General features: G+C 71.7%; 41 protein-coding genes (2 of these 41 running past the window's edge). 33 read left to right on the forward strand and 8 right to left on the reverse strand.

Annotated elements, in window-relative coordinates; all coding sequences use genetic code 11:
• Window positions 1–837, forward strand: the 3' portion of a protein-coding gene (locus Mam01_RS11325) for an aconitate hydratase (protein WP_204285327.1). The gene continues 1,938 nt to the left of window position 1, outside the view; the window shows 837 of its 2,775 coding nt (coding positions 1,939–2,775); the start codon falls outside the window, past its left edge; it ends in the stop codon at window positions 835–837.
• A gap of 69 nt (window positions 838–906) precedes the next feature.
• Here Mam01_RS11325 and Mam01_RS11330 read toward each other — a convergent pair whose 3' ends face one another.
• Entirely contained in the window at window positions 907–1,116 is a 210-nt protein-coding gene (locus Mam01_RS11330) for a hypothetical protein (protein WP_204285328.1), read from the reverse strand.
• A 163-nt stretch (window positions 1,117–1,279) separates the two neighbouring features.
• Between Mam01_RS11330 and Mam01_RS11335 the strand changes: the two genes are divergently transcribed.
• A complete protein-coding gene (locus tag Mam01_RS11335) occupies window positions 1,280–2,005 on the forward strand; it encodes a sulfite exporter TauE/SafE family protein (protein WP_204285329.1) in 726 nt (241 codons plus the stop codon).
• A 58-nt stretch (window positions 2,006–2,063) separates the two neighbouring features.
• Here the strand turns inward: Mam01_RS11335 and Mam01_RS11340 are convergent, their stop codons facing one another.
• Together Mam01_RS11340 and Mam01_RS11345 are read right to left on the reverse strand one after the other, a co-directional pair.
• Window positions 2,064–4,043 carry an alpha-L-fucosidase gene (locus tag Mam01_RS11340; RefSeq protein WP_204285330.1) on the reverse strand — a complete coding sequence of 660 codons (1,980 nt, stop codon included), beginning with the start codon at window positions 4,041–4,043 and terminating at the stop codon, window positions 2,064–2,066.
• 331 nt (window positions 4,044–4,374) lie between these two features.
• On the reverse strand, window positions 4,375–5,088 hold the full coding sequence (locus tag Mam01_RS11345; protein ID WP_204285331.1) for a FadR/GntR family transcriptional regulator: 714 nt from the start codon (window positions 5,086–5,088) through the stop codon (window positions 4,375–4,377).
• A gap of 326 nt (window positions 5,089–5,414) precedes the next feature.
• Between Mam01_RS11345 and Mam01_RS37310 the strand changes: the two genes are divergently transcribed.
• The 4 genes from Mam01_RS37310 to Mam01_RS11360 are packed head-to-tail and all read left to right on the forward strand — an operon-like array spanning window position 5,415 to window position 9,247.
• Window positions 5,415–5,540: a hypothetical protein gene (locus tag Mam01_RS37310; protein ID WP_275408947.1), complete on the forward strand. Its 126-nt coding sequence runs from the start codon at window positions 5,415–5,417 to the stop codon at window positions 5,538–5,540.
• Window positions 5,537–6,625 (forward strand): sugar ABC transporter substrate-binding protein, encoded by a 1,089-nt coding sequence (locus Mam01_RS11350; protein ID WP_204285332.1) that lies wholly within the window; start codon window positions 5,537–5,539, stop codon window positions 6,623–6,625. The genes Mam01_RS37310 and Mam01_RS11350 overlap by 4 nt, the downstream gene beginning before the upstream one ends.
• A 5-nt stretch (window positions 6,626–6,630) precedes the next feature.
• On the forward strand, window positions 6,631–8,202 hold the full coding sequence (locus Mam01_RS11355; RefSeq protein ID WP_239101226.1) for a sugar ABC transporter ATP-binding protein: 1,572 nt from the start codon (window positions 6,631–6,633) through the stop codon (window positions 8,200–8,202).
• A complete protein-coding gene (locus Mam01_RS11360) occupies window positions 8,195–9,247 on the forward strand; it encodes an ABC transporter permease (RefSeq protein WP_150931906.1) in 1,053 nt (350 codons plus the stop codon). Before Mam01_RS11355 ends, Mam01_RS11360 begins: the two co-directional genes overlap by 8 nt.
• A 55-nt stretch (window positions 9,248–9,302) precedes the next feature.
• Here Mam01_RS11360 and Mam01_RS11365 read toward each other — a convergent pair whose 3' ends face one another.
• Window positions 9,303–10,394 (reverse strand): LacI family DNA-binding transcriptional regulator, encoded by a 1,092-nt coding sequence (locus tag Mam01_RS11365; RefSeq protein WP_204285333.1) that lies wholly within the window; start codon window positions 10,392–10,394, stop codon window positions 9,303–9,305.
• A gap of 177 nt (window positions 10,395–10,571) precedes the next feature.
• On the opposite strand from Mam01_RS11365, the gene Mam01_RS11370 reads away from it, so the two are divergent.
• From Mam01_RS11370 to Mam01_RS11385, 4 genes are read left to right on the forward strand one after another with little or no spacing between them, the layout of a single operon-like run.
• Window positions 10,572–11,939 (forward strand): ABC transporter substrate-binding protein, encoded by a 1,368-nt coding sequence (locus tag Mam01_RS11370; protein WP_204285334.1) that lies wholly within the window; start codon window positions 10,572–10,574, stop codon window positions 11,937–11,939.
• A 6-nt stretch (window positions 11,940–11,945) separates the two neighbouring features.
• Complete coding sequence (locus tag Mam01_RS11375) at window positions 11,946–12,869, forward strand: carbohydrate ABC transporter permease (RefSeq protein WP_204285335.1); 924 nt, start codon at window positions 11,946–11,948, stop codon at window positions 12,867–12,869.
• Window positions 12,866–13,690 carry a carbohydrate ABC transporter permease gene (locus Mam01_RS11380; RefSeq protein WP_204285336.1) on the forward strand — a complete coding sequence of 275 codons (825 nt, stop codon included), beginning with the start codon at window positions 12,866–12,868 and terminating at the stop codon, window positions 13,688–13,690. Before Mam01_RS11375 ends, Mam01_RS11380 begins: the two co-directional genes overlap by 4 nt.
• A 4-nt stretch (window positions 13,691–13,694) precedes the next feature.
• Window positions 13,695–14,948, forward strand: a complete 1,254-nt coding sequence (locus Mam01_RS11385; RefSeq protein ID WP_204285337.1) for a glycoside hydrolase family 68 protein — start codon at window positions 13,695–13,697, stop codon at window positions 14,946–14,948.
• Here the strand turns inward: Mam01_RS11385 and larE are convergent.
• Window positions 14,895–15,746 (reverse strand): ATP-dependent sacrificial sulfur transferase LarE, encoded by an 852-nt coding sequence (gene larE / locus Mam01_RS11390; protein WP_204285338.1) that lies wholly within the window; start codon window positions 15,744–15,746, stop codon window positions 14,895–14,897. The genes Mam01_RS11385 and larE overlap by 54 nt on opposite strands.
• Before the next feature lie 37 nt (window positions 15,747–15,783).
• Entirely contained in the window at window positions 15,784–17,073 is a 1,290-nt protein-coding gene (locus tag Mam01_RS11395) for an L-fuconate dehydratase (RefSeq protein ID WP_204285339.1), read from the reverse strand.
• A gap of 168 nt (window positions 17,074–17,241) precedes the next feature.
• On the opposite strand from Mam01_RS11395, the gene Mam01_RS11400 reads away from it, so the two are divergent.
• The 12 genes from Mam01_RS11400 to Mam01_RS11455 all read left to right on the forward strand — a co-directional run bounded on the left by Mam01_RS11400 (window position 17,242) and on the right by Mam01_RS11455 (window position 29,533).
• Window positions 17,242–18,090 carry a fumarylacetoacetate hydrolase family protein gene (locus Mam01_RS11400; protein WP_150931896.1) on the forward strand — a complete coding sequence of 283 codons (849 nt, stop codon included), beginning with the start codon at window positions 17,242–17,244 and terminating at the stop codon, window positions 18,088–18,090.
• Entirely contained in the window at window positions 18,087–18,845 is a 759-nt protein-coding gene (locus tag Mam01_RS11405) for an SDR family NAD(P)-dependent oxidoreductase (RefSeq protein ID WP_204285340.1), read from the forward strand. Before Mam01_RS11400 ends, Mam01_RS11405 begins: the two co-directional genes overlap by 4 nt.
• A complete protein-coding gene (locus Mam01_RS11410; protein WP_150931892.1) occupies window positions 18,842–19,765 on the forward strand; it encodes an aldo/keto reductase in 924 nt (307 codons plus the stop codon). The genes Mam01_RS11405 and Mam01_RS11410 overlap by 4 nt, the downstream gene beginning before the upstream one ends.
• Entirely contained in the window at window positions 19,755–21,011 is a 1,257-nt protein-coding gene (gene larA / locus Mam01_RS11415) for a nickel-dependent lactate racemase (RefSeq protein ID WP_204285341.1), read from the forward strand. Before Mam01_RS11410 ends, larA begins: the two co-directional genes overlap by 11 nt.
• Before the next feature lie 2 nt (window positions 21,012–21,013).
• Window positions 21,014–21,436 (forward strand): RbsD/FucU family protein, encoded by a 423-nt coding sequence (locus Mam01_RS11420; RefSeq protein WP_204285342.1) that lies wholly within the window; start codon window positions 21,014–21,016, stop codon window positions 21,434–21,436.
• A gap of 16 nt (window positions 21,437–21,452) precedes the next feature.
• On the forward strand, window positions 21,453–22,136 hold the full coding sequence (larB, locus tag Mam01_RS11425; protein ID WP_204285343.1) for a nickel pincer cofactor biosynthesis protein LarB: 684 nt from the start codon (window positions 21,453–21,455) through the stop codon (window positions 22,134–22,136).
• A complete protein-coding gene (gene larC / locus Mam01_RS11430) occupies window positions 22,136–23,269 on the forward strand; it encodes a nickel pincer cofactor biosynthesis protein LarC (protein WP_204285344.1) in 1,134 nt (377 codons plus the stop codon). The genes larB and larC overlap by 1 nt, the downstream gene beginning before the upstream one ends.
• Window positions 23,266–24,201 (forward strand): amidohydrolase family protein, encoded by a 936-nt coding sequence (locus Mam01_RS11435; protein WP_239101227.1) that lies wholly within the window; start codon window positions 23,266–23,268, stop codon window positions 24,199–24,201. Before larC ends, Mam01_RS11435 begins: the two co-directional genes overlap by 4 nt.
• A gap of 724 nt (window positions 24,202–24,925) precedes the next feature.
• A complete protein-coding gene (locus Mam01_RS11440) occupies window positions 24,926–26,050 on the forward strand; it encodes a sugar ABC transporter substrate-binding protein (RefSeq protein WP_150931879.1) in 1,125 nt (374 codons plus the stop codon).
• A gap of 177 nt (window positions 26,051–26,227) precedes the next feature.
• Complete coding sequence (locus Mam01_RS11445; protein ID WP_150931877.1) at window positions 26,228–27,004, forward strand: ATP-binding cassette domain-containing protein; 777 nt, start codon at window positions 26,228–26,230, stop codon at window positions 27,002–27,004.
• Window positions 27,001–28,242, forward strand: a complete 1,242-nt coding sequence (locus Mam01_RS11450) for a sugar ABC transporter permease (RefSeq protein ID WP_150931875.1) — start codon at window positions 27,001–27,003, stop codon at window positions 28,240–28,242. Before Mam01_RS11445 ends, Mam01_RS11450 begins: the two co-directional genes overlap by 4 nt.
• 85 nt (window positions 28,243–28,327) lie before the next feature.
• Window positions 28,328–29,533, forward strand: coding sequence for an ROK family transcriptional regulator (locus Mam01_RS11455; RefSeq protein WP_150932605.1), 1,206 nt, complete (start codon window positions 28,328–28,330; stop codon window positions 29,531–29,533).
• Window positions 29,534–29,556: 23 nt separating this feature from the next.
• On the opposite strand, the gene Mam01_RS11460 is transcribed toward Mam01_RS11455, so the two are convergent.
• A complete protein-coding gene (locus Mam01_RS11460; RefSeq protein ID WP_204285345.1) occupies window positions 29,557–30,363 on the reverse strand; it encodes a neutral zinc metallopeptidase in 807 nt (268 codons plus the stop codon).
• Between the two features lie 237 nt (window positions 30,364–30,600).
• Between Mam01_RS11460 and dxs the strand changes: the two genes are divergently transcribed.
• Together dxs and Mam01_RS11470 are read left to right on the forward strand one after the other, a co-directional pair.
• On the forward strand, window positions 30,601–32,514 hold the full coding sequence (gene dxs / locus Mam01_RS11465) for a 1-deoxy-D-xylulose-5-phosphate synthase (RefSeq protein ID WP_204285346.1): 1,914 nt from the start codon (window positions 30,601–30,603) through the stop codon (window positions 32,512–32,514).
• Between the two features lie 63 nt (window positions 32,515–32,577).
• Window positions 32,578–34,065, forward strand: coding sequence for an amino acid permease (locus Mam01_RS11470; protein WP_275408948.1), 1,488 nt, complete (start codon window positions 32,578–32,580; stop codon window positions 34,063–34,065).
• Here the strand turns inward: Mam01_RS11470 and Mam01_RS11475 are convergent.
• A complete protein-coding gene (locus Mam01_RS11475; protein ID WP_204285347.1) occupies window positions 34,028–34,651 on the reverse strand; it encodes a LysE family translocator in 624 nt (207 codons plus the stop codon). The genes Mam01_RS11470 and Mam01_RS11475 overlap by 38 nt on opposite strands.
• Window positions 34,652–34,913: 262 nt before the next feature.
• On the opposite strand from Mam01_RS11475, the gene Mam01_RS11480 reads away from it, so the two are divergent.
• From Mam01_RS11480 to Mam01_RS11520, 9 genes are all read left to right on the forward strand, one after another.
• Window positions 34,914–38,423 carry a LamG-like jellyroll fold domain-containing protein gene (locus tag Mam01_RS11480; RefSeq protein ID WP_204285348.1) on the forward strand — a complete coding sequence of 1,170 codons (3,510 nt, stop codon included), beginning with the start codon at window positions 34,914–34,916 and terminating at the stop codon, window positions 38,421–38,423.
• Window positions 38,424–38,467: 44 nt separating this feature from the next.
• The gene (locus tag Mam01_RS11485; RefSeq protein WP_204285349.1) at window positions 38,468–45,439 is read left to right on the forward strand and encodes a polymorphic toxin-type HINT domain-containing protein; all 6,972 of its coding nucleotides are present in this window, start codon (window positions 38,468–38,470) and stop codon (window positions 45,437–45,439) included.
• 134 nt (window positions 45,440–45,573) lie between these two features.
• A complete protein-coding gene (locus tag Mam01_RS11490; protein ID WP_204285350.1) occupies window positions 45,574–48,405 on the forward strand; it encodes an AfsR/SARP family transcriptional regulator in 2,832 nt (943 codons plus the stop codon).
• Window positions 48,406–48,483: 78 nt separating this feature from the next.
• Window positions 48,484–48,624 (forward strand): hypothetical protein, encoded by a 141-nt coding sequence (locus Mam01_RS11495; protein WP_204285351.1) that lies wholly within the window; start codon window positions 48,484–48,486, stop codon window positions 48,622–48,624.
• A 188-nt stretch (window positions 48,625–48,812) separates the two neighbouring features.
• Window positions 48,813–52,211, forward strand: a complete 3,399-nt coding sequence (locus Mam01_RS11500) for a hypothetical protein (RefSeq protein WP_204285352.1) — start codon at window positions 48,813–48,815, stop codon at window positions 52,209–52,211.
• Window positions 52,212–52,222: 11 nt separating this feature from the next.
• Complete coding sequence (locus Mam01_RS11505; RefSeq protein WP_204285353.1) at window positions 52,223–52,390, forward strand: hypothetical protein; 168 nt, start codon at window positions 52,223–52,225, stop codon at window positions 52,388–52,390.
• Window positions 52,387–54,720, forward strand: coding sequence for a LamG domain-containing protein (locus tag Mam01_RS11510; RefSeq protein ID WP_204285354.1), 2,334 nt, complete (start codon window positions 52,387–52,389; stop codon window positions 54,718–54,720). The genes Mam01_RS11505 and Mam01_RS11510 overlap by 4 nt, the downstream gene beginning before the upstream one ends.
• A gap of 13 nt (window positions 54,721–54,733) precedes the next feature.
• On the forward strand, window positions 54,734–56,245 hold the full coding sequence (locus tag Mam01_RS11515) for a ComEC/Rec2 family competence protein (RefSeq protein WP_204285355.1): 1,512 nt from the start codon (window positions 54,734–54,736) through the stop codon (window positions 56,243–56,245).
• A 2-nt stretch (window positions 56,246–56,247) separates the two neighbouring features.
• Window positions 56,248–57,671: the 5' end (the start) of a DUF6603 domain-containing protein gene (locus Mam01_RS11520; RefSeq protein ID WP_204285356.1), read on the forward strand. Its footprint extends 2,980 nt past the window's final position; only the first 1,424 of its 4,404 coding nucleotides appear in the window; its start codon is at window positions 56,248–56,250; the stop codon falls past the right edge of the window.

The following is a 57,671-nucleotide window of genomic DNA, read 5'->3' on the forward strand; positions in this document are numbered from 1 at the left end:
AAGGGCGACGAGCACTGGCGGTCGCTGCCGATCCCGACCGGTGACACCTTCGAGTGGGACGCCGACTCGACGTACGTCCGCAAGGCGCCGTACTTCGACGGCATGCCCGCCAAGCCCGAGCCGGTGACGGACATCAGGGGCGCCCGGGTCCTCGCCAAGCTGGGCGACTCGGTCACGACCGACCACATCTCGCCCGCCGGTTCGATCAAGGCCGACACCCCGGCCGGTCGTTACCTGCGCGAGCACGGCGTCGAGGTCAGGGACTTCAACTCCTACGGCTCCCGCCGGGGCAACCACGAGGTGATGATCCGCGGCACCTTCGCCAACATCCGGCTGCGCAACCTGCTGCTGGACGGCGTGGAGGGCGGCTACACCCGCGACTTCACCAAGGGCGGGGAGCAGGCGTTCATCTACGACGCCTCGCAGAACTACCAGGCCGCCGGCATCCCGCTGGTCGTCCTGGCCGGCAAGGAGTACGGCTCGGGCTCGTCGCGCGACTGGGCGGCCAAGGGCACCGCGCTGCTCGGCGTCCGCGCCGTCATCGCCGAGTCGTACGAGCGCATCCACCGGTCGAACCTGATCGGCATGGGCGTGCTGCCGCTGCAGTTCCCCGAGGGCGAGACGGCGCAGTCGCTCGGCCTGACCGGCGAGGAGACCTTCGACATCACCGGTGTCGAGGAGCTCAACGCCGGCGCGACCCCCGCCACCGTGACCGTGCGGGCCGGGGACGTCGAGTTCCAGGCCGTGGTCCGGATCGACACCCCGGGAGAGGCCGACTACTACCGCCACGGCGGCATCATGCAGTACGTCCTGCGCTCCCTGCTCGCCAAGAGCTGACCCCCGTCCGCGTCGGACCTGACGTCGTCCTGGGCGGGATTCAGTCCCGCCCAGGACGGCGCCCTCGCCCTACAGCGCGGTGGGGAGATCCTCGAGAAGACCTTCCCACTCCGGGGCGATGCGATTCGACGGAGGCCCGAGCCACAGGTCGCGCTCCGCGACGTACTCCGCCCAGCTTTCGGGGTCTTCCCTTCGCGTCCGCTCGATCTGCGCCGCGACACGCTGCCAGCGGAGCTTCTTCCTGTGCTCCCTCACGGCGTCCTCGACCAATGCGGTCATGCTCTTGCCTTCCTGAAGGAGCGCTATGCGCTGTCGCTGTGAGAAGCCTACGGACCCTGTGGTTACTATCGCAATACTTTTCGATTACTGACGGTGATTGTCTGGGTTCCTGGGCGGGATAACCGGTTGCCGCGGCGTGGGGAGCGGCCGTTAGGGTCCCGCCATGGATCACGAGGTGGCGCTGCTGCTGGTCGCGGGCGTGGCCGTCTTCGCCGGGGCGGTCGTCCAGGGAGGGGTGGGGTTCGGGCTCGGCCTGGTGGCGGCTCCCGTGATCACCCTGCTCGGCCCGACGGTGATGCCCGGTGCGGTGCAGGTCGTCAACATGACGATGCCGCTGCTCACGCTGGCCCGGGAGTGGCGGGGGACCGAGTGGCGGGGCGCGGGCTTCGCCCTCCTCGGCAGGCTGCCGGGAAGCGCCGCCGGGGCCCTGGTGATCGTCTACGTCAGCACGGCGACGCTGGGCGTGCTGGTCGGCGTCATGGTGCTGGCCGCGGTGGTGCTGACGGCCCGCGCCGTCGCGGTGCCCCGAAACGGCGCGACGCTGACCGCGGCCGGGTTCGTGTCGGGCGTCACCGGCACGGCCACCGGGATCGGCGGGCCGCCGATCGCGCTCGTCTACCAGAGCGCCCGCGGCCCGGAGATCCGGGCGACTCTGGCGACGTTCTTCTGCCTGAGCGCCGCGCAGTCGCTCGTCATCCTCGGCCTTCTCGGCAGGCTGCCGGCCCGCGCGCTGGTCGCGGGGGCGGCCCTGGTGCCGTTCGTCCTGCTCGGCCATGCCGTGTCGGGGCCGCTGCGCCGCTATCTCGACGGCGGAAGGGTGCGCGCGGCCGTCCTCGCCGTGGCGGCGGTCTCCGCGTGCGCCCTTCTCGGCCAGAGCCTCGCCCGGTGAGCCCGCGCGTGGCCGGCGGACGGCGGCCCGCCCCCGTGAGGGCGGGCCGCCCGGCGGGTCAGACCGCGGTGACGGTCCACTGGTTGTTGGCGTTGTTGTTCGGCGTCCACATGCCGACGGCGGAGCCGGCGCTGGTGTAGCCCATGCCGTCGAGGGAGGTCCCGGTGCCGCGGTTGACGATCTGGTAGCGGCCGTTGCCCATGTCGGTCAACTTCCACTGCTGGTTGTTGCCGCCGTTCCAGGCCGCCTGCTTGCACAGCGCGCCGTTGGTGGAGTCGCCCCAGCTGTCGGCGACCATGCCGTTGGTGCGGTTGACGATCCGGTACCAACCACCGCCCAGGTCGACCAGCTGCCACTGCAGGTTGTTGCTGCCGTCCCAGTTCCACTGCTTGAGGTTCGACCCCGACGCCACGTTGCCGCCGCTGTCCAGCACCAGGCCGGTGGCGGCGTTGGCGATCCGCACGTAGCCGGTCGGGGTGCCGCCGGAGCCCGGCGAGGGGATCTGGCCGTTGAAGGTCAGCTTGACCACGTACGCGGGGGCGGTGAACGGGGCGTTGGACGACGGCATCGAGATGTGCAGGCCCGAGCCGTCCTGGGTGCGGTTGGGCAGGTCGGTGTACTGGCCCGCGGATGAGCCCAGCAGCTGCACCGAGGCGAGGTTGTTCAGGTTGATCCGGTTCGAGCCCAGCGTCGCGATGTTCAGCGTGGCGCCCGGCCAGCCCAGCACGGTGGCGTACAGGGCCGTGTTGTCCTTGCTGCGGGTGAAGCGGATGTCCTGCGCGGTGCCCGCCCGGGGGGTGGTGAAGGAGCCGCCGCCCATCTGCGTGGGCCCCTCGCCGAAGACCGACCAGGCCCGGGTGGAGTAGATGGACTCGCCGAAGCGCTTGAGGTAGTCGCCGATGCCCAGCAGGATCGTCCGCTGCCCGGAGGGGATGGTGCCGTCGGCCATCGGGGCGATGTTGAGGAGCATGTTGCCGTTCTTGCTGACCCGGTCGATCAGCGAGTGCAGCATGGCGTTGAGTGAGTAGTAGCCGATGCCGTTCGTGTAGCACCAGCTGGAGCTGGAGATGCTGTCGTCGGTCAGCCAGTAGGGGGTCTGGATGCCCGCCGGGCCGCCGCGCTCGTAGTCGACCACCTCGCCCCTGGTGTTGTACCCGTCCTTGTAGGTGGCGACGACGTCCTTGTTCCAGGCGACCGCCTGGTTGTAGTAGTACGACAGGAAGTTCAGCCGGTACGACTCGGGGATCTGGCTGAGGTTGAAGTCCTCCCAGATGACGTCGGGCTGGTAGCCGTCGATGATCTCCTTGAGCTTGTCGTACCAGAGCTGGTATTCGGTGGTCTTGTCGAGCTGGCCGTACAGCTTCTTGAGGCTGGTGCTGGACTGCGACGGCACCCACTGGTAGAAGCCGGTGAAGTTGTAGGCGTGGTGCATGGCCACCAGGAGCTTGAGCCCCTTGGACCGGATGGCGTCGGCGTGCAGCCGCAGCAGGTCAAGCTTGGGCCCGGTGGCGACCGAGTTCCACTCGTTCACCCGGCTGTTCCACATCGAGTAGCCGTCGTGGTGCTCGGCCACCGGCCCGGCGAACTTCGCCCCGGCGTCGGCGAACAGCTGCGCCCACTCGTTGGGGTCGAAGTTGCCGCCGGCCGACTTGAGCTTGGGCGCGAACTGCACGAAGTTGCCGGCCTTGTCCCGGGCGCCGTTGATGAAGTTGTGGTACGGCCAGGCGGACGGGTCGCCGAAGACGCTCTTGTGGTGGTTGTTCTCGTTCGACCCGTTGTTGTACATGTTGCGCGGATACCACTCGTTGGCGTACGCGGGGACGCTGAAGACGCCCCAGTGGAAGTAGATGCCGAACTTGGCGTCCTGGAACCACTCGGCGGCCGGCGGGTGCTGGTCGACCGAGGACCAGCTCGCGCTGTAGCTCTGCGGGCCGGCGGTGGCCCACGCGGGGCCGGCTTTCAGCACACCTGCGGCGGTGGCGACCGCGGCCGACGCGAGTAAGTGACGGCGGCTCATCCGGAACGAGGGCGAAGACATACGCGTGCCTTTCGGAGAAGGGGCTCTGTGGTGCGGCGTATGAGGGTTACTGCTAAGACATGGGATGTCTTTGTAAGTCGGGGCACGGGGTCTGTCCAGACCCAACGGAGTCGGCGTCCCGCCGCCGATGCCCGCCCCGCCACCCGCCGCGGCCCCGGAACGGGGCCACGCCGCATACCTCCGATGACGTTCGCCCATGCCGCACGCACTGGCGGCCGGTGCCGGGTCCGCCCTGGGATCGGGGCCCAGGGCCCTACGCCGGATGACGAGAGCTCTTACAAAGGCATGGGATGTCTGTAAGTTTCACAACGCGGTCTCGCGGTCGGTGTGGTCACCTCGGCGGCTCGTCCGCGGGGCCGGGCACCGAAGGGCCGAGGTTCTCCCTGAGCCAGGTCTCCGTGGTGTTCACGTGCAGCAGCGCGGCCGCTTGTGCGAGGGGCGCGTCGCCGTCCGCGAGCGCCCGGTAGATGGCGGCGTGTTCGGCGATCGTCCGGCCGGCCGCGTTCTCCACCACCAGCCCGCGCCACACGCGGGCGCGGAGCGTCCGGCCGGAGATGCCGCCGAGCAGTGCGCACAGCGACTGGTTGCCCGTGGCCGCGAACACGGCGCGGTGGAAGGCGTCGTCGTGGTGGTTCAGCAGCTCCACGTCGTCCTGGGCGGCGATCATCGCGTCGAGGTGACGTCCGACCTCCGCGAGCTGGACGGCGGTGATGCGGGTGGCGGCCAGGGCCGTGGCCACCGGTTCGAACAGCCGCCGCACCTCGGTGATCTCCAGGAGGTCGTCGCGCCGCATCATCTCCACCGCGAGACCGACGCCCTCCAGCAGCAGTTCCGGCTTGAGGCTCGTGACGAAGGTGCCGTCACCCCTGCGCACCTCCAGCACGCGGGTGGTGACGAGAGAGCGGACGGCCTCCCTGAGCAGGTTGCGGGACAGCCCGAGCTCGGCGGCGAGATCCTGCTCCGGCGGCAGCCGCGCGCCCGGGGGCAGGGTCCCGTCCTTGATGAGCTGCCGGATGCGTTCGATCGCCTGCTCGGTCAACGACATAGCCGAATTTTCGTACGCGGGGACCCGGAACAGCCACACGGACCCGTGGCGCGCCGGCCCGGGAGTGCCGGATATGGGGCAGCCGGAAAGGGTCGGCGGGGCCCCGAGGCTCACGGAAGGTCACTCCGCCGTCTCCTGCTGTGGCGGGAAACATGCGATGTATTCGGTCGGGCCTCCTCGCGTCGCTGAGTCACGGAACCGGTTGCACTCCCGAGAGGAGCAGGACTTTATCCAGGAATTTCGGGGGTTTCGGCGATTGCGACGCCTGGAGGTCTGGACACTGACATGGTTTTGGCCATAGAAAGACATCCCATGTTCTGTCAATAATGAGCACGTACGAGGGCAGCCTCGCCGGAGGCTCGCGCGCCCCCCGGCGCGCGGGCTCGATCGCGCCCGCGGGCGCGATCGGCCACGGCAGGCCCGTCGTGGCGATGCAGAAGGAGAGACTATGAGAAGCAGACGCTTCGGGGCTGGGCTGGTTCTGGCCGTCGCCGGTTGCCTCGCCGCCGCGTGCGGGGGGAACGGCGGTTCCGGCGGCGAGGGGACCGCGGCCTCCGGCGGGACGGACACGGCGGCGAAGGCGGTGGTCGGCGTCGACTACCCGCGGTCGGACACCGACTTCTGGAACTCCTACATCCAGTACGTGCCCAAGTTCGCCGGTGAGCTGGGCGTCGACCTCAAGACCACCAACTCCCAGAACGACGTGGCCAAGCTCGCCGCGAACGTGCAGACGCAGATCGGCCAGGGCGTCAAGGCCGTGGTCATGGCGCCGCAGGACACCGCCGCGGTGGCCCCCACGCTGCAGCAGCTGGAGGGGAAGAAGATCCCCGCCGTGCTGGTGGACACGCGCCCCGACACGGGGAACGCGTTCATGGTCGTGCGCGCCGACAACCGCGCGTACGGGGAGAAGGCCTGCAAGTTCCTGGGCGAGAAGCTTCAGGGCAAGGGCAAGGTGGTCATGCTGGAGGGCGACCTGGCCTCCATCAACGGCCGGGACCGCACCGAGGCGTTCAACGACTGCATGAAGCAGAACTACCCCGGCATCACGGTCTTCGGCGAGGCCACGAAGTGGGACGGCGCCGTGGCCGCGCAGAAGCTCTCCACGAGGCTCACCGCGAACCCGGACATCAAGGGCGTCTACATGCAGTCGAGCTTCGCCCTCGCGGGCACGCTGCAGGTGCTGAAGCAGCGTGACCTCCTGGTGGCGCCGGACGACCCCAAGCACGTCTTCATCGTCTCCAACGACGGCATCCCGCAGGAGCTCAAGGACATCGCCGCCGGGAACATCGACGCCACCGTCTCGCAGCCCGCGGACCTGTACGCCAAGTGGGCGCTGTCGTACGCGCAGGCCGCGGCCGAGGGCAAGACCTTCCAGCCGGGCAAGACCGACCACGACAGCACCATCATCGAGGTGCGTCCCGGTCTGCTCGAAGACCAGCTCTCCGCGCCTCTGGTCACGGCGGACGGCGGTACGTACGGTGACATCTCCAGCGTCAAGCACGACGACAAGTCGCTGTGGGGCAACAACCTGAGCTGAGAGGCATGACAATGGGCGATTTCGCGGCAGGGCCCGCGAGCCCTTCGCCCGCCCGCGACGGCGAGCCGGTCCGCACCGGCCCGCCCGTCGCCGAGGCGGAAAGCATCACCAAGAGATACGGCGAGACGACGGCGCTGGACCGCGCCCACATCACGATCAGGCAGGGGGAGACCCACGCGCTGGTCGGACGCAACGGCGCCGGCAAGTCGACGCTGGTCTCCATCCTCACCGGCCTGCAGGCGCCGGACGAGGGCGAGGTCCGCTTCGCCGGGACCCCCGCGCCGCGGTTGTCCGACCGCGACGCGTGGCGGGAACGGGTCGCCTGCGTCTACCAGAAGTCCACGATCATCCCTGAGCTGACCGTGGCGGAGAACCTGTACCTGAACCGGCACGACCGCGGCCGGTTCGGACTGGTCGGCTGGAAGGGCGTGTGGCGGAAGGCCGCCGAGCTCCTGGAGGCCTGGTCGGTGGACGTCGACGTCCGCCGGCCGGCCGGGGAGCTCGGCGTGGAGCAGCGGCAGTTCGTGGAGATCGCCCGGGCGTTGTCGTTCGGCGCCCGGTTCATCATCCTGGACGAGCCGACCGCGCAGCTCGACGGCGCGGCGATCTCCCGGCTGTTCGACCGGATGCGGGCGATGCGGGACCAGGGAGTGACCTTCCTGTTCATCAGCCATCACCTGCAGGAGATCTACGAGATCTGCGACACGGTCACGGTGTTCCGGGACGCCCGGCACATCCTGACCGCGCCGGTGACCGACCTGCCGCAGGGCGAGCTGGTCGCGGCGATGACCGGGGAGGCGGCCGGCCTGCGGGAGCACGCCGTCCGCCCGCCGGTCCTGGCCGAGGCCCCGGTGGTCCTCGACGTCCGGGGACTGACCGACGGCGACGTCTACCAGGACGTCGACCTCACGGTCCGCGAGGGAGAGATCGTGGGCCTGGCCGGCCTCGGCGGCAGCGGGAAGACCGAGCTCGCCGAGACCATCGTCGGGCTGCGTGCCCCGCAGGACGGGACCATGGAGGTGGGCGGCCGGCGACCGCGTCCGGGGAGCGTGCCCGACTCGCTCGCCGCGGGCGTGGGATTCGTCCCCAGGGACCGGCACCACCAGGGCCTCGTCCCGCTGATGTCGATCGCCGACAACACCACGATGACCGTGCCCGAACGGCTCGGGCCGGCGGGGTTCGTCAGCGGGCGCCGCAAGGACGCGCTGGCCCGCGAGATGATCAAGAATCTCGCGATCAAGACTCCCGGCCCGGACCTGCCGGTCTCCGGGCTGTCCGGCGGCAACCAGCAGAAGGTGGTGATGGCCCGCGCCCTGGCGAACGACCCCCGCCTGCTCGTGCTGATCACGCCGACCGCCGGGGTCGACGTCCGGTCGAAGGAGTTCCTGCTCGAAAAGGTCGAGGAGATCGCCGGAAACGGCACCGGTGTCGTGATCGCCTCCGATGAACTTGACGATCTGCGGCTGTGCAACCGGGTGCTCGTGCTGTTCCACGGCCGGGTCGTCGCGGATCTGGCCGCCGGCTGGCACGACCACGAGATGGTGGCCGCCATGGAAGGAGTCGACCTCGATGCCTGAGACCACCGCCGCCCACCCCGGGACGGGGCACCCCCAGGGCTCCGCGCCGCCGGAGAGCGCGGAGACGGGAAGGCGCCGCTCCCCGATCCCGCTGGCCCGGCTGCGGGACTTCGCCCTGGTCCCCGCGATCATCGTGATCGCGATCGTCGGCCAGGTCGTGAGCCCGATCTTCCTGCAGGCCGACAACCTGATCAACATCCTGCAGACGATGTCGGAGATCTCGCTGCTCGTCCTGGCGCAGACGCTCGTGCTGGTCGCCGGCCGGATGGATCTGTCGCTGGAGTCGACCTTCGGGCTGGCTCCCGGCGTGGCCGCCTGGCTGACGGTCGCGGCGGGGGCGGGGCACGGGCTCGGGCTGGTGCCCGGGGCGTGGGCGATCCCGATCACCCTCCTGGTCGGCGTGCTCGTCGGAATGGTGAACTCGCTGTTCATCGTCCGCTTCGGGCTCAACGGCTTCATCGTCACGCTGGGCATGCTCATCGTGCTGCGCGGCCTCCTGACGGGCATCTCCGGCGGGCAGACCTTCTTCAACCTCCCGGCGCCCATGGCCTACCTCGGCTCGACGATGTGGCTCGGCGTGCCCGCGTCGATCTGGATCTGCCTGCTGCTGTTCGCGGCCGGCATCGTGCTGCTCGGGTTCACCCGGTTCGGGCGCGCGTTGTACGCCATCGGCGGCAACGTGGACGCCGCCAAGGCGGCGGGCATCCGTACGGACCGGGTGCTGTGGATCACGCTGATCTCCGCCGGCGCGCTGGCCGCGCTCGGCGGGCTCATGCTGTCGGGCCGGCTCGCCTCCGTCGCCGCCTCCCAGGGCAACGGAGCGATCTTCACGGTGTTCGCGGCCGCCGTCATCGGAGGGGTCAGCCTCAACGGCGGCAAGGGAACGGTGTTCGGCGCGTTCACCGGCATCCTGCTGCTCTACATGATCCAGAACGTCCTGACGCTGGCGGGCGTGCCCGCCCAGTGGATCGACGCGCTCAACGGGGCGATCATCCTCACCGCCCTGGCGATCTCCCGGCTGACCGGGGGCAAGTCACAGAACTGAGGGGGTTCCGGCAGCCCGGGCACGGCTGCCGGAACGTCTTCCCACGGTCTCCTGATCACGGGGTCGCGGCGGCGACCGACTCCCGGAGGCGGACGGGCATCGGCACCCGGTGCACCTCGCCCTCCCGCACCTCGCCCTCCCGCACTGCGCCCTCCTGTACGGCGTCGTCACCGTCACGGCCCATCTCCGCGAACAGGACGTCCACCGCCTTGCGGCCCAGTTCGTAGTGGGGGAGCGCCACCGTGGTCAGCTTGGGGCGCATCCACGCGGCGATGGGGTGGTCGTCGAAGGAGACGACCGAAACGTCGCCGGGCACCTTCAGCCCGAAGTCGTCGAGCGCCTGGTAGGCGCCCAACGCGATCCGGTCGTTGAAGCAGATCAACGCGCGCGGCCGCGCGCCCTCCAGCAGCGCCCTGGTCGCGGCGAGGCCGTACTCCGGCTGCCAGTCGGCGCAGACGTGGCCGCCCGCCACCTTGACCCCCGCCTCGCCGAGCACCTCCCGGATGCCGATGAGCCGTTCGACGGCCGCGACGCTGCCTCCCGGGGGAACGTCGCGCCGTCCGGGACCGGCGCCGACCAGATGGATGCCCTCGCGATGGCCGGCGTCGAGCAGGACCCGTGCGGCGCGGCGGCCGGCCTCGACCTCGTCGGGGAGCACCGAGGGCAGCGGAGACCGCTGCTTGGGCAGCGCGTTGAGCAGCACGGCGGGGGCGGCCCCCATCACCTTGGGCACCCTGATGGTCCGCGTGTACATCGCGGCCAGGATGAGCCCGTCCACCTGACGGTCGTGCATGGCCTGCAGCAGGAGACGTTCGAGCTCGGGATCTCCCTCCGTCTCACCGATGAACAGCATGAAGCCGCGCTCGCGCGCGGCCTCCAACGCCCCTTTGATCATGTCGCCGGCGAGCCGCGACGTGGCGATCGTGTCCGAGACGAAGCCGATAGTCCGAGTTGTCCCAGTTCGTAGGCCTACGGATACGATGTTCGGCCGATACTGCAACTCGGCCGCGGCCTTGAGCACACGCTGCTCGACATCCTGGGAGATGCGCAGCTCCCGCCCGCGGCCGGACAACACGAGCGACGCGGTGGTCGGCGAGACGCCGGCGATCTTGGCGACGTCCGCCAGCGTGACCCGTCGTGGGCTCACCGAGCGACCTCCTGTGCTGTGAGGGTTGACACCCCGCGACACGTATGGTGAGACTATCGCATTGCTAATCCGATTTAGCAAACCGATTTCCGGGGCGTCCGGCATTGCCGTCGAGGGGATCCCCGAGCGGTCTGGTCAGCCAACCAACCCGAGCAACAGCAACCCAAGGAGACGCACATGTCGCGTCGAATCCGCCGATGGAACGGAGCGGTGCTCACGGTCGCCCTGGGAGGGGCGCTGGCGGCGGGGTGCGGGGCACCGGGAGGCGACGCCCCCCAGGCGGAGGCCACCGGCACGTCCCCCTCGTCCGCCTCGTCCGCGCCCACCTGCGGCACGGCGCCGGTCACGCTGAACGGCTACTTCGAGACCGGCTTCCCGGTGCCGAAGGATCTCGCCGACGAGTTCACCAAGCAGCATCCGAACGTCACATTTAACATCCGCGAGGACCAGTTCGCGGTCATCACCCAGAACGCGCCGCGCGTCCTGGCGGACGACCCGCCGGACCTGATGCGGCTTCCCCAGGTGTCCGAGCTCGTCAAGAACAACCTGCTGAAGAACCTCGACGGCTACGCGAAGGCGTTCGGCTGGGACTCCTGGCCGGCGTCGCAGCTCCAGCAGATGCGGATGGTCCCCGGCGGGAAGACCCGCGGCGAGGGCTCCCTGTACGCCATGGGACTCAACTTCAGCATGACCGGCGTCTTCTACAACAAGAAGCTCGCCGCGAAGATCGGGATGTCGGAGCCCCCGGCCACCCTGGCGGAGCTGGACGACGCGCTCGCGAAGGCCAAGAGCGCGGGCGTTCCGCCCATCGCCCAGTTCAACGGAGGAGCCACCGGCGGGCTCGCCTTCCCGCTGCAGGACCTCATGGCCGCCTACGGTCCCCCCGGGCCGATCAACGACTGGATCTTCCAGAAGCCGGGAGCCACCATCGACACGCCGCCGAACCTGGCGGCGACGCGGCACCTGGAGAAGTGGATCAAGGCCGGGTACTTCTGGAAGGACGTCAACGCCGTCGACTACGCGACGATGATGAGCCGCTTCATCAAGGGCGAGGGCCTCTTCATGTTCAACGGCGACTGGGAGTCGGGGAACCTCGACAAGCAGATGCCGGGCGACGTGGGCTTCTTCCTGATGCCGCCGGAGCGTGAGGGCGGCGGCCAGGCCGCGATGTCCGCGCCGCTGACCTTCGGGATCAGCTCCAGGGCGAAGAACGCCGACTGCGCGGCGTTCTTCCTCAACTGGGTGGCGACCGACGCGAAGGCGCGGGAGATCGGCGTGAGGGTCGGCGGCTCCCACCCGATGGGCCCCGCTGACGCGGCGATGCCCGAGGTCAAGGCGGGCACGGTCACCGCGAGCACCCTGGAGGCGGGCGCGAAGATCGGCAAGGACAACGGCGCGATGGACTTCATCGCCAACGCCACGGGCGCGATCTACGCCAAGAGCTGGACCCCGCAGCTGCAGAAGCTGGTCGCCGGGCAGCAGACCCCCGACGGGCTGCTGAAGTCGGTGCAGAGCGACTACACGAGCCAGGTCGGGGGGAGCTGAGCGCCGATGGCACGGCGGACTCCGAAGACGAGAAGGCCGGGCCCCGCCCGCGCGGCGGGGCTCCGCACCCCGAGCTGGGTCGGCTGGCTGTTCGTCGCCCCGGCGCTGGCCGTCTACGCGGTCTTCGTGCTGCGGCCGATCGCCCTCACCTTCCAGTACTCGGTGTACCGCTGGGACGGCATCGGCTCGTCCACCTGGGCCGGGCTGAGCAACTACGGGAAGGTGTTCACCGACCCCGACCTGTTCGCGACCATCCTCAACGCGGTCAAGCTGATCGTCTTCTTCAGTCTGATCCCGGTCGTGCTCGGCCTCGTGATCGCCTCGACGATCCGGCGGATCGCCGCGAGCCGGCTCGCGCTGGCCGCCCGGACGGTCCTGTTCCTGCCGCAGGTCATCCCGCTCGTCGCGGCGGGCATCGCGTGGAGCTGGCTGCTGTCGTCCACCGGCCTGGTCAACCAGTTGCTGTCGCGCATCGGTCTCGGCGGCGTGACGCGCGCCTGGCTGGGCGACTTCTCCACCGCCCTGCCGGCGGTCGGCGTGATCGGCGCGTGGGTGCTCCTCGGCCTGTGCACGATCCTGCTCCTGTCCGGCATGAGCAAGATCGACCCGGCGTTGTACGAGGCGGCCCGGATGGACGGCGCCGGGCCGGTCCGCGAGTTCGTCTCGATCACCGTGCCGAGCCTGCGGCAGGAGATCGGCGTCTGCGTCACGGTGACCGTGATCGCGGCCCTGGCGAGCTTCGACATCGTGTACGTCGCGACCCAGGGCGGCCCGGGGAACACGACGATGGTCCCCGGCCTGGAGATCTACTACCTTGCCTTCTCCGAACGGCAGGTGGGCACGGCCTCCGCGCTCGCCGTCGTGCTCATGGTGCTCGTCATCGTCGTCGCCCTTCCCATCCAGTGGCTCACGAAGGACAGATCCTCATGATCGTCGGACGCGGGGAGACGTGGAGCGGGAGGGTGCTGCTCGTCCTGCTGATGGCGGCCACGCTCATGCCGTTCGCCAGCCTGTTCGTCACGGCCCTGCATCCCCGGGGCAGCTACCCGTCCGGTCTCGACTGGCCCGCCGACCCGCACTGGGGCAACTTCGTCACGGCTTTCCAGGTCGCGCGGATGGGCGAACTGGTGAAGTCGAGCACGCTCATCGTCCTCGGCGTGGTGCCCGTGTCGCTGCTCCTCGCGACGCTGGCGGGCTTCGCCATCGGCCACCTCCGCATAGCGGGACGCAACGTGGTGTTCCTGACGTTCGTGCTCGGGCTGACGCTCCCCTTCGAGGGCATCATCACGCCGCTGTACTACCAGGTGCGCGACATGGGCCTGCTGAACACCAGGTGGGCCATCATCCTGCCGCTCATCGGGCTGTTCATGCCGTTCGCGGTGTTCTGGATGCGGGCGCACTTCGTGAACATGCCCGACGAGCTGTCCGAGAGCGCACGGATGGACGGGGCGAACCTCTGGCAGCTCTTCTGGCGCATCCACGTGCCGCTGGCCATGCCGGCGCTGTCGTCCCTCGCCATCCTGCTGTTCCTGTGGACCTGGAACCAGTTCCTGCTGGCCATCGTCCTCGTCGACGACCCGCTGAAACGGACGATGTCCGGCGCCCTGGGCGCCTTCCAGGGACAGTGGGGCACCGACATGCCGCTGCTGTGCGCCGGCTCGCTGCTGATCCTGACCCCCACACTCGCCATCTTCCTGATCTTCCAGCGCCGCTTCGTCACGGCTCTGCTGCAGGGCTCGCTGAAGGGATGACCGCGTGAACGACGACGGCCCCGCGCGCTGGACGCGGCGGCATCTCGACCTGATGACCACCGGCCCGGACGCGACGGCGCCGCCCGCCCGCACTCCCGCCCCGCCGCGGGTGCTGCCCGGCGACGACGTCTGGGACCTGTGGCCGATCCAGGAGGAGGACGGCTCGACGTCCGTGGTCCTCGGCCGCGAGCTGTGGATGGCGCTCTCCGCGCCCGCCGCCGGACACCCGGAGGAGCGTCACGACCACGCCCGGATCAGGCTGCTCGCCAGGGACGGCGAGGACTGGCACGACCTCGGGCCCGCGTTCGCCGACGGCGCGTCGCCGGGCAGCCGCGAGTGGTCCGGATCGGCGGTCCGCCGCCCCGACGGCACCGTGTCGGTCTTCTACACGGCCGCCGGGCGGCGGGGCGAGGCACGCCCGACGTTCGTCCAGACCGTCGTCGAGGCCCGGCCCGCGGTGGTCGTCGCCGAAGGCGGCCGGGTCCTGCTCGACCGGGCCGCCGGGCACCGCGAGGTCCTCCGCTCGGACGGCCCGATCTACCTGCCGGCCGACGAGATCGACGGAGGGCCCGGGCGGATCAGGGCCTTCCGCGACCCGGGCTGGTTCCGCGACCCGGCCGACGGGCGCGAGTATCTCCTCGTCGCGGCATCCGTCGCCGCGCCCGCGAGCGGAGAAGCCGGAGACGGCGGAGACGGCGACCATGGCGGAGATGGCGGCTACATGGGCGCGGTGGCCCTCGCCGAAGCGCGGGACGGCGGCTGGTCGCTGCTGCCTCCCCTCCTCGTGGCCGACGGCGTCAGCCACGAGCTCGAACGGCCGCACGTCGTGGTCCGCGACTCGTCCTACTACCTGTTCTTCTCGACCCAGCGCCACTCGTTCCATCCGCCGGGAAGCGCGCCCACCGGGCTCTACGGCTTCGTCGCGCCCCGCCTGACCGGGCCGTACGCGCCGCTCAACGGGTCGGGGCTGGTGGCCGCCAATCCCCCGGAGGACCCCGACCAGGCGTACGCCTGGCTGGTGCTGCCCGATCTGCGCGTCGTGAGCTTCGTCAACTACCGGTCCACCGCCGTCGGCGCGGACCCCTGGCGGGCCGGGGCCGCCGAGGCGCGGGCCGCCTTCGGCGGGACGATCGCGCCGGTCTTCCGGCTCGCCCTCGACGGAGCCCGCACCCGCGTGGTCGCCCTCGCGCCTGTAAATGGGCCGTCAGGAGGGGAGCAGCGGCAGCAGGGCGTTCAGGCGCCCGGACGCGAAGCCTGAGAGATCCAGCGAGCAGAAGGTGAAGCCGGCGCCGCGGACGGCGGCGTCGACGCGCTCGCGCGCCTCGGTCACGCGCGGGATCTCGTCCCGCGGCACCTCCACCCGGGCGAGCGTGCCGCCCGCGTGCGCGCGCACCCGGCACACGGGGAAGCCGAGGCCGCGCAGCGCGGCCTCGGCGGCCTCGACCCTGGCCAGCACCTCGGGCGTGACCGGGTCGCCGTAGCTCACCCGCGACGCCAGGCACGGCGCGGCGGGCTTGTCGGCGGTGACCAGCCCGAGCCTGCGGCTGACCAGGCGGACGCCGGCCTTGGTCAGCCCGGCGTCCACCAGCGGCGCGATGGCTCCGCGCTCGGCCGCGGCCCGCTGCCCCGGGCGGTGGTCGCCGAGGTCGTCGAGGTTCGTGCCGAGGGCGACCCGGGCGCCCATCGCGGCCGCCAGCGGCGCGACGGCGTCGAAGAGCGCCGACTTGCAGTGGTAGCACCGGTCGGCGCCGTTGGCGGCATACTCGGGCCGCTCGGCCTCGTCGGTGCACACCTCCAGGTGGGCCAGGCCGTGGCGCCGCGCGAACGCGCGGGCGGCGGCCCGCTCGGAGGCGGCCAGGCTGGGGGAGACCGCGGTGACGGCGAGGGCCCGCCGCCCGAGCACCCGGGCGGCGGCGAAGGCGAGCAGCGCGGAGTCGGCGCCGCCGGAGTACGCCACGACGACCGCCTCCTCCCGGCGCAGCCGGGCCGTCAGCCTCTCCAGCGCGTCGTCGGCGGCCTGATCAGTGGCGTCGTCCACCCTTACGTCAGCCTCCATGCCAGCCTCCATGCCAGCCTTCGTGCCGGACTCCACGTCAGCCTCCCCAGCGGTGCCCGTCAGGGTAGCGGTAGCCGGCGACGGACTCGTCGTGCATGCGGGCGTTGTAGCCGGGCGCGTCGGGCAGCCGGTAACGGCCCCGGTCGATGTGGACCGGGTCGACGAAGTGCTCGTGCAGGTGGTCGACGTACTCCAGGACGCGCCCCTCCAGGCTGCCGCTCACGCAGACGTAGTCGACGACCGACATGTGCTGGACCAGCTCGCACAGGCCCACCCCGCCCGCGTGCGGGCAGACGGGCACACCGAACTTGGCCGCCATCAGCAGGATCGGCACGATCTCGTTGACCGAGGCGAGCCGGCACGAGTCGATCTGGCAGAAGTCGATCGCCCCGGCCTGCAGGAGCTGCTTGAACATGACCCGGTTGTGCGCGTGCTCCCCGGTGGCCACGCCGACGGGCGCGATCGCCTTGCGGATGGCCGCGTGGCCGAGCACGTCGTCGGGGCTGGTCGGCTCCTCGATCCAGAGCGGCTCGTACGGCGCCAGCCGGTTCACCCACTCGATGGCCTGGGGCACGTCCCACACCTGGTTGGCGTCGATCATGAGGGTCAGGTCGCCGATCTCCTCGCGGGCGATCGCGAGGCGGCGTACGTCGTCCTCCAGGTTGGCGCCGACCTTGAGCTTGACGTGGGTCCAGCCGTCGGCGACCGCCTCGCGGCACAGGCGGCGCAGCTTGTCGTCGTCGTAGCCGAGCCAGCCCGGTGTGGTGGTGTAGCCGGGGTAGCCGTGCGCGGCGAGCTCGGCGATCCGCTCCTCGCGGGTCGGGGCGAGCCGGGCCAGCATCTCGACGGCCTCGTCCGGGGTCAGCACGTCGGACAGGTAGCGGAAGTCACAGGCCGCGACCAGCTCCTCGGGCGTCATGTCCGCCACGAACCGCCACAACGGCTTGCCGGCCCGGCGGGCGGCGAGGTCCCAGGCGGCGTTCAGCACGGCCGCCGCGGAGATGTGCACCACCCCCTTCTCCGGGCCCAGCCAGCGCATCTGGCTGTCGGACATGATCTGGCGGTAGAGACCGCCGAGGTTCCCGGCCAGCTCGTCGACGTCACACCCTTGGAGCCGTGCTCCGATCTGCCGGGCGGCGGTCACGCACAGGTCGTTGCCACGTCCGATGGTGAACGTCAGGCCGTACCCGGCGAGGTCGCTGTCCGTCTGCAACACGACGTACGCCGCGGAGTAGTCGCCGTCCGGGTTCATGGCGTCCGACCCGTCGAGCGTCGCGGAGGTCGGGAACCTGATGTCGATCACGTTCACCGAGGTGATCGTCGGCATGGGCGAACTCCAAATGATCCGATGAATGTGATTCGAACAGTATGGTCACGTCCACCTCAGGTCAAGTAAGTCGGCAAATATCCCAATCAACGGCTTTACTTCAACCCGATGAATCTGACAGGCTCGGCATCACACTTGCCCCTGTGAACCAGTCGGAGAAGACAGATCGTGAAGCTGTTGCGGGTGGGTCCGCCGGGTTCTGAGCGGCCCTGTGTCATGGGCCCCGGCGACCGGGTGCTGGACCTGTCGTCACTGACGACGGACATCGACGGCGCGTTCCTCGCGGGAGGAGGCGTCGACCGGGTGCGGACGGCCCTGGCGGAGGGCTCGCTGCCCGAGGCGGAGCCGTACGAGCGGATCGGAGCGCCGGTGGCGAGGCCGGGGAAGGTCGTCTGCATCGGCCTGAACTACTCCGACCACGCCGAGGAGACCGGAGCCGCCCTCCCGGCCGAGCCCGTGGTCTTCATGAAGGCGTCCAACACCGTCGTCGGGCCCGACGACGAGGTCCTGGTGCCGCGCCTGAGCGTGAAGACCGACTACGAGGTCGAGCTGGCCGTCGTCATCGGCGCCACCGCCCGCTACCTGTCCTCCCCGGAGGAGGCCGCCGGTGTGATCGCGGGGTACGCGATCTCCAACGACGTCTCCGAGCGGGAGTTCCAGAACGAGCGCGGCGGCCAGTGGGACAAGGGCAAGTCGTGTGAAACTTTCAACCCCCTCGGCCCCTGGCTGGTGACGCCCGACGAGGTCGGCGACCCCCAGGCGCTCGGCCTGCGGCTGTGGGTGAACGGCGAGCAGCGCCAGAACGGCGACACCAAGAACCAGATCTTCGGCGTGCACCACGTGATCTGGTACCTCAGCCAGTTCATGGTGCTGGACCCCGGCGACGTGGTGAACACCGGCACCCCCGCGGGCGTGGCGCTCGGCCGCGGACCGGAGGCCTACCTGCGCGCGGGCGACGTAGTAGAGGTGGAGGTCGACGGCCTCGGCCGGCAGCGCCAGCGGATGGGACAGGCATGAGCGAGACCGAGGGCGGCGCCGGCGGCGAGTTCGAGGGGCTGGTGGCGGTGGTCACCGGCGGCGCCTCGGGCATCGGCAGGGCGGTCGCCGAGGAGCTGACCGCGCGGGGCGCCCGGGTCGCGGTGCTCGACCTCAAGGACACCGAGTTCACGTGCGACGTGACCGACGACGCCTCCGTACGGCGGGCGGTCGCGGCGGTCGCCGAGCGGTACGGCCGGATCGACGTGCTGGTGAACAACGCGGGCATCGGCGCGGCGGGCACGGTCGCCGACAACGACGACGCCGAATGGCTGCGGGTGTTCGATCTCAACGTCGTCGGGATCGTCCGCGTCACCCGGGCGGCCCTGCCGCACCTGCGGGAGTCGCCGCACGCGGCGATCGTCAACACCTGCTCGATCGCCGCCACCGCGGGGCTGCCGCAGCGGGCGCTGTACTCCGCGTCCAAGGGGGCGGTGCTCGCGCTGACCCGCGCGATGGCGGCCGACCACATCCGCGAGGGCATCCGCGTCAACTGCGTGAACCCCGGCACCGTCGACACCCCCTGGGTCGGGCGGCTGCTGGACGCCGCCCCCGACCCGGCCGCCGAACGGGCCGCGCTGGCCGCCCGCCAGCCGCACGGCCGGCTGGTGTCGGCGCAGGAGGTCGCCCACGCCGTCGCGTACCTCGCCAGCCCAAGGGCGGGGTCGACCGCCGGGACCGAGCTGGCCGTGGATGGCGGCATGGCCGGCCTGCGACTGCGGCCGGTGGGCTCGTGAAGGTGTCCCTCGGGCCGTACGGGCTCGGCACCGCGCCGCTGGGCGGCCTGTTCGCGCAGGTGGACGAGGAGCAGGCCGAGCGGACGCTGGCCGCCGCGTGGGAGGCGGGCGTCCGCTACTTCGACACCGCGCCGCACTACGGCACCGGCCTCGCCGAGGAGCGCCTCGGGCGCTTCCTGCGCGGCCTGCCCGGTGGGGGCGCGGGGGAGGCGGTCGTCTCCACCAAGGTCGGCCGCGTCCTGGTGCCCGGTGAGGGCGAGGAGGACGGCTTCCCCGGCCGCACGCAGTACGTGCGGGTGCGGGACTACAGCCGCGACGGGGTGCTGCGCTCGCTGGAGGACAGCATGCGGCGCACCGGGCTCGGCCACTTCGGCATGGTGTTCATCCACGACCCCGACGAGCACTGGGAGCAGGCCGCGGGGGAGGCGTTCCCGGCCCTGGCCGAGCTGCGCGACCAGGGCGTCGTCGGCGCGATCGGCGCCGGGATGAACCAGACCGCGATGCTGACCCGGTTCGTCCGGGAGACCGGCGTCGACGCGGTCCTCGTGGCCGGGCGCTACACCCTGCTCGACCGGTCGGCGGAGGAGGAGCTGCTGCCCGAGTGCGCGCGGCGCGGCGTCTCCGTCGTCGTGGGCGGGGTGTTCAACAGCGGCGTCCTGGCCGGCGGCGGCACCTACGACTACGCCGCCGCCCCGCCCGAGGTGCTCGACCGGGCGCGCGAGATGGCCCGCGTCTGCGCGTCGTACGGCGTGCCGCTCCCGGCGGCGGCGCTGCGGTTCCCGCACCGGCATCCGGCCGTGACCAACGTCCTGATCGGCGCGCGCACCGCGGAGGAGATCACCGAGGACCTGGAGCTGGCGGCGGCGGACATCCCCGACGCGCTCTGGGACGATCTCGAAGGCCTGGGCCATGCGGGTTGACCTCGCCTACGGCGCCGACGGCCTGACCGTCGACCTTCCCGGGGACCGGACCACCGTGATCACGCCGGTGGCCCGGCCGGCCGTCCCGGACGAGGCCGCCGAGCTGCGGCGGGCCCTGCGGGAGCCCGTCGCGGGACCACCGCTGCGCGAGCGGGTGCGCCCCGGCCAGACGGTGGCGATCTCCGCCTGCGACGGGACCCGGCCCCAGCCCAGGCACCTGATGATCCCCGCGATCCTGGACGAGCTGGACGGCATCGTCGACCTCGGCGACGTGGTGATCCTGGTCGCCACCGGCACGCACCGCGGCAACACCCCCGAGGAACTGCGCGCGATGTTCGGCGACGAGGTCGTGGACGCCGTACGGATCGTCAACCACGACGCGCGCGACGCGTCGTCGCTGCGGTGGATGGGGCGGCACGGCAAGGACGTGCCGGTCTGGCTGAACCGCGAGTGGACCGACGCCGACGTGCGGATCACGACGGGGTTCGTGGAGCCGCACTTCTTCGCCGGGTTCTCCGGCGGCGCCAAGCTGGTCGCGCCGGGCCTCGCCGCCCTGGAGACCGTGCTCACCCTGCACGACGCGGCCCGCATCGGCGACCCCCGGGCGACGTGGGGGGTCATCGAGGGCAACCCCGTCCACGACGACGTCCGCGCGATCGCCGCGGCGACCGGCGTCACCTTCGCGCTCGACGTCGTGCTGAACCGGGAGCAGAAGATCGTCCGGGCGTTCGGCGGCGACCTCGCGCCGATGCACGCCGCCGCCACGGCCGCGGCCCGCGCCGCCGCGATGCGGCCGGTCGCCGAGCCGTTCGACGTGGTGGTCACCACCAACGCCGGTTTCCCGCTGGACCAGAACCTCTACCAGTCGGTGAAGGGCATGAGCGCCGCCGCCCAGGTCGTCCGGCCCGGCGGGACGATCATCTGCGCGGCCGAGTGCCGGGACGGGTTCCCCGACCACGGCTCCTACCGCGAGGTGCTCACCTCGGCGGCCTCGCCCGACGCTCTGTTCGAGGAGATCTCCCGCCGCACCGAGACCATCCCCGACCAGTGGCAGGTGCAGATCCAGGCGCGCATCCAGCGGCGGGCCCGGGTGATCATGCACACGGACTTCCTCGGCGACGCCGACCTGGCCGCCGCCCACCTGGAGCGGACCGAGGACGTCGGCGCCACCGTGCGCGCCCTGCCGGGGCGGGTGTGCGTGCTGCCGGAAGGGCCGATGACCATCCCCTACCTCGCGGGAGAGTGAGCGTGCTCCGCTATCCCCTGATCCACCCGCCGCTGCTGGCCGCCCTCGCGGCGACCGGGCACGGCTCGCGCGTGCTGCTCGCCGACGCGAACTACGCCCACGCCACCAACGTGCGGGCCGGCGCCCCGGTGATCCACCTCAACCTGCGCCCCGGGCTGGTCCGCGTGGACGACATCCTTGAACTCCTGGTGGACGCCGTACCGCTGGAGGCCGTGCACGCGATGCGGCCCGACGAGGGCGGCGAGCCCGGCGTGTGGGCCCGCTACCGCGACCTGCTCGGCCCGGGCCTGCCGCTCCAGGTCCTGCCCAGGTTCGGCTTCTACGAGGCCGCGAAGGAGCCCGACGTCGCGTTCGCGGTGGCGACCGGCGACGACCGGCTCTACGCCAACCTCCTGCTGACCGTCGGGTACGTCGTACCGGCATGAGCGAGGCGTACCAGGCATGAGTGAGGCGCTCGACCTCGGCTACGCCCGCGTGGACCTCGGCCGCGAGGCGCGGCAGGGGCTGCCCGAGATCGTGTACGGCCCCGGCAAGCGGGTGGGCGAGATCGCCGGGATCGTCACCGCGCTGCTCGCCCGGAACACCGGCCCGGTCCTGGTGACGCGGGTCGACCCCGGCCCGGCCGCCGAGGTGCGCGAACACGTCCCCGGCGGCGCGTACGACCCCGACGCCCGGCTGCTGGTCTGGCGGCCCGCGCCGCCGGTCGCGCACACCGTGGCCGTGGTCACGGCGGGCACGGCGGACGGCCCGGTCGCGGCCGAGGCGGCGGCCGTCGCGGCCGCGCTGGGCCTGCGGACCGTCCTGATCAGGGACGTCGGGGTGGCCGGGCTGCACCGGGTGCTCGCCGCGGCCGGCGACCTGCGCGCGGCCGACTGCGTGATCGTCGTCGCCGGCATGGAGGGCGCGCTCGCCAGCGTCGTCGGCGGGCTCGTCGAGACGCCGGTGATCGCGGTGCCCACCTCGACCGGGTACGGCGCCGCGCTGGAGGGCGTGACGGCCCTGCTGGCCATGCTCACCTCCTGCGCCGCCGGGCTGACCGTGGTGAACATCGACTCCGGCTTCGGCGCCGCCCTCGCCGCGTACCGGCTGACCAGGAGGGCGTCCCCGGCGGGCGAGGAGGCCTGATGCTCTGCTACCTGAACCCGTTCACCGGGCTCGCGGGCGACATGCTGCTCGGCGCGCTGCTCGACGCCGGCGCCTCGCTCGACGCCGTACGGCGGGCGGTCGCCGCGACCGGCCTGACCGGCTGGCGGCTCGACGCCGAGCGGGTGCGCACCGGCGCGCTGACCGCCACCCGGGCGCTGGTGACGGTGGACGACGACGCCACCGAGCGCCGCGCCGCCGAACTGCTCGCGATGGCGGCCCGCGCCGGGCTGCCGGTCGCAGAGGCCGCGCTGACCGCGATCGCCGAGGCCGAGGCGGCGCTGCACGGCGAGCCGGTCGCCGAGGTGCACCTGCACGAGCTCGGCGGGCACGACACGCTGGTCGACATCGTCGGCTGCGCGGCGGCGCTGCGCGACCTCGGCGTGACGCGCGTGCACTGCGCGCCGCTGCCCCTGGGCGCCGGAGTCGTCCACACGCGGCACGGCGTGCTGCCCGTCCCGGCCCCCGCCACGCTCGCCCTGCTGAAGGGGGCGCGGGTGCGGGGCGGGGAGGCGGGGGAGGCGGTCACCCCGACCGGAGCGGCCCTGCTGGGCGCCGCGGGCACGACGTACGGCCCGGCTCCGGAGATGGTGCTGCGCTCCACCGGGTACGGCGCGGGCGGGCGCGTGCTGCCCGACCGGCCCAACGTCACCGTCGCCATGGTCGGTGAGCCCGTGGCCGAGCCGGAACCGGTGACGGGGCCCGGCCGCCAGGTCGTCCTGTCGACGAACCTCGACGACGTGACGGGCGAGGTGCTCGGGCACGTCGTCGAGCGCGCCCTGGCGGCGGGCGCGGCCGACGCGTGGGTCACCCCCGCCGTGATGAAGAAGGGCCGCCCCGCGCACGTCCTGCACGTGCTCACGCCCCCCGAGCTGGCCGGCGAGCTGCAGCACCTGGTCCTCGCCGAGACGGGCAGCCTGGGCCTGCGGCGCAGCGTGGTCGAGAAGGTCGCACTGCCCCGGCACTTCGAGACCGTGCGCCTGCACGGCCGGGACGTGCGGATGAAGCACGGGCCGTGGGGGGTCAAGCCCGAGTACGACGATCTCGCCGCGCTGGCCGAGGCCACCGGCAAACCACTGAGGGAACTGGCACGAGAGGCCTACGACGCACTGTGACCGCTTCTGAGATAGCTCCTGAGACCGCTCCTGAGCCCGCCGCGGCGGCCGTTCCCGCCACCGCTGCCGGGACGTCCGCCGCCCGGATCGACGCCCACCACCACCTGTGGGACCTGTCCCGGCGCCCGCAGACGTGGCTGGAGCCCCCGCGGATGGCTCCGATCCACCGCGACTTCACCGTCGCCGACTACGCGGCGGCCGCGGACGGGGCGGGCGTCGGCCGGTCCGTCCTCGTCCAGGTCCTGCCCGACGCCGACGAGACGCGCGAGTTCCTCGCGCTGGCGGTGGCATCGCGGACCGTCGCCGGGGTGGTGGGATGGGCCGACCTGACCCGGCCCGATCTCGCCGCCGAGCTCGCCGACCTGGCCGCCTCGCCCGGCGGCGGCCTGCTGCGCGGGATCCGCCACCTGGTGCAGGGCGAGGCCGATCCGCGCTGGCTCGCCAGGGACGACGTGCGCGCGGGACTGCGGGAGGTGGCGGCGGCCGGGCTCGTCTACGACCTGCTCGTCGTGCCGCACCAGCTGCCCGCCGCGATCGAGACCGTGCGCGCCCTCCCGGAGCTGAGCTTCGTCCTGGACCACCTGGCGAAACCACCGGTCGCGACCGGAGAGATCGAGCCCTGGGCGGGGCTCGTCCGCGAGCTCGCCGCCGAGCCCAACGTGACGGCCAAGCTCTCCGGCCTCATCACCGAGGCGGTCTGGGACGACTGGGACGCCGCCGCCCTGCGGCCGTACGTCGACGTGGCGCTCGACGCCTTCGGCCCCGGCCGCCTGATGTTCGGCTCCGACTGGCCGGTCTGCCTCCTCGCCGGCTCCCTTTCCCGCTGGTCCGAGACCGTCTCGGCGCTGCTCGCGGACGCCGGGCTGCCGGACGCCGAGCGCGAGGCCGTCTTCCGGGGTACGGCGACTCGGGTCTACGGCTTGAAGGACTGAGCGACAGAGCCTATACATCCCATGATAGATGTGTATGACACATCGGAGGGGTGAGGTAAGCCTCGGGCACACATGTGCCCAGAAGGTGGGAGATGTACGTTTCACGGCTCTCGCGGCCGTGTCCACGGGCCCGCCGGGACCTCCGGCCCGGCGGGCCCGTGCTGTAGGGGCTCTCTGACGAGGGACGATGTCCGCCGCCGTGGTGCGCGCTCCCTCTGCCGGGCGTGGCGGCCACGCGCCGCGCGCCGCCGTCCCCGGTCCGCCGCAGTGCGGTCGCTTGACGGTGGAAACGGTGGTTCGTACTGTCCGCCTACCAGATACATCCCATGTCTCCGGCAGGCACTCCTCGGCGGCGGCCCCGCCACCACCCCGAAGGTTCTCGGGAGCCGCACCATCGGCATCCGCTGACACCGGCGCGCGCCGGACCGGCGCCCGTCCACCCGGCCTCGGCCGGGCGGACGGGCGCCTTCATGTGTTGATCCCACGTTTCTTGATTGTTACCGCGGGCAACAAACGTTACCGTCCTGTGTCTTTCACCACCTGGGCTTTGGGCTTACGTTGTCTCAAACAACATTCCCTGGAGCGGTGAACGCCGTGACCCGGCCACTGCCGTACCGGGTGGCCGGAGCGCCTCGACCCCGAAGGATCTGCGAAGACGTCGGGACGGCGCGGGCTCGGCCGCACCCCCTCATAGACCCCCAGTCAGAGAAAGGACCCACGCATCATGCGCAAGGGGATCCTCAGCATCGGCGCCGCCGCCGCGGCGCTCACCCTCGGTCTCACCGCCTGCGGGGGCGAGAGCGGTGACACCTCCGCCGATAGCGGCTCCAGCGCCGCGCCCTCCGCTGCGGGCGACGCCAAGGCCGGCAAGATCGGCGTCATCCTCCCGGACAGCAAGTCCTCCGCCCGGTGGGAGACCGCCGACCGCAAGTACCTGGAGGAGGCCTTCAAGACGGCGGGTGTCCAGTACGACATCCAGAACGCGCAGGGCGACAAGTCCGCCTTCCAGACGATCGCCGACCAGATGATCACCAACGGCGCGACCGTCCTGATGATCGTCAACCTCGACAGCGGCACCGGCAAGGCCGTGCTCGACAAGGCCAAGTCGCAGGGCGTCGCCACGATCGACTACGACCGCCTTACGCTGGGCGGCAGCGCGGCCTATTACGTGTCGTTCGACAACAACAAGGTCGGCCAGCTGCAGGGCGAGGGCCTGGTCAAGTGCCTGACCGACAAGAAGGCCGACAAGCCGATCATCGCGGAGCTGAACGGCTCGCCGACCGACAACAACGCCACGCTGTTCAAGGAGGGCTACGACAGCGTCCTCAAGCCGAAGTACGACTCGGGCGACTACAAGAAGGGCCCGGACCAGTCGGTTCCGGACTGGGACAACACCCAGGCCGGCACGATCTTCGAGCAGATGCTGACCCAGGAGCCGAAGATCGCGGGTGTCCTCTCCGCCAACGACGGTCTCGGCAACGCCGCGATCTCGGTGCTGAAGAAGCAGAACCTGAACGGCAAGGTCCCGGTCACCGGCCAGGACGCGACCGTGCAGGGCCTGCAGAACATCCTCGCCGGCGACCAGTGCATGACGGTCTACAAGGCCATCAAGAAGGAGGCCGACGCCGCCTCCCAGCTGGCCATCGGCCTCGCCAAGGGTGAGCAGCCCTCGGTGAGCGGCTCCGTCAAGGACCCGGAGGGCAACCGGGACGTGCCGTCGGTGCTGCTGGACCCGCAGGCCATCTACTTCGACAACGTCAAGGACGTCGTCAACGACGGCTTCGTGACCAAGGACGAGCTGTGCACCGGCGAGTTCGCCGACAAGTGCAAAGAGGCCGGCATCAGCTAATCGACCCCACCCACCGGGTGCGTACGGCGACGCGAACCCCTGAGGGGTGACCAGCTGAGCCGCGACGAGCACCGTGCGGGGCGCCCCACCCCGGGGCGCCCCGCACCGCCCGGAGCGACGAGAGGCGGCCCGGAGGACGGCGCCGTGACGGCCCATCGATCTACGGAGTAGCCCATCGTGTCCCAGGGACCGATCCTGGAACTGCGCGGCATCAACAAGAGCTTCGGCCCCGTGCAGGTCCTTCACGACGTCGCCTTCTCGGTCCATCCGGGAGAGGTGACCGCACTGGTCGGCGACAACGGCGCCGGCAAGTCAACGCTGGTCAAGTGCATCGGCGGAATCCACCCGATCGATTCGGGCGAGTACCTCTTCGAGGGCGAGCGGGTCCACGTGAGCGGGCCCAGGGACGCCGCGGAGCTCGGTGTCGAGATCGTCTACCAGGACCTCGCGCTCTGCGACAACCTCGACATCGTGCAGAACATGTTCCTGGGCCGCGAGCGCAAGAGCGGGCTGGTCCTGGACGAGGACACGATGGAGGAGATGGCGGCCAAGACCCTGGCCGGGCTCTCCGTACGGACCGTGAAGTCGCTGCGCCAGCACGTCTCCAGCCTCTCCGGCGGCCAGCGGCAGACGGTGGCGATCGCCAAGGCCGTGCTGTGGAACAGCAAGGTCGTCATCCTCGACGAGCCGACCGCCGCCCTCGGCGTGGCGCAGACCGCCCAGGTGCTGGAGCTGGTCCGCCGCCTGGCCGACAGGGGCCTCGCGGTGGTGCTCATCTCGCACAACATGAACGACGTCTTCGCCGTGTCCGACCGGATCGCGGCGCTCTACCTGGGACGGATGGCGGCCCAGGTGAAGGCCTCCGAGGTCACCCACTCGCAGGTCGTGGAACTCATCACCTCCGGGCGCAGCGGGGAGCTCGGCATCGGGAACGGCATCGGAGCGGCATCATGACAACCGAAACGCTCCCCAAGCAGGAGAACGCCGACTCCGCGATCGGCTCGCACGTCAAGGGCTATATCGAGCGGGTGCGCGGCGGTGAGCTGGGCGCGCTCCCCGCCGTCTTCGGTCTCATCATCCTGTGCGTGGTCTTCGCGGTCCTGCGGCCGTCGTTCCTGTCCGCGCTGAACTTCGCCAACCTGTTCACCCAGGGCGCGGCGGTCGCCGTCATCGCCATGGGCCTGATCTTCGTGCTGCTCCTCGGCGAGATCGACCTGTCCGCGGGCTTCGCGAGCGGCGTCTGCGCGGCGGTGCTCGCCGTGCTGCTGACCTTCCAGGGCTGGCCCTGGTACCTCGCGGTCCTCACCGCGATGGTCACCGGCGCGGTCATCGGCCTGGTCCTCGGGTCGCTGGTGGCCAAGCTCGGCATCCCGTCCTTCGTGGTCACCCTGGCCGCGTTCCTCGCCTTCCAGGGCGTCGTGCTGCTGCTGGTGAAGAACGGCACCAACATCTCGATCCGCGACGAGACCGTCCTCGCGATCGCCAACAAGAACGTGCCGCCGGCCGCCGGCTGGATCGCCACCGCCGTGGGCGTCGCCGCCTACGCCGCCCTCCAGCTCGTGCAGGCGCGCCGCCGGGCCGCGCGCGGCCTGGTCGCCGCGCCCATGGCGGTGATCGCCGCCCGCGTCGCGGCGCTCGCCGTCATCGCGGGCGCCGCGGTGTACATGCTCAACCTGGAGCGCAGCCGCACGGCCATCGTGTCGCTCAAGGGCGTGCCGATCGTCGTGCCGCTGATCGTGATCCTGCTGATCATCTGGACCTTCGTGCTGCGGCGCACGGCGTACGGCCGGCACATCTACGCCGTCGGCGGCAACGCCGAGGCCGCCCGCCGGGCCGGCATCAACGTCGACCGCATCCGCATCTCCGCCTTCGTCATCTGCTCCTTCATGGCGTCGATCGGCGGCATCATCGCGGCGTCCCGGGCCAACTCGGTCGACCCCAACACGGGCGGCAGCAACGTGCTGCTGTTCGCGGTGGGCGCGGCCGTCATCGGCGGCACCAGCCTCTTCGGCGGCAAGGGCCGGGCGCTCGACGCGGTGCTCGGCGGCGCGGTGGTCGCGGTCATCGAGAACGGCATGGGCCTCATGGGCTACAGCGCCGGCGTCAAGTTCGTCGTGACCGGCTCGGTCCTCCTGCTCGCCGCGGGCGTGGACGCGCTGTCACGCAAGCGCTCGGCGGCGACCGGCCGCTGACAGGGCGGGCTCCGCTCTCCGATCCATCCCCAGAGGCCCTCCGGCCTCTGCCCACCCCCCACGGAAGTCCGAGGCTGTTCCGATGATGCGCGCAGGTCCCTCACAGGAGGAGATCCGCAAGCACAACCTCGGGACGCTGCTGCGGCACGTCCACGTGGGAGGGCCGACCTCGCGGGCCGAGCTGACCTCGCTGATGGGGCTCAACCGCAGCACCATCATGGCGCTGACGGCCGATCTCACGGCGGCCGGGCTCGTCCGGGAGGAGCTGCCCAGGGACACCGGAAGGGCGGGGCGGCCGTCGCTGGTCGTCCGGCCGGAGACCGCCCGCGTCTACGTGCTCGCCTTCGACGTGGGCGTGGACCGGCTGGCCGCCGCCCGCATCGGCCTCGGCGGCGTGGTCCTCGACCGGCGGGAGACCAGGCGGGAGCGCGGGCCGTTCGACCTGGCGCAGGTCGCGGGCACCCTGGCGGGCTTCGCCCGGCAGATGCGGCGCAGAACGCGGGAGGACACGATCTGCGTCGGCGCGGCGGCGGGCGTCTCCGGCGTGGTCCGCCGTTCCGACGGAGTGGTCAGGCTCGGGCCGAACATCGGCGCGGTGGAGACACCGCTGCGCGAGGAGCTGACCCGGCGCCTCGCGCTCGGCATGCCGGTGGCGGTGGGCAACGAGGCGAACCTCGGCGCGCTCGCCGAGCACACCCGCGGGATCGGGATCGGCTGCCGGGACCTCGTCTACCTGCACGGCGACGTGGGCATCGGCGGCGGCATCATCGTGAACGGCCAGCTTCTCGGCGGGCACGGCGGCTATGGCGGCGAGGTGGGCCACATGGTGGTCAACCCCGACGGCCGCCGGTGCGGCTGCGGCTCCCGCGGCTGCCTGGAGGCCGAGGTGGGGGAGCCCGCCCTGATGGAGCACGCCGGCCGGTACGGCGAGATGATCGGCAGAGACGCGGTCCGGGCCGTGGTCGACGCGGCCGACCGGGGCGACGTGCGGGCCCAGGAGGCCCTCGCCCACGTGGGCGGCTGGCTCGGCATCGGCGTCGCCAACCTCGTGAACGTCTTCAACCCCGAGATGGTCGTCTTCGGCGGCATCCTCAGGGAGATCTACCTCGGCTCGGCGGCCCAGGTGCGCAGCCGGATCGCCACCGGGACGCTGTCGGCGGCGCGGGAGCGGCTGCGGCTGCGCACCACGGCGCTCGGCGACGACGCGACGCTGATGGGGGCCGCCGAACTGGCCTTCACGCAGGTGCTCGCCGACCCCCTTGAGGCGCTGTCCCGCCTCGGCCCCGCCTGAGGGACCTGTCGGGCGGGGAACTGTCAGGCGGTCGTGCGGGCGGGGGCGCTGAAGGTGTCGCACGCCTTCGGGCCGTTGCCGTACCAGCCACGCTTGAGCCAGTAGCGGATGCTCCGGGCCTTGCCGTGCGCGGCGTCGCCGGTGATCCAGTCGAGCTGCTCCTCGAAGTCGAACTCGTCACGGCCGAGGGAGTGCCACACGCTGCCGATGAAGGCGCCGGAGAAGCACTCGGCCTGGAGCTCGACGCGGCGGGTGAGGTCGTAGGCCCGCTTCTTGCTCACCGTGCGGTAGCGCCGGTAGACCTCCGGCAGGATGCCGGCGCGGTCCTGCGCGTAGTGGCCGTACTCGTGGGCGATGACCGTGAACAGGTTGAACTCGGTGGGGTCGGACAGCTGCGACTTGTACAGCAGGATCCACATGGTGTCGTTCTTGGGGCAGTACAGGCCCGCGGCGTAGCCCGCGGGGTACTTGCCGCAGCCCGTCGGCACGCTCTTGGTGATGTAGCGCACCTTCGGCGGGGAGAACCTCAGCCCGGCCTGCCGGAACTCCTCGGTCCACGACTTGTTGAGGCAGTCGAGCAGATGGTCGAGGTAGACCCGGTAGGTGTCCAGGTCGTCGGGGCGGCGGGACAGCTCCGAGCACTCGGGGAAGTCGAACTCGCCCGTCTTGTACAGGGGGTTGGCCGTCAGCGCGGCCTGGCCCATGGGCATGGGCCGGGCGGCCTTGCCCGGGGCGGCGCCCGCCGGGCCGGCGAGGGAGAGGACGGTGGCCGCCGCCGTGGCCGCAGTCGTGACAGTGACGGCGGCAGCGCGGAGGCTTATGCGAATCATGAGTGGGCATCCCCAGCGGACAGAGAAACAGGGTCACAGAAGGTGGCGAGGGGCTCGAACGCCTCAAAGCGGACTCCCTCGCAAGATCTTGAGAGTAGGGCAGGAGGCGGCGACGGGTAAAGCGGAATAGATGTCGTTACGGAGAAGGTCTGTGGAGGTTCAGTGCGACCCCTGGTAACACCCGGCCTCCGTCGAACTAGACTCGATCCGTTCGATGGCGAGCGGGAAGGATGCACGGTGGGGATTCTGGAGACGATCAAGGACCCGCTCGACGTGAAGCACCTCGAGGCAGGGCAGCTGCCCGCGCTGGCGGAGGAGATTCGCGACGTGCTGGTCTCCACGGTCGCGAAGACCGCCGGCCACCTCGGCCCCAACCTGGGGGTGGTCGAGCTGACCATCGCCCTGCATCGGGTCTTCGACTCGCCCCGCGACCCGATCCTGTTCGACACCGGCCACCAGTCGTACGTGCACAAGCTGCTGACCGGCCGGGCCGGGTCGTTCGGCACCCTGCGTCAGGAGGGCGGCCTGTCGGGGTATCCCAGCCGGGCCGAGTCCGAGCACGACTTCATCGAGAACTCCCACGCCTCCACCGTCCTGTCGTACGCCGACGGGCTCGCCAAGGCGTTCGTGCTGGGCGGCGAGACCGACCGCACGGTGGTGGCGCTGATCGGCGACGGCGCGCTGACCGGCGGGATGGCCTGGGAGGCGCTGAACAACATCGCCGGGCGCAGGGACCTGCCGCTGATCATCGTGGTCAACGACAACGGCCGCTCCTACTCGCCGACGATCGGCGGCCTCGCCTCGCACCTGTCGTCCCTGCGGATGACCCAGGGGTACGAGCACGTGCTGGAGCTCGTGAAGAACAACCTCGGCCGGGTCCCGGTGGTCGGCACGCCGCTGTACGACACGCTGCACGGCATGAAGAAGGGCCTGAAGGACATCCTGACCCCGCAGGCCATGTTCGAGGACCTCGGGCTGAAGTACGTCGGCCCGATCGACGGTCACGACGAGGGCGCCGTGGAGGCGGCCCTGCGCCGCGCCCGGGCCTTCCGCGGGCCCGTCATCGTGCATGTGCTCACCCGCAAGGGGAACGGCTACGCGCACGCGGAGAACCACGACGAGGACTGCTTCCACTCGCCGCAGCCGTTCGACGTCGAGACCGGCGAGGAGCGGCCCCGGCCGCACAGCTGGACCAACGTGTTCGGCGACGAGATGGTGAAGATCGGCGCGGAGCGGAAGGACGTCGTCGCGATCACCGCCGCGATGCTCCACCCCACCGGCCTGGCGGCGTTCGCCGAGGCGTACCCGGACCGGATCTACGACGTGGGCATCGCCGAGCAGCACGCCCTGACCAGCGCCGCCGGGCTCGCGTTCGGCGGGCTCCACCCGGTGGTCGCGGTCTACGCGACCTTCCTCAACCGGGCCTTCGACCAGCTTCTGATGGACGTGGCGCTGCACCGGCAGCCGGTCACGGTCGTGCTCGACCGGGCCGGGGTGACCGGCGACGACGGGCCGAGCCACAACGGCATGTGGGACCTGTCGATCCTCCAGGTCGTCCCCGGGCTGTCGGTGGCCGCCCCCCGCGACGGCGCGCGGCTGCGCGAGCTGCTCGCCGAGGCGGTCAGGGTCGAGGACGGCCCGACGGTGGTCCGCTTTCCCAAGGGCGCGCTGCCCGCCGACGTCGACGCGGTCGGCAAGCTCGGCGAGATGGACGTGCTGCGCGCCGGGGACGCCGACGTGCTGCTCGTCGCGGTCGGCCCGATGGCGGAGATCTGCCTGGAGGCCGCGACCCTGCTCGACGCGCAGGGCATCTCGGCCACGGTGGTCGACCCGCGCTGGGTGAAGCCGCTCGACAAGGCCCTCGTGCTCGCCGCCTCGGCGCACCGGCTGGTCGCGGTGGTGGAGGACAACGGCCGGGTCGGCGGGGTGGGCGACGCGGTCGCGCGCCTGCTGCGCGACGCCGACGTGGACGTGCCGGTGCGGACCTACGGCGTCCCCCAGCGGTTCCTCGACCACGCCAAGCGGGCCAAGATCCTCTCCGATGTCGGCCTGACCGGCCAGGACCTCGCCCGCCAGATCACCGAGGCCGTCGCGCGGCGCTCGCAGGTGATGGAGAGCCACCCGGCGCGGCTGGTACATCCAACTGACTGATCACAATGCGTAATACCGGTTCGACCGGGAAGTCTGCAGGTCATCGACGTGAGGAGCCTGCGGATGAACGTTTTCCGGACGAAACCGGTAGAACAGTCCATCGAGGATGCCGAAGGCGGCGAGCACCGGCTGAGGCGCACCCTGAGTGCCCTCGACCTGACGGTCTTCGGCGTCGGCGTCATCGTGGGCACCGGGATCTTCGTGCTGACCGGCGTCGCGGCGCGCAACACGGCCGGCCCGGCCGTCGCGATCTCCTTCGTAGTCGCCGGGGTCGTGTGCGCGCTCGCGGCCCTGTGCTACGCCGAGTTCGCCGCCACGGTCCCGGTCGCCGGATCGGCCTACACGTACGCGTACGCCACGATCGGCGAGTTCCCGGCCTGGATCATCGGCTGGGACCTGATGCTGGAGCTCGCGCTCGGCGCGGCGGTGGTCGCCTCGGGCTGGTCGGGCTACTTCGCCTCGCTGCTGAAGAACTTCGGCGTCGACCTGCCGCCGTCCCTCGCCGGTGACCACGCCGTCTTCAACATCCCGGCGGCCGTGATCGTGCTCCTGCTGACCGGGGTGCTGGTGGCCGGGATCAAGATGTCGATCAGGTTCAACGGCGCCATGGTGGCGATCAAGCTGGCCGTGGTGCTGCTCGTGATCATCGCCGGCCTCTTCTTCGTCAAGGCGGGCAACTACCAGCCGTTCGTCCCGCCGTCGCACCAGCTTCCTCCCGACGGCGGGTGGAAGGCGCCCCTCATCCAGGTGCTGTTCGGCGTGCAGCCGGTCGCCTACGGGGTCTTCGGCGTCTTCACCGCCGCGGCGCTGGTGTTCTTCGCCTACATCGGCTTCGACGTCGTGGCGACCGCCGCCGAGGAGACCCGGCGCCCGCAGCGCGACCTGCCGATCGGGATCATCGCCTCCCTCGTCGTCTGCACGATCCTCTACGTGGTGGTCTCGCTCGTGGTCGTCGGCATGCAGCACTACTCCGAGCTCAGCGAGTCGGCCCCGCTCGCCGACGCGTTCCGGTCGGTGGGCCAGCCCTGGGTGGCGACCCTGATCAGCGTGGGGGCCATCGCCGGGCTCACCACGGTCGTGATGACCCTCATGCTCGGCCAGAGCCGGGTGCTGTTCGCGATGTGCCGCGACAGCCTGCTGCCCCGCTCCCTCGCCCGGGTCCACCCGAGGTTCCGCACGCCGTACCGGATCACCGTCGTCATCGGCGTGGTGACCGCGCTGCTCTCGGCGCTGATCCCGCTCAGCGCGATCGCCGAGCTGGTGAACATCGGCACGCTGTTCGCGTTCGTGATCGTCGCGGTGGCGGTGGTGATCCTGCGCAGGACCCGTCCCGACCTGCCGCGCTCCTTCCGCACGCCGCTGGTGCCGCTGGTGCCGATCGTCTCGGTGCTGGCCTCGGCCTACCTGATGCTCAACCTGCCGGTGGAGACCTGGATCCGGTTCTTCGTCTGGATGGCCGTGGGCACGGTCGTCTACTTCCTGTACGGATACCGGCGGAGCCGGGTGGCGAATCCTAGGAGTAAGCCCGGGGAGCCAGCCCTCGGGCGATGAGCGCGACGCCGACGGCGGCCAGCAGCACGCCGCTCGCGCCGAGCAGCAGGCGGTAGCCGCGGGGGGTCAGCCGGTTCCTGCCGGCCCCCACGGCCCCCGCCAGCGCCACCTTGGACCCCACCAGGACCAGGTAGAAGGCCCCGGCGAAGCCCAGCGCGTACGCCGGGGCCCGGTCCCAGGCCGTGAGGAACACCGGTGAGCCCACCGCGATCCAGAACAGCCAGGGGTGCGGGTTGAGCAGGTTCACCACCACCCCGCGCAGGATCTCCCGCGCCGAGGACGGCGCGTCCTCGCCGGGCCGGGGCGGCAGCGCCGTACGGGCCTCGCGCAGCGTCTCCACGCCCAGATAGACCACGTAGAGGCCGCCGCACACCGACAGCACGCGCAGCAGCGCCTCCGGCAGCGCCCCGACGGCCGTCACGGCGAGCAGCACCACGGGCAGGTCCGAGAGCAGCGGCACGCAGGCCAGGCGCACGCCCGCGCGGAACCCGCCGCGCAAACTGGCCGTGATGACGAGCGTCAGCAGCGCCCCGGGCATGACACCCGCCCCCAGGCCCAGGCTGAGCCCCATCAGCAGTTCCGGCACCGCGACCTCCCGATTTGTCCGCACGAGAGGTTATCGCCGGTCGTCCGCCGAGAGGACGCGGCGAGGGTGATCCCCGCCTTCCCGCGCGGACCGCGGGCCGGTCCCGACCCCGCCGAGCCGGCGCGAACCCGGATCAACCCGGTGCCGGATTCGACCCGGTTCAATCCGGTTCATTCCGCGTGAACCGGCAGTGGATCCGCTCCTGATCTGCTGGCGGAGAACCATCGCGTTCTGCGCGTACCCCCCGCCTGATGGAGATCCGATGCGCCTTCGCCCGCGCGGCGTCGCCGTGGCCGCTTCCGCCCTGCTGATGGCCGGCGCCGTGCACACCGACCCCGTGCATGCCGATCCCGTGCACGCCGGCCCCGTCGTGCCCGCGACGGCCGAGAGCGTCGCCGCCCCGGCGCCGTCTCCGGCCGTCACTCCGGCCGTCGCTTCGACCGAGAGAGAGGCGCTGGACCTCGCGCGGACGTCGCGGCAGCGGGTGGAGGTGCTGGCGCTGCGCACCGAGACGCGGCAGGCGTTCGCCAACGCCGACGGCAGTCTCACCTCGGAGACGTCGGCGCTGCCCGAGCGGGTGCGGCGCGGCGCCGGCTGGGCCGACGTCGACACCACCCTGCGCTTCGCCGGGGACGGCACGGTGCGGCCGGTCGCCACGCCGCTGGACCTGTCCTTCTCCGGGGGCGGGACGGCGCCGCTCGCGACCATCGGCGAGGGCGGCCGCTCGGTCTCCATGACCTGGCCCGGGACGCTGCCCAGGCCCGCCCTGGACGGCGACACCGCGACGTACGCGTCGGTGCTGCCCGGGGTCGACCTCAAGGTGACCGCCTCGGTGCTCGGATACTCCGAGGTGCTGGTGGTGAAGACCCGGGAGGCCGCGGCCAACCCGGCGCTGGCGCGGCTCACCTTCGGCACGCGGGCGGACGGGCTGACGGTGCGCAGGACGCCGGACGGGGCCCTGAGCGCCGTGACCGGCTCCGGCGCCGAGGTCTTCCACGCGCCGCGGCCCCGGATGTGGGACTCCTCCGGCAGGGACCTCGGACCGGCGGTCTCCGGGCCGCGGCAGCAGGCCAAGGAGGCGCCCATGGGCGTCGACGTCTCCGGGGACCGGGTGGCCCTGAAGCCCGACACTGCGGTGCTGACCGGCCCTGACACGGTCTACCCCGTCTACATCGACCCCCAGTGGTCGGGGTCGAAGCTGCACTGGACCTACGTGGACAAGGCCTATCCCTCGCAGTCGTACGCGGACTCCACGCACACGCCGGAGATCGGTTACTACGGCAGCGGGGTCAAGCGGTCGTTCTTCCGCATGGACTCCGACAACGTCAACGGCAAGCACATCCTCAAGGCGACGTTCCGCATCACCCAGACAAAGTCGTGGGGGTGCAGATCGGACCCGCAGGCCGCCCAGATCTGGCTGACCGGCGGAATCTCCTCGTCCACCACCTGGAGCCGCCAGCCGTCCTGGAGCAGCCATCTGGACAGCGTCGCCTCCGACGCCGGATACAGCTCCTCCTGCCCGGACAAGGGCATCGAGTTCGACGTCACCTCCGCGATCGTCAAGGCCGCCAAGAGCGGCTGGTCGAACACGACGTTCGGGCTGAAGGACTACGACGACGGCGCGGGCAGCGTGTGGGGCTGGAAGGGCTTCAGCGGCTCGCCCAAGCTCGTGATCGACTACAACACCCCGCCGGCGGCCCCGTCGGGCATCGGCACCTATCCGGCGACCCCCTGCGTCACCGGCGCCTCCCGCCCGGCCGTGAACGCCGGGGACGCGGCCAACCCGCTCCAGCTCAAGGCCCGCATCTACGACCCGGACAAGGCCAACGACGGCGTACGGGCCGAGTTCGTCATGCACCACTACAACGCGGCCACAGGCGTGTGGGACGACATCACCTCGACCCTGCCCGGCGGCGGCAGGACCGCCTACAAATACACCACCTCGGCCACCGACCACTCGGTCAAGCTGGCCGGGCTCGTCACCGGTCACAGCTACAGCTACAAGGTCAGGGCGTACGACGGCACCGACGCCAGCGCGTGGAGCAAGTGGTGCGAGTTCACCGTGGACACGATCGACCCGGCCACCCTCCCCAAGGTGACCTCCGCCGACTATCCGGCCGGCACCCCTGATGAATGGAAGGGCAGCGTGGGCTGGGCGGGCGCGTTCACGCTGGCCCCCGGCGACGGCGAGAGCGACGTGACGGCCTTCCGATGGGCGCTGGACGACCCCGCCCTGGCCACCGCCGCCACCCAGGTGAAGATCCCCGCCGGGCAGACCTCCGTCAACGTGCGCCTCGCCCCTCGCCACGACTGGCTGAACGCCCTGTACGTCTACGCGGTCGACCAGGCGGGCAACGTCGGCAAGACCCCCGCCGTCTACAGCTTCTACGTCAACCCGGGGTTCGGCCCGGAGGGACACTGGCGGCTCGACGAGACCTCGGGCACCACGGCGGCCGACTCCGGGGCGACGACACACCCGGCGGCGATCGCGGGCGGCGCCACCTGGTCCGGTGGCCGCGTGGCCGGTGGGCTGCGCCTGGACGGCGGCACCGGGTACGGCAGCACGGACGGCCCGGTGGTGCACACCGACAGGAGCCTGAGCGTCTCGGCCTGGGTGCTGCTGAACGACAAGAGCAAGAACTCCACGGTGGTCAGCCAGGACGCCGTGCGCGGCACGGGATTCCAGCTCTACTACTCCTCCGGCTCCAAGCGATGGGTCTTCAGCAAGTTCGACGCCGACGTCGACGACAAGACCATCGTCCGGGCGCTCAGCGACGCCGAGCCGACGACCGGCATCTGGACCCATCTGGCCGGCGTGTACGACGCCCCGCGCCGGCAACTGCGCCTGTACGTCAACGGCATCCTCCAGTCCACGACGGGCCCCTACCCGTACACGCCCTGGGACGCGACCGGCCCGCTGCAGATCGGCCGGGTGCGGTCGCACGGCGCGTACATCGAGAACTTCGCCGGCGACGTCGACGACGTGAAGATCTGGAAGCGGGAGCTCTCGGACGACCCGCGCACCGTCAACGACCCGGCGCTCGGCGACGAGATCGCCGCGATGGCCAAACAGCCGCCCATCCAGCGCGGCTGGTGGACGTTCGAGGAGGGCGCCGGCGCCACCGCGGCCAACTCCACCGACAGCCGCTGGCCCGCGGCGCTCGGCGGCGGCGCCGGCTGGGCCGGCGACGGCTTCGACGGCGGCGGCGCGCTCAGCCTCGACGGCACCACCGGCTACGCGGCCACCCCGTCGGCGCCGCTGCGCACCGACCACAGCTACGCGGTGACGGCCTGGGTGCGCCTGTCGGGCGACGACACCTGCGTGCTGCCGAGCCACGCGATCACCGTCCTGGCCCAGGACGGAGCCACCTACAGCTCCTTCTATCTCGGTTACCGGCTCATCGCCGAGAACGGCGCCGTGGTGCCGCACTGGTCGTTCTCGACGACCCCCGACGCCGCCAGCGGCGCCCTGACGCACGCCATCTCGGCCGAGCCCGTCGACTGCTCGGTGCTCAACACCTGGACCCACCTGGCGGGCGTGTACGACGAGCAGGCCAAGCAGATCCGCCTCTACGTCAACGGCCAGCTCAACGACCAGCGTCCTGTCACGGGCGGATGGGCGGCAGGGGCGCTGCAGATCGGCCGCGCCAGATACCGCGGCGCGGCCGTGGACTACTTCGGCGGTGACATCGACGACGTCCGCGCCTACACCGGCATCCTGACCGACCGCCAGGTGGTCGACATCGCGATGAACCTTCCCCTGGACAGTTGACCGTCGCCTCGTCCCCTCTCATCCACGTTCAACCGGAGGTAGTCGTGCTCGCTTCGTGGCGAGGCTGGGCCGGGGTCGCCGGCCTGCTGGCGGTCGTGGTGCCGGCCGCTCTGGCCGTACCCCTTCCGGAGGCGCGGGCGTCGGGCGGCCCGGGCTGGCACAGGGCGCAGGACCAGCGTCCCGTGCCCGGCCACGAGAGCCGCGCGCGGGCCGCCGTCCCGGACCCCGGAGCCCGGTTCGACCTGAGGGGCGCCCCCGCGGTGACCTGGCCGCGGCCCGGCGCGGCGACGGCCGCCCTCGGCTCCCCGGCGGGGGACACAGCGGGAGACACCGCGGCGAAGTCGGCCGCGGGCTCGGGAGCGGGCATGGCGCGGGCCGGCGGGCTGCCGGTGTGGATCGGCCCGGCGGGTTCCCGCGCCGGGACTCCGGACGCCGGAGAGAAGGCCGGAGAGAACGCCGGGGAGAAGGCGGCCACGGCGGAGCCGGTCCCGGCCGTGTCGGTGCGGGTGCTCGATTCGCGGACGGCTGAGCGGGCGCACATCCTCGGCCTGGGCCTCCAGCTGACCCCGCAGGCGACCCCGGGAGCGACGCCACAAGGGGCCGCGCGGGTCGCCGTCCAGGTCGACTACTCGGGCTTCCGGTACGCCTACGGCGGCGACTGGGCGTCCCGGCTGCGCCTCGTACGCCTGCCGGACTGCGCGGCCACCACCCCCGATCGGCCCGCCTGCCAGGCGCGGACGCCGCTGCCGACGCGCAACGACGTCACGACCGGCCGGCTGACCGCCGACGTGGACCTCGCCGCCGCTGCGACGACGACGCTGGCGGCGGAGGCGGCGCCCTCCGGATCGGCGGGCACCTACGAGGCCACCTCGCTGTCCCCCTCGGCCACCTGGGCCGTGAGCAACCAGAGCGGGGCGTTCTCCTGGTCGTACCCGCTGCGGTTGCCGCCGGTCCCCGGCGGCCCGACGCCCAACGTCGGGTTCGCCTACTCCTCCGGCAGCGTGGACGGCCGTACGGTCGCCACCAACAACCAGGCCTCCTGGATCGGCGAGGGCTTCGACTACTGGCCGGGGTTCGTCGAGCGCAGATACAAGCCGTGCGCCGACGACGGCGTCACGCCCAAGCGCAACGACCAGTGCTGGGGCGACTCCAACGCGACGCTGTCGCTGAACGGGCAGGCCACCGAACTGGTGCTGGACGACGCGACCGGCACCTGGCAGCCGAAGGACGACGACGGCGCGAAGATCGAGAAGCTCTCCGGCGCGGCCAACGGCGACGACGACGGCGAGTACTGGCGGGTCACCAGCCCCGACGGCACGCAGTACTACTTCGGCCGCAACCACCTGCCCGGCTGGGCCGACGGCAGGGCGGAGACGAATTCCACCTGGACGGTGCCGGTCTTCGGCGACGACGACGGCGAACCATGCCACAAGAGCGCCTTCTCCGACTCCTGGTGCCGGCAGGCCTGGCGGTGGAACCTCGACTACGTCGTCGACCCGCACGGTACGGTCAGCACGTTCTGGTACGGCAGGGAGACCAACTACTACCGCCGCGACGTCACCACGCTGACCGACGGCGTCCCCAACGGCACCCCGACCGCGTACGACCGGGGCGGCTATCTCAGGCGCGTCGACTACGGCCAGCGCTCGGACGCGATCTTCACCTCGTCCGCCCCGGCGCGGGTGGCCTTCGACGTGAAGGAGCGGTGCGTTCCGACGTCGGGCTTCGACTGCGCGGAGAGCAAGTTCACCAAGGACAACGCCAAATACTGGCCCGACGTGCCGTACGACCAGAAGTGCGACTCCGGCGACAAGTGCCTCGACAGGTACGCCCCGACGTTCTGGACGCGCAAGCGGCTGGCCGCCGTCACCACCCAGGTCCTCTCCGGCGGCACGTACAGGGACGTCGACACCTGGACGCTGGACCAGCAGATGCGCGCCCCTGGCGACGGCACCGCGGCCACGCTCTGGCTGGCCGGGATCACCCACACCGGCAAGGTCGGCGGCACGGCCGCGCTGCCGGCGGTGAGGTTCGCGGGCGTGCAGAAGCCCAACCGCGTCGACGCCCTCGAAGGACGCCCGCCGCTGACCAAGTGGCGGATCTCGGCGATCGACAACGAGACGGGCGGCTCCCTGTCCGTCGCCTACTCCGGCGAGGACTGCGCCGCCGGTGACAAGCCGGACATCGGGACCAACACCCGGCGCTGCTATCCGCAGTACTGGTCACCCGAGGGCGCGACCTCGCCCAAGCTGGACTGGTTCCACAAGTACGTCGTCACCCAGGTGCGGGAGATCGACCGTACGGGCGGCGCGCCGGACGAGGTGACGAGCTACGAGTACCCGGGCGGCGGCGCCTGGCACCACGATGACGACGACGGGCTGACCAAGGAGAAGTACAAGACCTGGTCGCAGTGGCGCGGCTACGGCAGGGTGCGGGTCACCCACGGCGAGGCGCCCGAGCGGCGTTCCCAGTCGGAGTACCTCTATTTCCGCGGCATGGACGGCGACGAGCTGCCCGGCGGGGGCACGCGGAACGTGAAGGTCACCGACTCCGCGGGCACCGCCGTGGACGACGCCGACGCGCTGCAGGGGCGGGTCCGGGAGGAGATCCACTACGACGGGCCCGGCGGCCCGGCGCTGAGCGGCACCGTCACCTCCTACTGGGTGAAGCAGACCGCCAGGCGGGTGCGCTCCTGGGCCACGACCAAGGCGACCATGGTGCGTGCGGACACCGAGCGCACTCGCACCGCGCTCGCCTCCGGCGGCTGGCGCTACACCAGGACCGAGACCGGCTACAACGCCGACGGTCTGCCCACCCAGATCGGCGACCTCGGCGACGAGTCGAGCGCGAGCGACGACCAGTGCGTCCGCACGGAGTACGCGCGGGACGCCTCCCGCTGGATGGTCTCCTACGTCTCGCGAGTGGAGACCGTCACCACGGCGTGCGACGCCACTCCGAAGCGGCCGGACGACGTGGCCTCCGACGTCCGCAAGTACTACGACGGCAAGGCGTTCGGCGTCGCGCCGTCCAAGGGCGACGTCACCAGGACCGAGAAGCTCGGCTCCTGGAACGGCGGCCCGCGGTACGTCACCGTCGGCACCACCGCCTTCGACCCCTACGGCAGGCCGCTGGTCGTCACCGACGCCGCGGGCGGGAAGACGACCACGGCCTACACCCCGGCGACCGGCCTGGTCACCGGCACCACGGTGACCAACGCGCTCGGGCACGTGAGCAGGACCGAGGTCGAGCCGGCCTGGGGGCTCCCCACCGCCACGATCGACGTCAACGGCAAGCGCACCGACCTGGCATACGACCCGCTGGGCCGGCTGGCCGGCGTCTGGCTGCCGGGACGGGCCAGGTCGGCGTACGCCTCGACGCCGACCATGAAGTTCGGCTACCTGGTCCGGGCGGACGGGCCGACCGCGGTGAGCACGTCGACGCTCCGCAACGACGGGGCGACCTACACCACCGGCTACGCCCTCTACGACGGCCTCCTGCGTCACCGGCAGACCCAGCAGCCCGCCCCCGGCGGCGGCCGCGCGGTGAACGACACGCTGTACGACACGCGCGGCCTGGTCTACACGACCAACCAGGACTACTACGCCGAGGGAGCCCCCGGCGCCACGCTGTGGATTCCCGGCAGCGACGACGACGTCCCCGGCCAGAACGTCACCCTCTACAACGGCATGGAGTGGCCCACCGCGCAGATCTTCCGCAAGCGCGGCACCGAGCAGTGGCGCACCACCACCACGTACGGCGGTGACCGCGTCAGCGTCGACCCACCGGCCGGCACCACCCCGACGACCAGCATCACCAACGCGCGCGGCGAGCTCGTCGAGTTCCGGGAGTACGGGAGCGACGGCCCGGCCGGGGACTACGACGCCACCACCTACACCTACACGGCCACCGGACAGCCCAAGACCATCGAAGACGCCGACGGCAACGCGTGGACCTACCACTACGACCTGCGCGGCCGCGTCGTCCAGCTCGACGACCCCGACAAGGGCACCGCGAAGCTGACCTACGACGACGCGACCGACCGGCTGCTGACGGCCACCGACGCCCGCGGCAGGAGCCTCTTCTTCGCCTACGACGGGCTCGGCCGCAGGATCGCCGAGTACGAGGGCACCTCGGCGAGCGGCACCAAGCTCGCCGAATGGAGGTACGACACCCTGCTCGACGGCACCGTCGTCAAGGGCCAGCCCACCGGCTCCACCCGGTACGTCAGGAACGCCACGACCGGCGCCATGGACGCCTACACCACCGCGGTCACCGGCTTCGACGACGCCTACCGCACCCTCGGCACCGAGACGGTCATCCCGGCCTCGGAGGGCGCGCTGGCCGGCACGTACAAGACCAGCACCGACTACAACCCCGACGGCACCGTCCACCGCACGGTGCTGCCCGCCGCCGGCGGGCTGCTCGCCGAGACGATGCTGTACGGCTACGACGAGCTCGGCCACCCCACCACGACGCGCGGCCTGACCAACTACGTCACCTCCACCACCTACTCCAAGCTCGGCCAGGTGCTCGACATGACGATGAGCACCGGCCTGAAGCGGGTCAAGGAGACCAACTTCTACGAGGAGGGGACGGGCCGGCTGACCCGGTCCCTCCTCGAACGGGAGACCTCCCCGATCTCGGTCGCGGACACCAACTACACGTACGACCCGTCGGGCAACATCACCAGGATCGCCGACACCCCGTCCGGTCAGACGCCCGACGTGCAGTGCTTCCGGCAGGACCATCTGCAGCGCCTGACCGAGGCCTGGACCGCCACCGACGGCTGCGCCTCGGGGCCCTCGGCCGCCGTGGTCGGCGGGGCCGCGCCGTACTGGCAGACCTTCGGCTACGACAAGGTCGGCAACCGTACCGAGGAGGTCGACCACCAGGCGAACGGCGACGTCACCAGGACCTACGCGTACGCGGGGGCCGGCAGGCCGCAGCCGCACACGCTGACCTCGATCGCCTACCGGGGCGGCGACCGCGACGGGCAGATCGACAGCTACGCCTACGACGCCGCCGGCAACACCACCGAGCGCGGCCCAGGCCGGGCGCTGGAGTGGGACGTCGAGGGCCACCTCGCCAAATCCACCGATCCGTCCGGCGTCAGCACCTTCGTCTACGACGCCGACGGCGACCGGCTGATCCGCCGCGATCCCACCTCGGCGACCCTCTACGTCGCGGACATGGAGATCCGGCTGGACAAGGCCACCGGAGCCAGGACCGCCACCCGCTACTACTCCCACGGCGGCCAGGTCGTCGCCGCCCGCACCACCGGCCAGGGCGTCACCTGGCTCGGCGCCGACAACCACGGCACCACCGACGTCTCGGTGACCGACGACGACACCCAGACGCCCGTCCGCCGCCGCTTCACCCCGTTCGGGCAGCAGCGCGGCACGCCGCCGTCGTCCTGGCCCGGGCAACGGGGCTTCGTCGGCGGCGTCATCGACGAGGCCACCTCCCTCACCCACCTCGGCGCCCGGGAGTACGACGCCGAGACCGGCCGCTTCATCTCCGTCGACCCGGTGTTCGACGCTTCGGACCCCCAGAGCTGGAACGGCTACGCCTACGCCGACAACGACCCGGTGAACGGGTCGGACCCGACGGGGCTGATGCTCGACGGCGGCGGCCAGTGCGGCGTCGTCAAAGAGAATCCGTGCAATCCGCCTTCCAGCGGCGGTGGCGGTGGTGGCGGTGGAGGCGGCGGCGGTGGTGGTGGCGGTCACCCGACGTACAACCCGCCGCCTCCGCCGAGCGGTCCGCCGCACTGCGGGCGCTGGGACTTCGGCTGCAAGGCCAAGAACATCTGGCACGAGCACAAGGCCACCATCGTCAACGTCGCCGTCTCGGTGACCGTGACCCTCGGCTGCGAAGCCGCCACGATGGGCGCCGGCAGCGTCGGCTGCGCCGCGGCGGGCGGAGCCGCCGGCAACCTCGCCGGATACCTCGTCTCGACGCCGCGCGACCAGTGGAGCATGGGCGGCGCGTTCAAGTCCGCGGCGGCCGGGGCCATCGCCGGGGCGGCCGGCGGCGTGCTCGGCAAGGCCGCCTCGGCGGCGCTCGGCAAGCTGGCCACCACGGCGGCGGGCAAGGCCGTCACCGGGGCCGTCGGCAAGGCCGCGAGCAAGGCGAGATCGGCGCTGGGCAAGGCGGGCGGAGCCGCCGGCGAGGCGGCCGAGGGCGCCGGTGCGAAGGCCGCGGGCAAGGCGGCCGGGAAGCCGCGGGCGGACTCCGGGACGCGGACGTCCTGCCCCACCAGCTTCGTCGCCGGGACCAAGGTCCGGCTCGCGGACGGTACGTCCAAGGCCATCGAGAAGGTCAAGGCCGGTGACAAGGTCCTCGCCACCGATCCGGCCACCGGGAGGACGGAGGCGAAGCTCGTCGTCGCCGCCTACTCGGGCGCCGCCTATCTCAACCTGGTGCAGATCACCGTCGACACCGACGGCAGGAAGGGCCGCGGCACCGGTGTCATCCTCGCCACCGAACACCACCTGTTCTGGGACAGCCAGGACAAGGCGTGGGTCCGCGCCGACCATCTGACCCCGGCGGACCGTCTCCGCACCCCGTCCGGCGCCACCGTCCGGGTCGTCTCCACGAACATCGTCTCCGCTCACCCCATCGTCCACGACCTCACGGTCGCCGGCACCCACACCTTCTACGTCCAGGCCGGCCCCACTCCCGTCCTCGTCCACAACTGCGGAGGCGAGCTCGCGGGCCATCCGGAAGCGTGCAGGTGCAACAAGCGCCCCGCGTTCGTGACGGGGGCGGACGGCGTGACCGAGGTCGCCGACAACTACACCGTCATGCAGCGGGTGGCGGCGCGATCCACGCGGCTGTCGGAAGCGGTCCAGTCCGCGTACAAGGCTCAGGACACGTATTCGACGACGTTCGGCCACCTCGTGGCGCAGATGCCAGGACACTGGGCGGGCACCGCCTTCACGGTAGGGCGGGTCATAGCGGCGATAGGGGGCGGCCTTCGGGGTTTCATACGATCCGGCCGGGCGGAGGAATGACCGGGCGTCGACGTCGGCGTCGGCGCCGGCCGGCTCGGCACCCGGGACGGCCCGCGCCCTCCACAGCCTGATCTTGCCCTGAGTCAGGGAGGTGCCTAGGATCTAGGCACCTTGCGACTCAGGGTGGAGGCGGCGTGGAATACCGGCTCCTCGGTTCCGTCCGGGTCCGTGACGCGGACGGCCGGGAGGTCCCGCTCGTCCGCCCCAAGCACCGTCAGGTCCTCGTCGCCCTGCTGGTGAACGCCAACAGGGCCGTCCCGGCCGGGCACCTCGCGGAACATCTCTGGGACGGCGCCGCGCCCCGTTCGGCCCGGGGCAACCTCAAGACCTACGTCTCGGCGCTGCGCCGGTTGTTGTCGCCCGAGGACTGCGGAGCCGCGCCGATCGAGACCGTGGGAGACGGCTACCGCCTCGTCGTACGGCCCGGAGAGCTCGACCTCCTCACGTTCCGGGACCTCGCGCGGCAGGGCCGCGACCTGCTGAAGGCAGGTGAGGTGCGGCAGGGGGAGGCCGCCCTCCGGCGGGCCTTCCTGCTGTGGCGGGACGACCCCTTTGAGGGCGTGCCGCTCACCCTCCTCCTCGAACAGATCGCCGCGGGGCTGCGCGAGGAGCGGCTCGGCGTCTTCGAGGACTGGGCCGGCGCGCGGCTCGATCTCGGCCTGCACGCGGAGGTCGTCGGCCCGCTCCGGCAGTGCGTACGCGACCACCCGCTGCGGGAACGCCCGTGGGGCCTGCTGATGCTGGCCCTCGCGCGTGACGGCCGGCGGGCGGACGCGCTCGCGGCCTTCCAGGAGCTGAGAACCCGGCTGGTCGAGGACCTCGGCGTGGAGCCGGGCCATCCCGTGCAGCTGCTCCACCGGCGGATCCTCGCCGGGGACGCCGATCCCACCCCTGTCGTCCCGGCACCGGATGTGGAGGCACGGGCGAGGCATCCGGCGGTGCCGAGGCAGCTTCCCTCCGGCACGCCCCACTTCGTGGGTAGGGAAGGGGAGCTGAACCGCCTGGAGAACTGGCTGAACCCGCCGGACGGGTCGCCGCCGACGCCCGTGGTGGCGATCTGCGGCCCGCCCGGCGCGGGCAAGTCCGCGCTGGCGCTCCACGCGGCGCACCGGGCCGCGGCCCGCTTCCCCGACGGGCAGGTGTACGTCAACCTGCGCGGCGCGATGCCCGGGGTGCGCCGCCTCGACACGGGTGAGCTGATCGGCCGGCTCCTGCGCACGTTCGGCACGCCGGGGTCGGAGGTCCCGCCCGACGTCGACGAGGCCGCCTCGGCCCTGCGCACGCTCCTCCACGGCAGGCGGGTGCTGCTCCTCCTCGACGACGCCTCGTCGATCGCGCAGACCGGCCCCCTTCTGCCGATGACGTCCGGCTCCACCGTCCTGCTCACGTCCCGCGAGAACCTGGCGCCGGCCGCCCCCGCCTCGCACGTCGACCTCGGCCGCATGCCGCGCGACGAGGCCGTCGCCATGCTCGTGCGGCGGTTCCGGTCCGGCGGCGTCGGCTTCTCCCAGAAGGCCGTCGAGCGGCTGGCCGATCTCTGCGACGGGTTCCCCCTCGCCCTGCACATCGCCGGCGCCCGGCTCGCCAGCCGCTCGGGCTGGTCGGCCGACATGCTCATCGAACGCCTGGAGGACGAGAGCGGCAGGCTGGACGAACTGCGCACGGGGGAGGTCGGCGTGCGCAGCAGCATCGCGGTCAGCCACACGGCCCTGGCCGGCAGCGGGCAGGACCTCGACCGCGAGGCCGCGCGGGCGTTCCGCCTGATCGGCCTGTTGCGCGTGCCCGACCTCGGCACGGAGGCGGTGACCGTGCTGCTCGAACGGCCGCCGCGGGCCGCCGCGCGGGTCATCGAGAGGCTGGTCGACGCGCGGCTGGTGGAGAGCCCGGCTCCGGGCCGCTACACGATGCACGACCTCATCAGGTTGTACGCGCAGGAGCGAGCGCTGGACACCGAACCACCGGACCGGCGGGAGGCCGCGCTCCGCCGCGTGCTCGGCTTCCTTCTCGCCACCACGAGCGCGGCCGTACGCGTGATCGACCCGCACCGCCTGCACGCCGCCGTGCCGGAGGTGCCGCAGACGCCCAAGCCGCTGCGCGACCGGGACGAGGCGACCCGCTGGCTGGAGCGGGAACGGGCCAACCTGCTGACGATCGTCGGCCAGGCCTGGGACGCGGACGCCGCGACGGCCCGTCTCGCCGTCGGCCTGGCCCTCAGCCTGCAGTGGCATCTCGCCGCACAGGGATACCGGCACGAGATGCTCTGGCTCGGCACGAGGTCGCTGCAGACGGCGCGCCGGCTCGCGGACCAGGGGAGCGAGGCGCAGGCCCTGGCGATGGTGGCGATGGCGCACCGCCTGCTCAACCACGACGCGGACGAACTGAAGTGCCTCAACGACCTGCTGGATCTCTGCCGGAAGCTCGCGGACCCCCTCGGAGAACTGCGGGCGCTCGGCAACCTCGCCAGCGCCTGCCTCCTTCAGGAGCGTCCGGAGGAGGTGTTGCGGTACGCCGAGCGGCAGTTGGACATCAGCCGCCGGGTGGGGTCCCCGGTGGGCGAGCGCTACGCGCTGATGATGGTGGGCGACGCGCGTCTGGCGCTCGGATTCCCCGACGAGGCCGTCGCGACGCTGCGGCAGGCGCTGCGACGCGCCCGGGAGGCGGGTGACGCGATGCACGAGGCGATGACGCTCCGGCGTCTCGGGGAGGCGTACCTCGCGGCCGGGGACGCCGTCGCCGCCCGCGCGCATCTGCGGGACTCGCTGGCGAGTTTCGACGCCTGCGCGCAGGGGCCGCAGGAGCGTTCACAGGCCCTTGTCGCGCTGGCCCGGTCGTCCCGGATGCTCGGCGACCTCGACGGGGCGGCGAGGCACCTCGCGGAGTCGCTGCGGATCGCCAGGGAGAGCGGCGACCGGCACGACGAGAGACGCGCACTCGCGGAGCAGGCCGAAATGCACGGCCATTACTGACCGTTTCGGGGTGTCCGAACTTTTTCGTCCGGAAAATCGTCAATCTCCCCAAAGGAAGGCCGTTCGAACGGGAGAAAGATGAATAGACACGTGAAGCGCCTCCTGGTCGTCGCGTTGATCGGCGCCGGGCTGGTCACAGGGGTCCGCGTCGCCGCTCCGGCCCGGCACGCCGAGGCGAGCGTCCCGGCCAACCCCGGCCCGGCGGGCAGCTGCTGCTGACGCCGAGGCTGCCACGGCAGCCGTAGACCGCGACCGCGTGCGCGGGAAACCATGATCGCGACGATCTACGGCTGCCGTAGGAGTAATGGGGACGAGTTAGTCATTATTTGGAGCTATACGCACCGACCTGATCGATATAGCCTCCAGTCGAATGATCCAATGATCACTTCTGACAGGACTCCTCCCGCATGGCGACAGCGCTTGTCGTACCGATTCATCTCGATGCCCTCTGCCTGCCCGAAGACCGCGACGTGGCCGGTCCCGAAGCCGACTTCACCCTCCTTCCCCACGTGGGACCGGACGGCCGCGACCACAACGCGGGCCTTCCGTACCTCAGCGGGGCGATACTGTCCGCCCCGTTCGACGACCGGCCGTTCCGCCTCAAGGCCGGTGTCCACCTCCACTGGTCCCTGCCGGACGCGCTGACCCGCCTCACCCAGGACGAGAACGGTCGGACGCGGGTCATGGCCGTCCCGAACCGCTGGCTGGTGACCCGGACCCGGTCCGGGGCGATCGACGCCCAGTGGGTGGTCGAGAGCGACCACGTGTCCGACGACAACCTGAGCGGCACCGTCTACCCCCGCACCGACCCGCCGGCGCCGGGCGCACGGCCCTACCGCTACCTGGGCCGCCGGATCCGCCTGGACCAGTGGCCGGTGGGAGGCGGCGAGTACCTGCCGGAACTGACCGCGGTGGGCCACGGCGACCCGGTGTTCGCCGCCTTCTACCCGAACTGCCACAGCGTCTTCGGCTGCCACGACCCCGACTTCACCACGCCGCCGCAGGACGTCTCCTACGACGTCGTCGGCTGGTACGGAACCCTCGGCCAGGACCCCGTGGGGAACCCCCAAGGCTCTCTGGCCGATGTTCTCGATCGCTTTGGTTGGAGCGTTCCATCCCATTCGGGGCCGATCGCACGGACTGTCTGTTACGCGAAGCTGACCTTCGCTCCGGCCGGGCGCACGGCCAACCCCCTGCTCGTGGACGCCGACACCGGCGTCTACGTCGGCCACAGCCCCACCGAGGCGCTCGCCGCCTCCCTCGGCCCCACGCTGGACGCCGGCGACCCCGACGGGATCGAGAACCTCCTGGAGGCCGTCGCCTTCGCCGGCGACCTGGAGTCGAGGGCCTCCGACCTGGAGATCCGGCTGTCGGAGGCCCGGCACACCGCGACGTTCGACCCGATCCCGGGCGGTCTGCGCTGGGTCGTACGCCGCCGGGACGACAACGACGGGGCCACCGCCGAGCAGAAACAGGCCAGGGAGGCGATCACGCTTCCCGAGTCCGTCGCCGATCTCCTGGACGAGGCCAACCGGGCCCAGCGGGACTACGACGACGCCCGCGACGTCCTGGTCAGCCTGCGCGACCGGTTGTTCGCCGACTGGCACAAGTACCTGATCTGCGTCTACCCGGACGACGCCACCCGCGACGGCTACCCGGACCCGGACGAGGTCGCCTTCTTCCTGGACCGGCAGATCACCTGGATCCAGGCGTACGACGCCGCCACCGGCGTCTTCCCGCCGACCGGCCAGGGCGCGAGCCGGGCCCACGTGCTGGGCGGCGCGATCAAGAACCTGGTGACGGCGCTCGGCGCCGTCAACACGGCCGCGGCCGCCGCGAAGACCGAGTTCACGCTCGAACGGGTCCCGGCGCCGCCCTGGTGGCGGCCGAGGGAGCCGGTGGTGCTGTTCACCGGCCCGGCCGCGACCCCGACCGACCGGCACGGCGCCGACGGCACGCTGTCGTGCGCGCTCGCCGACGTGCCCGAACCGGTCTCGGCCGCGGCCCTCGCGGGCGCACGGGCCGCCGTGAACGACCGTTTCCCCGCGCAGGCGTGGCGGACCGACCCGTGGCACCCGGTGCTGCTCCAGTGGGAGGCCGAGTACTTCCCGGTGGCGGTCGGCGACAACCTCGCGGCCGACCAGCGGGACTACGCGCCGTACTTCGTCGTCAACGGCTACGACCTGCCGCCGGGCGAGGCCGACCTGGTGTCCTCGGGCATGCTGCTCGACAAGGGCGCGAACGTGTACGCGGGAACCACCGTGCTGTCGTCGGGGGCGCGGCCGGTGCTGTCGGAGCGGATCCTCACCTACCTGGCGGGCGCGATCCTCCCGGCGTACAACGCGGGCCACCCGCCGGTCACGCCGGACGACTTCGCCCGCGCCCCTGAGGCCGTCCTCGCCTGGTACGAGTCCCGCGACGACCCACAGGCGCGGCTGCTCAGCCTCATCGCGGCCTACCGCCACCTGGTCGCGCGCGAGGACGGCAACCTGTCCCAGTCACTCGGCGGGTTCAACGACGCGCTGGTGATGCGGCGGCTGGTGCGCCAGCTTCCGATCGCCGATCCGGTCAACTTCCCCGCCTACCAGGCGTTCGCGCGGCGGGTGGCCGACGCGGCCGGCGACGAGACGCGGTCGGCCCCCCAGCCGCTGACCGACTTCAACCCCATCCGGGCCGGGGCGATGCGGCTGCTGCGGCTCCGGCTGGTCGACAACTTCGGCCTGACGCACGACGTCGCCACCGACCCGGCGGGCACCACCGAGCGGCTGCGGGTGCCCGGTCACCCCGCCTGGGTGGCGCTCCCGCCCCGGCTGGCCCAGCCCGCCCGGATGCGGTTCCACCTGCTGAACGCCACCCGCGACGACGAGGCGGGCGACCTGCCGGGCATGTCGCCGGTCTGCGGCTGGCTGGTGCCGTCCGATCTCGACGACACGCTGGCGGTGCACGCCGCCGACGGGACCGCGCTCGGCGCGCTGGGCGCAGTGGCCGACGGGAGCCGGGCCCGCTGGAGCCCTGTTCCGGGGAGTACGGCGGCCGATCCCGCCGCCATCGCCGACCCGACCCTGCGGGCGATCGTGACACGGCTGCGCGAGGCCGGGCCGGACGCGGTCGGGGACGTGCTGGCGTCGCTGTCGGACGCGCTGGCCTCGATCGACCCGGAGAACGACACCCCGGCGGGCGCGCTGCTGACCGTCCGGCCGCTCGCGGTCGTACGGGCCGAGCTGGATCTCCAGATCAAGGGCTTGCCGGCCGTGCACCAGGACTGGAACGTGTTCCGGGAGGACATGCGGCGTTACGGGCGGGAGACCAACGCGGTCACCGACGTGCTGTTCCCGGTCCGGATCGGCCAGCCCGGCCGGTGGGGCGACGGCGTGGCCGGGCTGTGGCTCCTCGACGAGGAGGGCCGGCCCACCGGCGACTTCCTGGCCCAGGCGACACTGCGCCAGTCGATCGACCTGCCGCCCGTCCGCATGGCGCTGCTGCTCGACCCGCGCGGGAGGGCGCACGCCGTGAGCGGCGTCCTGCCGGTCGCCTCGACCGGCCTGGACGCCGCGCAGTACGCCGCCGCCCTCGGTGCGATGGAGCTCGACGTCTTCACCGCTCCCGTGCTGGGCGACGCCGGCCGGCTCGGCCTGCCGGTGCCCGACGTGCCCGGCCGCCGGTTGGCCTGGCGGGAGAAGCGGGGCGCCGCCTGGATCACCGCCGACCTGGACGCCTCCGCGCTGGACGCCCATTTCCCCGCCGACCTGACCGCGCGAGAGGGCTGGCTCACGCTCCGGCCCGACTCCTCCGGCACCACGACCTGAACGAGGACCCCGTGATTTCCGACGACAAGGAGATCCCGCTGAGCCTGACGCTCGCGGAGGTCAACCTCATCCTCGAAGCCCTCGGCAACCTGCCCTACGTCCGCGTCTTCGAGTTGATCGGCAGGCTCCACGAGCAGGCCAGCAGCGTACTGTCCCCCTCGCCCAAGGAGCCCGAGTGAGCGCCAACCTGATCCTGCACTGGCCGCTCGACGAGATGTCCGGCCAGCGCACCGTCTTCGACGCCTCGGGCAACGGCATCCTGGGGCAGGTGAGCGGAGACGCGAAGGCCGTGCCCGACGAGCAGTTCGGCAGCGCCCTGGCGTTCTCCGGCAGCGGGCAGTGTGTGACCCCGGCGGGCGGCAGGGGGATGACCGTCCCCCGGTACACGGTGGAGCTGTGGGTCCGCACCGGCAAACCGCCGGTCGCAGCCACCCCTCTCGTGAACCGGCGCAACAGCGTCGACCTGGTGATCAACGTCAATCCCGACGGCTCGGTCGAGCACCGGTTCGTCACCCAGGAGAGCATCGGCAACACGCACACGACCCCGCCGGGGCTGCTCTCGTGGAACGCCTGGCAGCACATCGCGGTCACCAACGACGCCGCCACCGCGCGGATCTACGTCAACGGTGAGGCGGCCGCCGAGTGGGACTATCCCGGCACCCGCCAGCAGCGCGACCCGACCCCGCTCGTGGTGGGCGCCGACCTCGGGCGCAAGATCTACACTGCCGGCCGGTACGCCCACGTCCGGGTGTACGACGGCGCGCTCACGGCCGCCGAGATCCAGCGCGACATGGCCGAGGACAGCTCCACCCTCGCCGCGTACGTGCGGACCCACCCGCTCGACCTGGAGTTGCTGAACCTCGACGAGCAGCCGGTGCTGTTCATCGACAACGACCCGGCCGGCCAGCCGATGCGGCTGCGGCTCACCAACAGCTCCCGGCAGAACATCGAGTTCCTGCCGCAGGGCGCCACCCCGGGCCCGGCCAGCTTCCACGTGGCCGCGCGGCTGCGTCCCGGCGTACTCGCCACCCCCGCGGCCGTCTCCTCCGGCGCCTCCGGCTGGGCGGCGCAGGCCGCCGCCGACGGCACCGCGCTCTACCTGGTGGCGGCGAACGCCGCGCCGATCGCGCCGGGCGCCTGGGTCGACGTGCCGCTGACCGGCCTGAGCGCCGACCCGGGCGGCGGCAGCCGGGGCACCCGGATCGAGTTCGACTACCAGCGGCTGAGGTCCGCGGGGGAGACCGCCGAACTCACCGGCACCCGCCTGCAGTACCTCGACGTCGTCAACCACCGGGGCCGCCCGGACATCCCGCTGGTCATGGGCTTCGCGGCCGGCGACACCGTGCTGAACGACGGCGTCACCCGGAGCACCCTCACCCTGTACGTCGCCAACACCTCCGCCGACACCACGGTCACGCTGGCGGGCGGCGGGCCCGGCAAGGGCGGTTCGCTGTTCACCGTCACCTTCGACGTGGGCGCCGACGGCAACGACTGGGCGCTGGCCGAGAGCGTCGCCGGCGTCTCGGTCACCGTGGCGGCCCCCGGCACCTCCACCGCCGCGTGGGGCCAGGTCGCCCACGACCTCGGCACCCGCGCCTCGTGGACGCTCTACCCGACCGCCGGCATGGACCTGGCACCGGGCAAGGCCGTCGTCATCACCGTGGCGGGGGTCGTCGGCCTCCGCGACCCCGGCCGGGCCGGCATCGTCGTCGGATACGAGAACATCCCGGGGTACCGTGACGGCGCGCAGACCCTGGAGGCGGACCGGCGGCCGCTCGCCTTCGCGGGCTCGTCCACCGGCGTCGGCACCCTCGCGCCCGCCGCGAAACTGCACGTCTCCGACACCGTGCTCGCTCCCACCACCAACGGCACGCTGCTGATCGGCCCGCCCGCGGCCGCTTCTCTCAAGATCGGGTACGGCGCCGACCACGCCTGGCTGCAGTCCGGGCCGAACGCGGTGCTGTCCCTCAACCCGGCGAGCGGCCGGGTGATCGTCGGCGCGACGAGCACCACCACCGTCGACGCGGGCAGCAAGCTGACCGTCGTCGCCGCGTACAGCCACCTGCAGCTGCGCCGCACCGCGGGCACCGCGGGCAGCGGAACGCAGGTCTTCCTGGAGCTGTACCAGGAACAGCAGGGCGCGACCGTCTATCCCGCCATCCGGTTCCACCAGTCGAACAAGTTCTGGCACCTCATCGAGGGCCGCCCGGAGGGCCTCTTCTTCCGCTTCGCCGGCGACACCACGAGTATGACCGACGTCTACGCCGCCGGGCTCAAGGGGAGCTCGCTGACCCTCGGCAGCACGACGATCGGCGAAGCCGAGCTCCAGATCCTCAGGAGGCTGGCCGCCGGCACGCTCACCGTGACCCTCTACAACGACGAGATCCGGGCGACCGCCTCACCGTTCCAGATCCAGAACGGCACCGCCCGGCCGTACGTCGTCGGGCTGGAACAGCCCAACCAGTACAACCTCATGCAGCGGTTCCGACTTGTGCCCGTGTCGAGCTGAGAGGCGGGAGCGGATGCCGCAGAAACGCAAGCGCAGCATTTCCGAGGCCGACAAGCTCAGGGCGGAGAACGAGGCCTGGCTCGATCACGCGGAGGTCGTGAAGAAGGCGAAGACGAAGCGGGCGGCCGACGACGCGGAGGAGGAGACCAAGCGGCTGGCGCGGATGGCCGAGAACCGCGCCGTCCTCGCGGCGCCGGGGGAGAGGGGAGACGGCAACTTCTACATCTCCTTCGTCCAGATGGGCCAGGGCGACTGCGCCATCATGACCACCCCCGCGGGGAACACCCTGATGGTCGACTGCGGATCGGACGCCACCGAGTCCGACCGGGAGCCCTACGACCCGAAGACCGACGGGACCGACAGGGGCGCCGCGCAGACCAGGAAGTACCTGGAGCGGATCAGAGGCGTGATCCATCATCCGCGGCATCTGGGCAAGGCCAAGCAGCTCGACTACCTGATCTTCACGCACCCGAACACCGACCACTACAACAAGATCGACGACGGCCTCTACACCGGCACGGTCGTGGACGAGGAGAGCGGTGTCAAGATCAACACCTATCTCGGCATCGGGGTGCTCTACCACAGCGACGACACCACGGCCTACAGCCTGCAGATCGACGGCGACAACCTCACGGGCTGGCTCCTCCAGCGCATGAACGACAACCCGTCGCTGACCCGGAGGGTGACGCTCATGCACGAGGTGACGCGGCCCGGCGCCGCCAAGAAGGGCAAGGCGGTCAAGAGGACCACGTCGGGCGTGGTGGCCGTGGGCAGCCTCGACACCGACAACTTCGAGGTGGACTCGGTGGAGAGCCCCGCCGAGGAGGCGAACCTCGCCGGCATCACCGAGACCATCGTGTCCACGGTCAACGGCGACAAGGTGGCGAGCGCGGCGACCCCGACCGTCGGCAGGCTCGACGCGCAGGGCGGATACGTCATCCACACGGAGACCGACTGCACGGTGACCCTGCTGGCCGCCGGAGTCCGCTACAACTACCGGAACGATCCCAGCGACTTCACCAACCGGGGCAGCGTGATCACCCTGGTCGAGGTCTTCGGCAAGAAGATCCTGATCTGCGGCGACGGCACGACCAGCACCGAGCAGTACGTCCGCTACGACCGTCTCAAGCGGGCCACCGAGAGCGACCGCGTGAAGAACCTGGCGATCCTCCAGGTGGGCCACCACGGCAGCGTCACCTCCTCCCACCACAAGTTCGTCACGGGGGCGAACGCCCAGTTCGTCGTCGTCAGCACGGGCTACCGGGTCGAGAAGGACTCGCTGCCCAAGGGAAAGATCATCTCCCGGCACCGGAACGTGCAGGTCGCCGCCGGCCGTACGGCCAAGGACCACGAGATCGGGATGTGGGTCTCCGGGAGCGGCAGCCACTACTTCCTCACCCCTCTGCCCACCGCCAAGGTGCCGCTCTACACCACCGGCACGAACGGCAGCCTGTGTTTCAAGATCGATAAAACGACCAAGGCGGTCGTGTTCCTGAACGAGGAGAAGAAGGACGGGGGCGAGTAACCATGACTCCCGACGAACTCCGCGCACGGATACCCGAGGGCCCGCGTCTCGACCTGGCGCTGGACACGCTCGGCTCGGCGGACCTGACCGCGCTCTTCGGCAGGTTCCTGCCGGACGGCCGCCTCGTCCTCGACCCGGTCGGGGAGAGGCGGCACACCGGCCTCGGGGTGACCGTGACCGGCACCGGCGCCGCCGGGCCGTTCACCGGGATGTCGGTCACCGCCGAGTTCGCCGTGTCGGGCGAGCTCCCGGCGCTGCGGCTGACCGCGACCGCCGGCCGGTCCTGGCGGTTCGGCACCGCCTTCCCCGTGCTGGCCAGCACCTACTTCGACGACCTGATGATCGACGAGCCGGCCTTCGTGCTCGACTGGGGACCGGACATCGTGGCCGCGGCTCCCGACCCCGCCGACGTGCTGATGTCGTTCTCGGGCACGCTGGTGATCGACGCGGCGACGGCGCTGCTGGACCTGCTCATGCCCGGCGTCGGCCCGCACAGGCTGGTGGGGTCGATCGACACGACGTCGCTGCCCGCCCTCCAGGGCCTGCCCGCCTCGACCGTGCCCATCATCGTGATCTCGGGCCCGGACGGCGCGCGGCTGGACCTCGGCGGCATGCTCTCGGTGTCGTCCCTGCGCTACCAGCTCACCGCGATGCCGCAGTTCAACTACGAGATGGCGGCCCTCGACGTCATCGCCGAGGTGACGTTCGAGGGTCTGGTGACGCCCACGAACGCTTCGCTGGGTCCCGTGCTCATCCACGCGAGGACGCGGGGTCTCGGGTCGGGGCTCACCCTGAACGCGCAGTTCGAAGGCCCGGCCGACGACGGCAAGCCGACCGGCGACGGAGACCGCGGGCTGCCGCTGTCCCTCGCCGTCATCAAGACGATCATGGGGAATCCGTCCCTGGCGGTGCCGGCCGGTCTCGGCGACAGCTCGCCGGTCCGGCTGACCGGAATCACCGCCCGGGTGACCACCGACCCGGCCTTCGGCCTCGACTTCGTCTCCTTCGCCCTGCAGGCGGACGTCGACTGGCCCATCGTGCCCGGCCTGCTCACCCTGCAGGCGATCGACCTGTCCGTCGGGTTCACCGGCATCGTGTCCGGGAGCAGGAGGACGACGGGGGCGGTCTCCGGGCTGCTCGCCGTGGGCGACTCCGGCACGCTCGTGCTCACCGCCGACCTGTCGGGGGCGATGCTCTCCGGCGGCCTGCGCGAGGGCGATCCACCCCTCAAGATCGCCGAGGTCTACGAGCACTTCGCGGGGCACCCGGCCGATCTGCCCGACCTGACGGTGCCGAAGTTCAACCTCCAGGTCGTCACCCCCGGCGCGGGACGCACCCTCGCCTACCACGGGGTCGTCGAGCTGCGCGACCTGTGGCACATCGGGCCGGTGGCGCTCACCGGCGTCTGGTTCGCCGTCGACCACGA

Source organism: Microbispora amethystogenes (assembly GCF_016863015.1).
In the GTDB taxonomy this organism is placed as follows: Bacteria; Actinomycetota; Actinomycetes; order Streptosporangiales; family Streptosporangiaceae; genus Microbispora; species Microbispora amethystogenes.

Coding starts and splice junctions, on each gene's coding strand:
- Mam01_RS11330 (WP_204285328.1), bottom strand. CDS start 1,116: ATGACCGCATTGGTCGAGGACGCCGTGAGGGAGCACAGGAAGAAGCTC.
- Mam01_RS11335 (WP_204285329.1), top strand. CDS start 1,280: ATGGATCACGAGGTGGCGCTGCTGCTGGTCGCGGGCGTGGCCGTCTTC.
- Mam01_RS11340 (WP_204285330.1), bottom strand. CDS start 4,043: ATGTCTTCGCCCTCGTTCCGGATGAGCCGCCGTCACTTACTCGCGTCG.
- Mam01_RS11345 (WP_204285331.1), bottom strand. CDS start 5,088: ATGTCGTTGACCGAGCAGGCGATCGAACGCATCCGGCAGCTCATCAAG.
- Mam01_RS37310 (WP_275408947.1), top strand. CDS start 5,415: ATGAGCACGTACGAGGGCAGCCTCGCCGGAGGCTCGCGCGCCCCCCGG.
- Mam01_RS11350 (WP_204285332.1), top strand. CDS start 5,537: ATGAGAAGCAGACGCTTCGGGGCTGGGCTGGTTCTGGCCGTCGCCGGT.
- Mam01_RS11355 (WP_239101226.1), top strand. CDS start 6,631: ATGACAATGGGCGATTTCGCGGCAGGGCCCGCGAGCCCTTCGCCCGCC.
- Mam01_RS11360 (WP_150931906.1), top strand. CDS start 8,195: ATGCCTGAGACCACCGCCGCCCACCCCGGGACGGGGCACCCCCAGGGC.
- Mam01_RS11370 (WP_204285334.1), top strand. CDS start 10,572: ATGTCGCGTCGAATCCGCCGATGGAACGGAGCGGTGCTCACGGTCGCC.
- Mam01_RS11375 (WP_204285335.1), top strand. CDS start 11,946: ATGGCACGGCGGACTCCGAAGACGAGAAGGCCGGGCCCCGCCCGCGCG.
- Mam01_RS11380 (WP_204285336.1), top strand. CDS start 12,866: ATGATCGTCGGACGCGGGGAGACGTGGAGCGGGAGGGTGCTGCTCGTC.
- larE (WP_204285338.1), bottom strand. CDS start 15,746: ATGGAGGCTGACGTAAGGGTGGACGACGCCACTGATCAGGCCGCCGAC.
- Mam01_RS11395 (WP_204285339.1), bottom strand. CDS start 17,073: ATGCCGACGATCACCTCGGTGAACGTGATCGACATCAGGTTCCCGACC.
- Mam01_RS11405 (WP_204285340.1), top strand. CDS start 18,087: ATGAGCGAGACCGAGGGCGGCGCCGGCGGCGAGTTCGAGGGGCTGGTG.
- larA (WP_204285341.1), top strand. CDS start 19,755: ATGCGGGTTGACCTCGCCTACGGCGCCGACGGCCTGACCGTCGACCTT.
- larB (WP_204285343.1), top strand. CDS start 21,453: ATGAGTGAGGCGCTCGACCTCGGCTACGCCCGCGTGGACCTCGGCCGC.
- larC (WP_204285344.1), top strand. CDS start 22,136: ATGCTCTGCTACCTGAACCCGTTCACCGGGCTCGCGGGCGACATGCTG.
- Mam01_RS11440 (WP_150931879.1), top strand. CDS start 24,926: ATGCGCAAGGGGATCCTCAGCATCGGCGCCGCCGCCGCGGCGCTCACC.
- Mam01_RS11450 (WP_150931875.1), top strand. CDS start 27,001: ATGACAACCGAAACGCTCCCCAAGCAGGAGAACGCCGACTCCGCGATC.
- Mam01_RS11455 (WP_150932605.1), top strand. CDS start 28,328: ATGCGCGCAGGTCCCTCACAGGAGGAGATCCGCAAGCACAACCTCGGG.
- Mam01_RS11460 (WP_204285345.1), bottom strand. CDS start 30,363: ATGATTCGCATAAGCCTCCGCGCTGCCGCCGTCACTGTCACGACTGCG.
- Mam01_RS11470 (WP_275408948.1), top strand. CDS start 32,578: ATGAACGTTTTCCGGACGAAACCGGTAGAACAGTCCATCGAGGATGCC.
- Mam01_RS11480 (WP_204285348.1), top strand. CDS start 34,914: ATGCGCCTTCGCCCGCGCGGCGTCGCCGTGGCCGCTTCCGCCCTGCTG.
- Mam01_RS11495 (WP_204285351.1), top strand. CDS start 48,484: ATGAATAGACACGTGAAGCGCCTCCTGGTCGTCGCGTTGATCGGCGCC.
- Mam01_RS11500 (WP_204285352.1), top strand. CDS start 48,813: ATGGCGACAGCGCTTGTCGTACCGATTCATCTCGATGCCCTCTGCCTG.
- Mam01_RS11515 (WP_204285355.1), top strand. CDS start 54,734: ATGCCGCAGAAACGCAAGCGCAGCATTTCCGAGGCCGACAAGCTCAGG.